The organism is Rugosimonospora acidiphila (assembly GCF_039543385.1).
Lineage (GTDB): Bacteria > Actinomycetota > Actinomycetes > Mycobacteriales > Micromonosporaceae > Rugosimonospora > Rugosimonospora acidiphila.
In genome coordinates, this window is the sequence record NZ_BAABJQ010000004.1 from 115,016 (window position 1) to 171,263 (window position 56,248).

General features: G+C 71.8%; 54 protein-coding genes (2 of these 54 cut by a window edge). 20 read left to right on the plus strand and 34 right to left on the minus strand.

Annotation, left to right across the window (positions count from 1 at the left end):
* From ABEA87_RS08180 to ABEA87_RS08195, 4 genes are all read right to left on the minus strand, one after another.
* Positions 1 to 125 carry the start of an outer membrane protein assembly factor BamB family protein gene (locus ABEA87_RS08180; protein WP_345627562.1) on the minus strand. Its footprint begins 1,201 nt before the window's first position, so the window shows 125 of its 1,326 coding nt (coding positions 1-125); the start codon lies at positions 123 to 125; its stop codon lies off the left edge, out of view.
* A 171-nt stretch (positions 126 to 296) separates the two neighbouring features.
* Complete coding sequence (dxs, locus tag ABEA87_RS08185) at positions 297 to 2,246, minus strand: 1-deoxy-D-xylulose-5-phosphate synthase (protein ID WP_345627564.1); 1,950 nt, start codon at positions 2,244 to 2,246, stop codon at positions 297 to 299.
* Between the two features lie 395 nt (positions 2,247 to 2,641).
* Positions 2,642 to 3,991, minus strand: coding sequence for a class I SAM-dependent RNA methyltransferase (locus ABEA87_RS08190; RefSeq protein ID WP_345627566.1), 1,350 nt, complete (start codon positions 3,989 to 3,991; stop codon positions 2,642 to 2,644).
* Complete coding sequence (locus ABEA87_RS08195) at positions 3,988 to 6,063, minus strand: APC family permease (RefSeq protein ID WP_345627568.1); 2,076 nt, start codon at positions 6,061 to 6,063, stop codon at positions 3,988 to 3,990. The genes ABEA87_RS08190 and ABEA87_RS08195 overlap by 4 nt, the downstream gene beginning before the upstream one ends.
* An 85-nt stretch (positions 6,064 to 6,148) precedes the next feature.
* On the opposite strand from ABEA87_RS08195, the gene ABEA87_RS08200 reads away from it, so the two are divergent.
* Together ABEA87_RS08200 and ABEA87_RS08205 are read left to right on the plus strand one after the other, a co-directional pair.
* Positions 6,149 to 6,808 (plus strand): potassium channel family protein, encoded by a 660-nt coding sequence (locus ABEA87_RS08200; protein ID WP_345627570.1) that lies wholly within the window; start codon positions 6,149 to 6,151, stop codon positions 6,806 to 6,808.
* A 41-nt stretch (positions 6,809 to 6,849) separates the two neighbouring features.
* The gene (locus ABEA87_RS08205) at positions 6,850 to 7,557 is read left to right on the plus strand and encodes a potassium channel family protein (RefSeq protein ID WP_345627572.1); all 708 of its coding nucleotides are present in this window, start codon (positions 6,850 to 6,852) and stop codon (positions 7,555 to 7,557) included.
* A 141-nt stretch (positions 7,558 to 7,698) separates the two neighbouring features.
* Here ABEA87_RS08205 and ABEA87_RS08210 read toward each other — a convergent pair whose 3' ends face one another.
* The 4 genes from ABEA87_RS08210 to dut all read right to left on the minus strand — a co-directional run bounded on the left by ABEA87_RS08210 (position 7,699) and on the right by dut (position 10,475).
* Positions 7,699 to 8,550 carry a DUF3159 domain-containing protein gene (locus tag ABEA87_RS08210; protein ID WP_345627574.1) on the minus strand — a complete coding sequence of 284 codons (852 nt, stop codon included), beginning with the start codon at positions 8,548 to 8,550 and terminating at the stop codon, positions 7,699 to 7,701.
* Between the two features lie 4 nt (positions 8,551 to 8,554).
* Complete coding sequence (locus tag ABEA87_RS08215; protein WP_345627576.1) at positions 8,555 to 8,935, minus strand: OB-fold nucleic acid binding domain-containing protein; 381 nt, start codon at positions 8,933 to 8,935, stop codon at positions 8,555 to 8,557.
* A 225-nt stretch (positions 8,936 to 9,160) separates the two neighbouring features.
* Positions 9,161 to 10,000: a DUF3710 domain-containing protein gene (locus ABEA87_RS08220; RefSeq protein WP_345627578.1), complete on the minus strand. Its 840-nt coding sequence runs from the start codon at positions 9,998 to 10,000 to the stop codon at positions 9,161 to 9,163.
* Positions 10,001 to 10,016: 16 nt separating this feature from the next.
* Positions 10,017 to 10,475 (minus strand): dUTP diphosphatase, encoded by a 459-nt coding sequence (dut, locus tag ABEA87_RS08225; protein WP_345627580.1) that lies wholly within the window; start codon positions 10,473 to 10,475, stop codon positions 10,017 to 10,019.
* A gap of 167 nt (positions 10,476 to 10,642) precedes the next feature.
* On the opposite strand from dut, the gene ABEA87_RS08230 reads away from it, so the two are divergent.
* Positions 10,643 to 11,152: a DUF3093 domain-containing protein gene (locus tag ABEA87_RS08230; protein ID WP_345628167.1), complete on the plus strand. Its 510-nt coding sequence runs from the start codon at positions 10,643 to 10,645 to the stop codon at positions 11,150 to 11,152.
* Here the strand turns inward: ABEA87_RS08230 and ABEA87_RS08235 are convergent.
* On the minus strand, positions 11,115 to 12,083 hold the full coding sequence (locus ABEA87_RS08235) for a hypothetical protein (protein ID WP_345627581.1): 969 nt from the start codon (positions 12,081 to 12,083) through the stop codon (positions 11,115 to 11,117). The genes ABEA87_RS08230 and ABEA87_RS08235 overlap by 38 nt on opposite strands.
* 123 nt (positions 12,084 to 12,206) lie before the next feature.
* Positions 12,207 to 12,503 (minus strand): DUF4193 domain-containing protein, encoded by a 297-nt coding sequence (locus ABEA87_RS08240; protein ID WP_203917460.1) that lies wholly within the window; start codon positions 12,501 to 12,503, stop codon positions 12,207 to 12,209.
* Positions 12,504 to 12,936: 433 nt separating this feature from the next.
* Between ABEA87_RS08240 and ABEA87_RS08245 the strand changes: the two genes are divergently transcribed.
* Positions 12,937 to 13,458: a LytR C-terminal domain-containing protein gene (locus ABEA87_RS08245; protein WP_345627586.1), complete on the plus strand. Its 522-nt coding sequence runs from the start codon at positions 12,937 to 12,939 to the stop codon at positions 13,456 to 13,458.
* Positions 13,459 to 13,606: 148 nt separating this feature from the next.
* On the opposite strand, the gene ABEA87_RS08250 is transcribed toward ABEA87_RS08245, so the two are convergent.
* Positions 13,607 to 14,416, minus strand: a complete 810-nt coding sequence (locus tag ABEA87_RS08250; protein ID WP_345627588.1) for an inositol monophosphatase family protein — start codon at positions 14,414 to 14,416, stop codon at positions 13,607 to 13,609.
* 410 nt (positions 14,417 to 14,826) lie between these two features.
* On the opposite strand from ABEA87_RS08250, the gene ABEA87_RS08255 reads away from it, so the two are divergent.
* Both ABEA87_RS08255 and ABEA87_RS08260 read left to right on the plus strand, forming a co-directional pair.
* The gene (locus ABEA87_RS08255; RefSeq protein ID WP_345627590.1) at positions 14,827 to 16,488 is read left to right on the plus strand and encodes an RNA polymerase sigma factor; all 1,662 of its coding nucleotides are present in this window, start codon (positions 14,827 to 14,829) and stop codon (positions 16,486 to 16,488) included.
* Between the two features lie 276 nt (positions 16,489 to 16,764).
* Positions 16,765 to 16,998 carry a DUF7455 domain-containing protein gene (locus ABEA87_RS08260; protein ID WP_345628169.1) on the plus strand — a complete coding sequence of 78 codons (234 nt, stop codon included), beginning with the start codon at positions 16,765 to 16,767 and terminating at the stop codon, positions 16,996 to 16,998.
* 216 nt (positions 16,999 to 17,214) lie between these two features.
* Here ABEA87_RS08260 and ABEA87_RS08265 read toward each other — a convergent pair whose 3' ends face one another.
* The 4 genes from ABEA87_RS08265 to ABEA87_RS08280 all read right to left on the minus strand — a co-directional run bounded on the left by ABEA87_RS08265 (position 17,215) and on the right by ABEA87_RS08280 (position 20,557).
* Entirely contained in the window at positions 17,215 to 18,939 is a 1,725-nt protein-coding gene (locus ABEA87_RS08265; protein WP_345627592.1) for a DEAD/DEAH box helicase, read from the minus strand.
* Between the two features lie 79 nt (positions 18,940 to 19,018).
* Positions 19,019 to 19,660, minus strand: coding sequence for a trimeric intracellular cation channel family protein (locus ABEA87_RS08270; protein ID WP_345627594.1), 642 nt, complete (start codon positions 19,658 to 19,660; stop codon positions 19,019 to 19,021).
* Between the two features lie 32 nt (positions 19,661 to 19,692).
* Positions 19,693 to 19,917, minus strand: a complete 225-nt coding sequence (locus tag ABEA87_RS08275; protein ID WP_345627596.1) for a DUF3039 domain-containing protein — start codon at positions 19,915 to 19,917, stop codon at positions 19,693 to 19,695.
* Between the two features lie 25 nt (positions 19,918 to 19,942).
* Positions 19,943 to 20,557: a hypothetical protein gene (locus ABEA87_RS08280; RefSeq protein ID WP_345627597.1), complete on the minus strand. Its 615-nt coding sequence runs from the start codon at positions 20,555 to 20,557 to the stop codon at positions 19,943 to 19,945.
* A gap of 148 nt (positions 20,558 to 20,705) precedes the next feature.
* Between ABEA87_RS08280 and ABEA87_RS08285 the strand changes: the two genes are divergently transcribed.
* Positions 20,706 to 21,617 (plus strand): pseudouridine-5'-phosphate glycosidase, encoded by a 912-nt coding sequence (locus tag ABEA87_RS08285; protein WP_345627598.1) that lies wholly within the window; start codon positions 20,706 to 20,708, stop codon positions 21,615 to 21,617.
* Entirely contained in the window at positions 21,614 to 22,504 is an 891-nt protein-coding gene (locus ABEA87_RS08290; protein ID WP_345627600.1) for a carbohydrate kinase family protein, read from the plus strand. The genes ABEA87_RS08285 and ABEA87_RS08290 overlap by 4 nt, the downstream gene beginning before the upstream one ends.
* Here ABEA87_RS08290 and ABEA87_RS08295 read toward each other — a convergent pair.
* The 4 genes from ABEA87_RS08295 to ABEA87_RS08310 all read right to left on the minus strand — a co-directional run bounded on the left by ABEA87_RS08295 (position 22,491) and on the right by ABEA87_RS08310 (position 25,057).
* Positions 22,491 to 22,889, minus strand: a complete 399-nt coding sequence (locus ABEA87_RS08295; protein ID WP_345627601.1) for a DUF3099 domain-containing protein — start codon at positions 22,887 to 22,889, stop codon at positions 22,491 to 22,493. The genes ABEA87_RS08290 and ABEA87_RS08295 overlap by 14 nt on opposite strands.
* Positions 22,890 to 23,174: 285 nt before the next feature.
* Positions 23,175 to 23,744, minus strand: coding sequence for an HhH-GPD-type base excision DNA repair protein (locus ABEA87_RS08300; protein WP_345627602.1), 570 nt, complete (start codon positions 23,742 to 23,744; stop codon positions 23,175 to 23,177).
* A gap of 193 nt (positions 23,745 to 23,937) precedes the next feature.
* Complete coding sequence (locus tag ABEA87_RS08305; RefSeq protein ID WP_345627603.1) at positions 23,938 to 24,162, minus strand: DUF397 domain-containing protein; 225 nt, start codon at positions 24,160 to 24,162, stop codon at positions 23,938 to 23,940.
* Positions 24,089 to 25,057 carry a helix-turn-helix domain-containing protein gene (locus ABEA87_RS08310; protein ID WP_345627604.1) on the minus strand — a complete coding sequence of 323 codons (969 nt, stop codon included), beginning with the start codon at positions 25,055 to 25,057 and terminating at the stop codon, positions 24,089 to 24,091. The genes ABEA87_RS08305 and ABEA87_RS08310 overlap by 74 nt, the downstream gene beginning before the upstream one ends.
* A gap of 419 nt (positions 25,058 to 25,476) precedes the next feature.
* Here ABEA87_RS08310 and ABEA87_RS08315 point away from each other — a divergent pair, with 419 nt between their 5' ends.
* The 5 genes from ABEA87_RS08315 (at position 25,477) to sigB (ending at position 29,962) form a co-directional block, all read left to right on the plus strand.
* On the plus strand, positions 25,477 to 25,884 hold the full coding sequence (locus tag ABEA87_RS08315) for a hypothetical protein (RefSeq protein WP_345627606.1): 408 nt from the start codon (positions 25,477 to 25,479) through the stop codon (positions 25,882 to 25,884).
* A 56-nt stretch (positions 25,885 to 25,940) separates the two neighbouring features.
* Positions 25,941 to 26,756, plus strand: coding sequence for a DUF1206 domain-containing protein (locus ABEA87_RS08320; RefSeq protein ID WP_345627608.1), 816 nt, complete (start codon positions 25,941 to 25,943; stop codon positions 26,754 to 26,756).
* Between the two features lie 22 nt (positions 26,757 to 26,778).
* The gene (locus ABEA87_RS08325) at positions 26,779 to 28,296 is read left to right on the plus strand and encodes a DUF7782 domain-containing protein (RefSeq protein WP_425570796.1); all 1,518 of its coding nucleotides are present in this window, start codon (positions 26,779 to 26,781) and stop codon (positions 28,294 to 28,296) included.
* On the plus strand, positions 28,293 to 28,715 hold the full coding sequence (dtd, locus tag ABEA87_RS08330) for a D-aminoacyl-tRNA deacylase (RefSeq protein ID WP_345627610.1): 423 nt from the start codon (positions 28,293 to 28,295) through the stop codon (positions 28,713 to 28,715). The genes ABEA87_RS08325 and dtd overlap by 4 nt, the downstream gene beginning before the upstream one ends.
* 125 nt (positions 28,716 to 28,840) lie before the next feature.
* Complete coding sequence (sigB, locus tag ABEA87_RS08335) at positions 28,841 to 29,962, plus strand: RNA polymerase sigma factor SigB (RefSeq protein WP_345627612.1); 1,122 nt, start codon at positions 28,841 to 28,843, stop codon at positions 29,960 to 29,962.
* A 65-nt stretch (positions 29,963 to 30,027) separates the two neighbouring features.
* On the opposite strand, the gene ABEA87_RS08340 is transcribed toward sigB, so the two are convergent.
* The 3 genes from ABEA87_RS08340 to ABEA87_RS08350 are packed head-to-tail and all read right to left on the minus strand — an operon-like array spanning position 30,028 to position 34,797.
* A complete protein-coding gene (locus ABEA87_RS08340) occupies positions 30,028 to 32,733 on the minus strand; it encodes a bifunctional acetate--CoA ligase family protein/GNAT family N-acetyltransferase (protein WP_345627614.1) in 2,706 nt (901 codons plus the stop codon).
* A 4-nt stretch (positions 32,734 to 32,737) separates the two neighbouring features.
* Positions 32,738 to 33,946, minus strand: a complete 1,209-nt coding sequence (locus ABEA87_RS08345) for an acetoin utilization protein AcuC (RefSeq protein WP_345627615.1) — start codon at positions 33,944 to 33,946, stop codon at positions 32,738 to 32,740.
* Entirely contained in the window at positions 33,943 to 34,797 is an 855-nt protein-coding gene (locus tag ABEA87_RS08350; RefSeq protein ID WP_425570797.1) for a sulfurtransferase, read from the minus strand. The genes ABEA87_RS08345 and ABEA87_RS08350 overlap by 4 nt, the downstream gene beginning before the upstream one ends.
* A gap of 164 nt (positions 34,798 to 34,961) precedes the next feature.
* Here ABEA87_RS08350 and ABEA87_RS08355 point away from each other — a divergent pair, with 164 nt between their 5' ends.
* Positions 34,962 to 35,651, plus strand: coding sequence for a metal-dependent transcriptional regulator (locus ABEA87_RS08355; RefSeq protein WP_345627617.1), 690 nt, complete (start codon positions 34,962 to 34,964; stop codon positions 35,649 to 35,651).
* A gap of 251 nt (positions 35,652 to 35,902) precedes the next feature.
* Here the strand turns inward: ABEA87_RS08355 and ABEA87_RS08360 are convergent, their stop codons facing one another.
* Entirely contained in the window at positions 35,903 to 36,472 is a 570-nt protein-coding gene (locus ABEA87_RS08360) for a hypothetical protein (RefSeq protein WP_345627619.1), read from the minus strand.
* A 28-nt stretch (positions 36,473 to 36,500) separates the two neighbouring features.
* On the minus strand, positions 36,501 to 37,670 hold the full coding sequence (lhgO, locus tag ABEA87_RS08365) for an L-2-hydroxyglutarate oxidase (protein WP_345627621.1): 1,170 nt from the start codon (positions 37,668 to 37,670) through the stop codon (positions 36,501 to 36,503).
* Between the two features lie 300 nt (positions 37,671 to 37,970).
* Here lhgO and ABEA87_RS08370 point away from each other — a divergent pair, with 300 nt between their 5' ends.
* Both ABEA87_RS08370 and ABEA87_RS08375 read left to right on the plus strand, forming a co-directional pair.
* Entirely contained in the window at positions 37,971 to 38,489 is a 519-nt protein-coding gene (locus ABEA87_RS08370; protein ID WP_345627622.1) for a GNAT family N-acetyltransferase, read from the plus strand.
* A 174-nt stretch (positions 38,490 to 38,663) separates the two neighbouring features.
* A complete protein-coding gene (locus ABEA87_RS08375; protein WP_345627624.1) occupies positions 38,664 to 39,302 on the plus strand; it encodes a TetR/AcrR family transcriptional regulator in 639 nt (212 codons plus the stop codon).
* 55 nt (positions 39,303 to 39,357) lie between these two features.
* On the opposite strand, the gene ABEA87_RS08380 is transcribed toward ABEA87_RS08375, so the two are convergent.
* Positions 39,358 to 39,990 (minus strand): NAD(P)-dependent oxidoreductase, encoded by a 633-nt coding sequence (locus ABEA87_RS08380; protein ID WP_345627625.1) that lies wholly within the window; start codon positions 39,988 to 39,990, stop codon positions 39,358 to 39,360.
* Between the two features lie 84 nt (positions 39,991 to 40,074).
* Between ABEA87_RS08380 and ABEA87_RS08385 the strand changes: the two genes are divergently transcribed.
* Entirely contained in the window at positions 40,075 to 40,674 is a 600-nt protein-coding gene (locus ABEA87_RS08385; protein WP_345627626.1) for a TetR/AcrR family transcriptional regulator, read from the plus strand.
* On the opposite strand, the gene ABEA87_RS08390 is transcribed toward ABEA87_RS08385, so the two are convergent.
* The 4 genes from ABEA87_RS08390 to ABEA87_RS08405 all read right to left on the minus strand — a co-directional run bounded on the left by ABEA87_RS08390 (position 40,661) and on the right by ABEA87_RS08405 (position 45,698).
* The gene (locus tag ABEA87_RS08390; RefSeq protein ID WP_345627628.1) at positions 40,661 to 41,497 is read right to left on the minus strand and encodes a hypothetical protein; all 837 of its coding nucleotides are present in this window, start codon (positions 41,495 to 41,497) and stop codon (positions 40,661 to 40,663) included. The two genes, ABEA87_RS08385 and ABEA87_RS08390, sit on opposite strands and share 14 nt — an antisense overlap.
* A gap of 157 nt (positions 41,498 to 41,654) precedes the next feature.
* Positions 41,655 to 44,543 (minus strand): vitamin B12-dependent ribonucleotide reductase, encoded by a 2,889-nt coding sequence (locus tag ABEA87_RS08395; protein WP_345627630.1) that lies wholly within the window; start codon positions 44,541 to 44,543, stop codon positions 41,655 to 41,657.
* Positions 44,544 to 44,605: 62 nt separating this feature from the next.
* Positions 44,606 to 45,112, minus strand: a complete 507-nt coding sequence (nrdR, locus tag ABEA87_RS08400; RefSeq protein WP_345627632.1) for a transcriptional regulator NrdR — start codon at positions 45,110 to 45,112, stop codon at positions 44,606 to 44,608.
* Positions 45,113 to 45,446: 334 nt separating this feature from the next.
* Positions 45,447 to 45,698, minus strand: a complete 252-nt coding sequence (locus ABEA87_RS08405; protein ID WP_345627634.1) for a LysM peptidoglycan-binding domain-containing protein — start codon at positions 45,696 to 45,698, stop codon at positions 45,447 to 45,449.
* 285 nt (positions 45,699 to 45,983) lie between these two features.
* Here ABEA87_RS08405 and lexA point away from each other — a divergent pair, with 285 nt between their 5' ends.
* On the plus strand, positions 45,984 to 46,820 hold the full coding sequence (gene lexA, locus ABEA87_RS08410) for a transcriptional repressor LexA (protein WP_425570798.1): 837 nt from the start codon (positions 45,984 to 45,986) through the stop codon (positions 46,818 to 46,820).
* Positions 46,821 to 46,898: 78 nt separating this feature from the next.
* Here the strand turns inward: lexA and ABEA87_RS08415 are convergent, their stop codons facing one another.
* Both ABEA87_RS08415 and hflX read right to left on the minus strand, forming a co-directional pair.
* Complete coding sequence (locus ABEA87_RS08415) at positions 46,899 to 48,749, minus strand: hypothetical protein (RefSeq protein WP_345627636.1); 1,851 nt, start codon at positions 48,747 to 48,749, stop codon at positions 46,899 to 46,901.
* Between the two features lie 53 nt (positions 48,750 to 48,802).
* A complete protein-coding gene (gene hflX / locus ABEA87_RS08420) occupies positions 48,803 to 50,296 on the minus strand; it encodes a GTPase HflX (protein ID WP_345627638.1) in 1,494 nt (497 codons plus the stop codon).
* A 137-nt stretch (positions 50,297 to 50,433) separates the two neighbouring features.
* Here hflX and ABEA87_RS08425 point away from each other — a divergent pair, with 137 nt between their 5' ends.
* Positions 50,434 to 51,870, plus strand: a complete 1,437-nt coding sequence (locus ABEA87_RS08425; protein ID WP_345627640.1) for an NAD-dependent malic enzyme — start codon at positions 50,434 to 50,436, stop codon at positions 51,868 to 51,870.
* Between the two features lie 10 nt (positions 51,871 to 51,880).
* Here ABEA87_RS08425 and dapF read toward each other — a convergent pair whose 3' ends face one another.
* Both dapF and ABEA87_RS08435 read right to left on the minus strand, forming a co-directional pair.
* The gene (gene dapF / locus ABEA87_RS08430) at positions 51,881 to 52,696 is read right to left on the minus strand and encodes a diaminopimelate epimerase (protein ID WP_345627642.1); all 816 of its coding nucleotides are present in this window, start codon (positions 52,694 to 52,696) and stop codon (positions 51,881 to 51,883) included.
* Positions 52,697 to 52,830: 134 nt separating this feature from the next.
* A complete protein-coding gene (locus ABEA87_RS08435) occupies positions 52,831 to 53,637 on the minus strand; it encodes a class III extradiol ring-cleavage dioxygenase family protein (protein ID WP_345627644.1) in 807 nt (268 codons plus the stop codon).
* Positions 53,638 to 53,908: 271 nt separating this feature from the next.
* Between ABEA87_RS08435 and ABEA87_RS08440 the strand changes: the two genes are divergently transcribed.
* Entirely contained in the window at positions 53,909 to 55,117 is a 1,209-nt protein-coding gene (locus tag ABEA87_RS08440; RefSeq protein ID WP_345627645.1) for a DUF349 domain-containing protein, read from the plus strand.
* A gap of 48 nt (positions 55,118 to 55,165) precedes the next feature.
* Here the strand turns inward: ABEA87_RS08440 and miaB are convergent, their stop codons facing one another.
* Positions 55,166 to 56,248: the 3' portion of a tRNA (N6-isopentenyl adenosine(37)-C2)-methylthiotransferase MiaB gene (miaB, locus tag ABEA87_RS08445; RefSeq protein ID WP_345627647.1), read on the minus strand. The gene runs 441 nt beyond the window's last position; the window shows 1,083 of its 1,524 coding nt (coding positions 442-1,524); the start codon falls outside the window, past its right edge; it ends in the stop codon at positions 55,166 to 55,168.

The following is a 56,248-nucleotide window of genomic DNA, read 5'->3' on the forward strand; positions in this document are numbered from 1 at the left end:
AGCAGCAGCACGAGCACCCCGGCCAATCCCGCCAGGAAAAATCGGGGTCGTGCCCTGCGGTGCCCGGGTGCGTCCTCATCCACCGACCAGTCATCACCGAGATCGATGAGTACCGTCGTTCCCACCCGCCACCCCGATCCGCGCCGTGCTCACGGCTCGTCGTCGCGGTGGCCACCGCCAACAGGAATCGGTGGTGGCCACCGGATCGACGATGTGAACAGCTCTCGCGTATCCGGTACCCCGAAGCGGGTGGCTAACCGCCCCCGAACGGCTGAATCGGTGGGCGGCCTTCGGGGTTAATGGCGGGCACGCACCCGGTTCGGTGGCGCCGCGAGCGGGGTCTCCGCCGCCTCCAGGCCGGAGATCGTCTCCACCACGAAGCGGGCGACGTCCTGCACGGTGAGGCCGAGGTCCGCCAGGATCTCGGCGCGGGTGCCGTGCGGGTGCCATCCGGCCGGGACGCCCAGGTTGTGCAGCGGCACCGACAGCTTGGCGTCGCGCATCGCCTGGCCCAGCGCGTCGCCGATCCCGCCGTCGCGCACGCCGTCCTCGACGCTGACCACCAGCCGGTGCTCGCCGGCCAGGGCGACCAGTTCCTCGGGGATCGGCCGGACCCAGCGCGGATCGACCACGGTCACCCCGTAGCCCTGCTCCGCTACCCGGCCGGCGGCCTCGACGGCCAGGTGCCCGAAGGCGCCGACGGCCACCAGCAGCACGTCGCGGCGCTCACCGCGGGACAGGATGTCGACCGGGCCGCGCCGGTCGATCGCGGGCAGGTCCTCCGGTACCGCACCGGTCGGGAACCGCACCAACGTCGGACCGTCCGCGACCGCCGCCGCCTCGCGCAGTTCCGCGCGCAGCGTGGCGCCGTCCCGCGGGGCCGCCATGCGCAGCCCGGGGACCACGCCGAAGGCCGCCATGTCCCAGATGCCGTAGTGGCTGGGGCCGTCCGGGCCGGTGATGCCCGCCCGGTCCAGCACGAAGGTCACCGGCAGCTCGTGCATGGCCACGTCCAGCAGCACCTGGTCGAACGCCCGGTTCAGGAAGGTCGCGTAGAGCGCCACCACCGGATGCATGCCGCCCATGGCCAGGCCGGCCGCCGAGGTCACCGCGTGCTGCTCGGCGATGCCGACATCGAAGGCGCGCTCCGGATAGGCGCGCATCAGCTTGGCCACGCCCGTCGGCTCGGCCATGGCCGCCGTGATCCCAACGATGTCCGGCCGCCGTTGCGCCAGCGCCACCAGTTCGTCGGCGAACACGCTGGTCCACTTCAGCGTGGGCGGGGCCAGCAGCTTGCCGGTCTGCACGTCGAAGGCGCCCGGGCCGTGCAGGCAGTCGGCCTCGTCGTCCTCGGCCGGCCGGTACCCGTACCCCTTGCGGGTCACCGCGTGCACGATCACCGGGCCCCGGAAACCCTTGGCCCGGCGCAGCGCGGACTCCACGGCGACGATGTCGTGCCCGTCGACCGGACCCACGTACTTGATGCCCAGGTCCTCGAACATGGCCTGGGGCGCCACCGCGTCCTTGATGCCCTTCTTGACCGCGTGCAGCGTCTCGTACAGCGGCGCGCCGACCAGCGGGGTCCGGCCGAGCGCGTCCTTGACCAGGTCGAGAACCTTCTCGTACCCGGGGTTGAGGCGCAGCGCGGCGAGATGGTCGGCCAGGCCCCCGATCGTCGGCGCGTACGAGCGGCCGTTGTCGTTGACCACGATCACCAGTGGGTTGCGGGCGGCGGCGATGTTGTTCAGCGCCTCCCAGCACATGCCGCCGGTCAGCGCGCCGTCGCCGACCACGGCGACCACGTGCCGGCCCTCGCCACGCAGCGCGAACGCCTTGGCGAGCCCGTCGGCGTAGGACAGCGCGGTCGACGCGTGTGAGTTCTCGATCTGGTCATGGTCGGACTCGGCGCGGCTCGGGTACCCGGACAGGCCGCCGCGGCGGCGCAGCAGGCCGAAGCCCTCCTGCCGACCTGTCACCATCTTGTGCACATATGCCTGATGTCCGGTGTCGAACAAAATGCGGTCTGTGGGCGAATCAAAGACCCGGTGCAGCGCCAGGGTCAGCTCAACAACCCCCAGGTTGGGACCCAGGTGGCCGCCTGTGCGCGACACCTTCGCGACCAGAAAGTCGCGAATCTCGCCGGAGAGGACCGCCAGCTCGGCCGGCGTGAGGTCCTTCAGGTCGCCCGGTCCGGCGATGCGGGCAAGCATCGGGAACTCGGCATCGGTACCAGCAAAGGCGCTCATGACCAATCACTCTAACTGGAGATCGCAGCGCCGCTCCCCGACCCGGCCACCGAGATTCACGCGCCCCCGCCTCCCGACCCCTCGCCGGGCGCTGGCGGCGCCGCGCACGGGGCCACCTCGGCCCCGTCCGTGGCGCACCCGCTCATCGAGCGTGAACACTTCCATGGCGGCGGTCACCCCGCCGCCGCCGGGCCGCGCAACGGCAGGTCACGACGTGCCGCGTCCGCCGCGACGGATCTGGCCGACCGCACCCGCGCACGGCACTGGACCGGCCTCGATGAGGCTGGACCGGCGCCGACGAGGCTGGGCCGGCCGCGGCGGGTCGGGCCCGCGCCGCCGGTCGGCGGTAGCCGCGGTGCCGGCGCTCAGGCCGGCGGTAGCCGCGGTGCCGGCGCTCAGGCCGGTGTCAGCAGGCCGACGCACTCCACGTGGTGGGTCATCGGGAAGGCATCGAAGGCGCGCAGCGCGACCAGCCGGAAGCCGTGCTCACGGAAGGTCGCCACGTCCCTGGCGAACGCCGCCGGATCGCAGGCCACGTAGGCCACCGCGCGCGGCGCCGCGCCCGCCACCATCCGCACCACGGCCGCTCCGGCGCCGGTACGCGGCGGGTCCAGCACCACCACGTCCGGGGAGTCCGAGGGCCGGAATCGCTCCACCGTCGACCGTACAATGTGGACGTTGGACAGGTCGGTCAGCGACGTCCGTGCCGCCGAGGCCGCCGCCCGGTCGGACTCCACCAGGGTCACCGCGGCGACCCGTGGCGCGAGCGCGGCGGCGAACAGCCCCGCGCCGCCGTAGAGGTCCCAGGTCCGCTCGCCCGCGGCGGGCTCCAGCAGCTCCAGTACCGCCGCCGCCAGCGTGTCCGGCGCGGCCGGATGCACCTGCCAGAACGCCTCGACCGGCAGCTGCCATTCGCGCCCCACCGCCCGCTCGCGCACCTGCGCCGGGCCGGACACCACGCCCGACGCGTCGCCGAGCACCGTCACGTCGCCGCCGCTCGCGGCGACCACCTCGACGCCGTTGTCGACGGGCCACGGCACACCGGTCACCGCCGCGTCCCGCACGCCCGGGTGGGCGATCCGGCACTGGTCGACCGGAACCACCTCATGGGAACGGTGAGCCAGCAGCCCGGCCCGGCCGGTCGCGTCCACCGCGTACCGCACCCGGGAACGCCAGCCCAGCGCTCCGCCGGGCAGCTCGCGTACCCGGATCCCCAGCGCGTCCACCTCGTCCACCGGCAGCCGGCCCAGCCGCAGCAGCTGCTCGCGTACGACCGCCGCCTTGAGCCCGCGCTGGGCCTCAGGCACCGCGTGCTGGAAGTCGCACCCGCCGCACCGCCCGGCGTACGGGCACGGCGGCGTCACCCGGTCCGGCGAGGCGCGGAGCACCGCCACCGCGTCGGCGCGCAAGTAGCCGGCCAGCACCTCGGTGACCGACACGGTCACCCGCTCCTGCGGCAGCGCGTGCCGCACGAAGACCACCCGACCGTCCGGCGCGCGGGCCACGCAGTGCCCGCCGTGCGCCACCGCGCCCACCTCGACGTCGAACCGGTCGCCGACCAGCGGACCGTCGTCGCCCCACGGAGCGCCGCTCGACGCGGCACCGGCGGGCGACGAGGCACCGCGATGCGACGGGGCACCGCCGGGCACCTCGCCGGGCGGGCGCGAGGGGTCCTCGCCCGCGCCACGACCCGGCTCCGGCGGCGTTCCGCCGGAGCCCGGCACCGCGATGTCAGGGATCGTCATTCCGCCGTGGCCGCCACTTCGTTGGGGGCCGCCGGGGACGGCTGCGCCGGCACCGGCGGCGTGCCGATGTCCGCCCGCGGACCGCGGACCGGCGCCGTGCGCGTCCCGTCCAGCCGGCTGAGGTCCTTGCTCTGGCTGGACTCCAGCTGCCAGGGCACGCTGACGACCATCACGCCCGGCTCGAACAGCAGCCGCGCCTTGAGCCGCAGCGCGCTCTGGTTGTGCAGCAGGTGCTCCCACCACTTACCCACCACGTACTCCGGGATGAACACCGTCACCACGTCGCGCGGCGACTCCCGGCGCAGCGACTTCACGTAGTCGATGATCGGCCGGGTGATCTCGCGGTACGGCGAGTCGACCACGGTCAGCGACACCGGAAGGCCGCGCGCCTCCCAGTCCGCCTCGATCGCCCGGGTGTCCGCGTCGTCGACGTTGACGGTCACCGCGGTCAGCGTGTCCGGCCGGGTGCCCTGCGCGTACGCCAGGGCCCGCAGGGTGGGCAGGTGCACCTTGCTGACCAGCACGACCGCCTGGTTTCGGGCGGGCAGCATCTGGCGCTCATCGGTCGGCGTGAGCTCCTTGGCGACGTGGTCGTAGTGCTTGCGGATGGCCAACATGGTAAAGAAAATCACGGCCATCAGGGCGATGGAGATCCAGGCGCCGGCCAGGAACTTGGTGACCACCACCAGCACCAGCACGAAGCCGGTCATGGCCAGGCCGATGCCGTTGATCGTCCGGGAGCGCAGCATGCGGCGGCGGGCCGCTGGGTCCCGTTCCACGCGCAGCTGCCGGTTCCAGTGCCGCAGCATGCCGGTCTGGGACAGCGTGAACGACACGAACACGCCGACGATGTAGAGCTGGATCAGTCGGGTGGACTGGGCGTCGAACGCCACGATCAGGATGATCGCGAAGGTCGCCAGGAAGAGGATGCCGTTGCTGAAGGCCAGCCGGTCGCCGCGGGTGTGCAGCTGGCGGGGCAGGTAGCGGTCCTGGGCCAGGATCGCGCCGAGCACCGGGAAGCCGTTGAAGGCGGTGTTCGCGGCGAGCGCCAGGATGAGCGTGGTGGTCGCGATGACCAGGATGAACGCGGGGGTGAAGCTGCCGAAGACCGCGTGGGCCAGCTGGGCCGGCACGGTCTTCTGCTGGTACCCGGCGGGCAGCGCCTGGGTGGCGGTGTCCACGATCTTCAGGCCGGTCAGCCGGGCGAGCACCACGATGCCCATGAGCATGGTGATGGCGAGGGTGCCCAGCAACAGCAGCGTGGTCGCCGCGTTCTTGCTCTTGGGCTTCTCGAACGCCGGTACACCGTTCGAGATCGCCTCGACGCCGGTCAGCGCCGTACAGCCGGAGGCGAAGGTACGCACCAGCAGGAAGGTGAGGGCCAGCCCGGCGATCGAGTGGGTCTGGTGCACGACGATGCCGGCGCTCTCGGCCCGCAGGTGGTCGCCGAGCGCGAAGATCCGGAACAGGCCGACCCCGACCATCAGCAGGATCGAGCCCATAAAGGCATAGGTCGGTACGGCGAAGGCGGTACCGGCCTCCCGGATGCCGCGGAGGTTCATCGCGGTGAGCACGATGATCACGCCTACCGCGAACTCAACCTGGTGGTGCGCGGCGAAGGGCCACGCGGAGCCCAGGTTCTCCACTCCGGACGAGACGGACACGGCCACCGTCAGCACATAGTCGACCATGAGCGCGCTGGCCACCACGAGACCGAACTTCGGCCCCAGATTGACCGTGGCGACCTCATAATCACCGCCCCCGGACGGGTAGGCGTGCACGTTCTGCCGGTAGCTGGCCACCACCGTCAACATCACCGCCACGACGCCCAGCGCGATCCATGGGGAGTAGGCGTAGAAGGAGGCCCCGCCGACGGAGAGGGTCAGCAAGATCTCGTCCGGGGCGTAGGCCACGGAAGACAGCGCATCGGAGGCGAATACGGGCAGCGCGATGCGCTTGGGAAGCAGCGTGTGCTGCATCCGGTCGGAACGGAAGGGCCGTCCGATCAATGCGCGCTTCAGCAGGGAGGCGGGGGTGGCCACGAGGAACAAGCGTACGGCCGATGTGCACATCGTGTCGGGTGGGTGATCGGCAAGAGTGTGCTCCGACCGTGTACCGTGCCGCTTCGTAAGACCCCGATGCCGGGAGGGCATTCCAGTGCACATCGTGATCATGGGCTGCGGTCGGGTCGGCTCGACCCTGGCGCACAGCCTGGAGGCCCGGGGCCACTCGGTCGCCGTGATCGACGTTCAGCCCGACGCGTTCCGCCGGCTCGGACCAGACTTCACCGGTCTGACCGTCACCGGCATCGGCTTCGACCGGGAGGTGTTGATCGCCGCCGGCATCGAGCGCGCGGACTCGTTCGCCGCCGTGTCCAGCGGGGACAACTCCAACATCATCTCGGCGCGGCTGGCCCGGGAGACCTTCGGAGTCCAGCGGGTGGTCGCCCGCATCTATGACCAGAAGCGCGCCGAGGTGTACGAGCGGCTCGGCATCCCCACGGTGGCCACGGTCCGCTGGACCGCCGACCGGATGCTGCGCCACGTGGTTTCGGAGGGCAATGCCGAGGTCTGGCGCGACCCGACCGGTAGCGTGGCCGTGGTCGAGGTCCCGGTGCACGCCGGCTGGATCAGCCGGCCGATCCGGGCGCTCGAGGAGGCGACCGGCGCCAGGGTGGCCTACCTCATCCGGTTCGGGGTCGGCGCCCTGCCCACGGCGTCCACCGTGCTGCAGGATGGTGACCAGGTGTTCATGCTGCTCACCGACGACCTGGTCGAGCCGGTTTCCAAAATCGCCGGCTCCCAGCCCGCCGCCTGAGCCCGAGGGTGAGTGGATTGTTCGAGTGGGAGGGGGCAGACATGCGAGTTGCCATCGCCGGAGCCGGTAACGTCGGCCGCTCCATCGCCCAGGAGCTGATCGAGAACGGCCATCAGGTGATGCTCATCGAGCGGGCCGCCGAGCGGCTGCGCCCCGAGCGGGTACCGCAGGCCGAGTGGGTGCTGGCCGACGCCTGCGAGGTGGCCAGTCTCCAGGAGGCCGACCTGGCCAGCTGTGACGTCGTGGTGGCCGCGACCGGCGATGACAAGGTCAATCTGGTGGTGTCGCTGCTGGCCAAGACCGAGTTCGCGGTCGGCCGCGTGGTGGCCCGGGTCAACCGCGCCGAGAACGAGTGGCTGTTCAACGACCAGTGGGGCGTGGACGTCGCGGTGAGCAAGCCGCGGCTGATGGCGGCCCTGGTCGAGGAGGCGGTCACGGTCGGCGACCTGGTCCGGCTGATGACCTTCCGGCAGAGCGAGGCCAACCTCGTGGAGATCACCCTGCCCGGCTCGGCGCCCTACGTCGGCCACGCGGTGCGGGACGTCCCACTGCCGCACGACGCGGCGCTGGTCGCCATCCTGCGCGGCAAGCGGGTACTCGTGCCCACGCCGGACGATCCGCTGGAGGCGGGCGACGAGCTGATCTTCGTGTGCACCACCGAGGTCGAGGACAGCGTCCGCGCGGTCATCCTCGGGGCCCGGCCGGACGGCGCCGAGATCCCGGCCCAATCCGGCGGCGAGCAGTCCTGACCCGCCCGGGCCGAGCCCTCCGGAGCCGGCCTGAGCCTCCCCGCTGAGCGCCCGGCCTCGGCCCTGTCCTGGGGCTGGGCCTGTCCTGAGGCTGGGGCTGGGCCTGTCCTAAGGCTGGGCCGGGCTCGGCCGTCGCCGGCCTCAGCTCTCCTGAACGACCGGTGACGCCGCCGGTGACACCCGACGGGTGGCCCACACCGTGATCGCGATCAGCAGGATGTACGGCGGGTAGCCCAGCACCAGCCGCAGGACGCCCAGGGCGGTGGCCGGGCTGTCGTCCGCCGTGTGCTGGAAGACCACCGCCTGGATCACCACCTTGGCCAGGTACGTCAGCGCCCAGACCACGGTGAGCCAGCTGAACGTGCGCACCAGCCGCGGGTTGCCCCGCCACTCGGTGCTGCCCCGGGTGACCAGCAGCGACCAGACCCACCCGATCAACGGCCGGCGTACCGCGACCGAGGCCAGCATGGCGATCGCGTACCCGAAGCTGAGCAGGATGCCGGGCAGGTAGAAGTCCTTCGCGCTACCGGTCTTCCACGCGATGATCCCGCCTATCGCGATGCCGAACACGCCGTTGACCGCGTGCCGCACCGGCTGCTTGCGGGCCAGCCGCCAGCCCCCGATGATCACGGCGGCGGCCACCGAGATGATCAAGGCGGGCCGGAGCGAAAAGATGATGTTGGCGATCACGAACACCACGACGGGTACGCCGGACTCGACCACGCCGCGCACGCCGCCGAGTTGGTCGGCGAGCTGCTCGGTGAAGCTTGGCAGCGGCTCCTCGTCGGGCTCGTCCGGCTTCCCGGACCCCGCCGACTCGACCGCGCCGACGGCCGCGTCGGGCCGACCGGACGCCCCTGGACCCGGCCTCGGCGGTGCTCCCTCGGTGCGGCCTGGGGGCTCCGCAGCTCCCCCGGTGCGGCCTGGGAGCTCCGCCGGCTCGGCGATCTCGGCGGTGGACTGCGCGGGATCGCGGGGCGTCTCGGTCGTCATGGCCTCACCGGGGCAACTCGAGCTCGTAATACGGGTTGTAGATCACTTTCCGGCCCTCGCGCAGCGCGATCCGGCCACGCACCGACAGCGCCCGACCCGGCTCGATCCCGGCGATGTGCCGCCGACCCAACCAGACCAGGGTCACCACGTCGCTGCCGTCGTACAGGTCGGCCTCCAGGGTCGGCAAATTCGTACGCGGCGTGTAGACCACCGTACGCAGCCGGCCGCTGACGCTGACCAGCTGGCCGCGCCTGACGTCGCAGGCCGACACGCACCCGGACTCGGCGGTGCTGCGCTGCAGCTCCTCGGCGTCCAGCTCGGCCTCACTCGCCACGAGGCGGCGGAAAAAACGATGTAACGGCGAAGGTCGCTCGACGGTCGCCATGACCTGCGTGTCACTCTCCTCGACCCAGCGCCGACCGGCGGCCGACGCTGACTAGGCCGGCAAGCAGCCGACGCCAATTAGCGTACGTCCATCCTCGGACCGGTCAACCTCTTCTCGCGAGGCGAACCATGGTTAGCCTCGCGGATTGGCGTACGGCGGTTGGCCGCTGAGTATGGTCGGGTCAGGTCGAAGAGACAACGGGTGGCACCGTGGCGGTGCCGCAGATCACCTGGAGCGGCGGTTGCGGGAAGAGGAGCCGCGCTTGCCGGGCTGTGCGGAGGAGCCATTCACCGACCCCTGGTCCTCGGTCGGTGCCGTCTGGCCCAGCTGCGCCCGGGCCTCCTCGGCCGCCCTGCTGGGCGACACCGAGGGCGCGACGACCGGCTGAGGCTGCGCCTGCACCTGGTCGGCGGCGTCCCGGGGCAGCCGCAGGGGCAGCGCCTCGCGCACCGGCATGGCCTCCCGACCGCGATCGACGACCAGCTCGCGAAGGCACTCGGCCAGCGGGCCGGCGACGCTCGGATCGGCGGCGGCCGCGCCCTGGTAGACCGCCCGGACCATCCAGCGGGGACCGTCCACACCGATGAACCGGACGTCGGCGGAGCCATCGGGCGTGCGGATCTTGGCCGTCAGCTCGGTGCCGTACTCCCCGCGCACCTCCTCCGCCCTGGCCCCGTCGGCGGTCAGCGAATCGCGGATCTCCGCGCGGACCTCGTCCCAGATGCCCGAGCTGCGCGGGGCGGCGAACACCCCGAGCTGCAGCGCGCTGGCGCCGTTGACCAGGACAATCTGCGCGATCGAGCCGTCGGGGTTGGCCTGCACCCTGATCTCGACCCCATTGATGGCCGGGATCTGGAGACTGCCCAGGTCGAGCCGCTCGACGCCGCTGGGCGCCTCGGTGATGTCGTAGGGACCCGGGCTCACCGGCTGGCCCTCGCCAGCCCGCTGCGCCAGGTCGTCGGCGTCGTCGGAGCGCCCCGCGCCCGGCGACCGGTCTGGTCGGCGATCAAGATCCTCGCCCTTCTTCTGCCGCCCGCCATCCCCGCGGCCTCGGGAGAAGATCACGGTGCCACCGTCCTGTTCAACGCAGACCGGCGTGGCCGCCGGTCGATCCGTGTCCGCCCACTCCCCGGACCGAGTCGGGAAGCTCATCAACGCGGTGGAAGTCTGCACGCTCCACCCGCTGCACGACAAGCTGCGCGATGCGATCACCCCGGGCGATCGTCGCCGGGGTGGTCGGGTCGTGGTTCACAAGATTAACCATGATCTCGCCGCGGTATCCGGCATCGATCGTGCCGGGCGCGTTGAGCACTGTCACTCCGAGGCGGTTGGCCAGCCCGGAACGGGGGTGCACCAGCCCCACGAACCCGTCCGGCAGAGCGATCGCCAGCCCCGTACGGACCAGCCGCCGCTGGCCCGGCTTCAGCTCGGTGTCCTCCGCCGCGTACAGGTCGGCGCCGGCGTCGCCCGGGTGCGCGTAGCCGGGCATGGGCAGCTCCGGGTCGAGCTGGCGCACGGCCACCGGCACGGGCTCGGTCATGCCGGCCCCTCGTTCATGACGTTTCCTCGGTCACGTTGCCATCCTGCCGTGCCCCGGTGCGCCCCGACCGGCCGGGGCGCCGATACCCTCGCAGAGTGGCACAACTTCCGACGGGTACCCCGGCCGCCAGCGGCGACGCGGAGCAGGACGAGCCGGTCATACGGCTGGTGGGGCGCGGATACCGCCCGACCGACCGGTACGCGGAGCGGCTGATCGTGCCGTGGTGGCTCTGGCTCGCCGCCCTGGCGCTGGCCGCCATGCTCTCGGCCGAGGTATATCTCGGCGCTCCTGGGCTGGCGACCTGGGTCCCGTACCTGATTCTGCTGCCGCTGACCGCGCTGGCCCTGCTGGCGGCCAGCCGGATCCGGGTCGCCGTGGAGGGCGGTGAGCTGCGGGTCGACGACGCCCGGCTGCCGGTGCGGTTCGTGTCCGAGGTGGGCGTACTGGACGCCGCGGCCAGGCGGGAGGCGCTCGGCCCCAACGCCGACCAGTTGGCGTTCGTCGTCCAGCGGCCGTGGGTGTCCCGGGCGGTTCTGGTCGTGCTCAACGATCCGGAGGACCCCACCCCCTACTGGGTGATCAGCGCCCGCCGCCCGGAGCGGGTCGCCAAGGCCCTGCTCGCCGCCCGTGACGCCGTACTCAGTCCCGAGGCTGGGGCTGGGTCGGCCACTGCGTGATCGCCGACCGACGCGACCTGTCGCCGAGGTCCTTGCGGATCTGCTGGCCCAGCGAGAGCGTGGACCGGCGGTTGAGGTAGCTGGCCACGGCGGCACCGGTCAGCATCGGCCCGTAGGTGGTCAGGTTACGGCCGAACCTACGCAGCAGGCGGTCGCGCAGCTCCTTGCGGGTGGCGGTGCCGAGCATCGCGGCCACGCCCGTGACCGGCAGCATGGTGGGGTTGATCCCCCGCCGTTGCGCCCAGGCCTGAACCAGCGCCACCGCGCGCTCCGAGCGGGTACCAACGATCGGGCTGCCGTACACCACGTGCAGCTCGCCGATCAGTTTGATCTCGATGGCGACCACCGCCACCGTCTCCGCGGCCAGCAGGACCGGTGCGGAGAGCAGGGTCGGCGTGGCCACCCACTCGATCGAAGCCACCCCGCCGCTGGCCGCGCCGATGGCCGCCGTGGTGCGGGCCGCGTTGCGGATGAGCCGCTCGGCCAGCGCGTCGTCGGAGAGGCCGGGGAAGTGCCGACTCAGGGTGTCGTAGTCGCGGATGGGCAGCCGCGGCGCCACGTCGCTGACCGCGTCGGCCACCCAGCGCATGGCCGCCCGGGGGCGGAACAGGTCGCCGATGCCGCGCGCCCGGATTTCGCCGGCCAACCGGCCGAGCAGCCAGCGTCGCTCGGACTGCTCCAGGCTGTCGTCCGTCAGCGCGGCGATGGTGTCGCTCAACCCGTCCGCGTCGGCTGGCTCCCCCGACGCGTCCGGCGGCACGACCTCGTCCGGCAGGATCTCGTCCGCCGGCTCCGGCTGGTCCGCAGACAGTGACTCGTCCGCAGGCAGTGCCTCGTCCGCAGGAAGAACCTCGTCCGCAGGCAGCGGCCGTCCGGCCTGCGTAGGCTCGGCGGTCGCACCCTCCGGCGCGGTCCGGTCAGCACTGGTCATCGCTGCCGCTCCCTTCCCAACGCCTCGCGCGTGGGGACGATACGCCGACCCGGGACGGGCGGTACGCCTTGGATTCCCGGTCGAGCCGGGAACCAATCCTTCCGCCCGTCTGTCCGAGATCTGTCAGGCACATTCCCGACAGATCAGGTCCCCGTTGCGCTCGACCGCCAGCTGGCTTCGGTGATGGACCAGGAAGCAGCGAGAGCAGCGGAACTCGTCGGCCTGCATGGGCAGGACCTTGACGGTCAGCTCTTCGTCGGCCAGGTCGGCGCCGGGCAGCTCGAAGTTCTCCGCGACCTCCGCCTCGTCCACATCGACCACAGCGGACTGCGCGTCGACGCGACGTGCCTTGAGCTCCTCCAAGCTGTCCTCGCCGAGGTCGACCTCGTCGCGACGCGGGGCGTCGTAGTCGGTGGCCATCGGTAGTCACACTCCCGTTTCCAAATCGCGCCCGGTGTAACGCCAGACATCGGTGTTTCCTTGCCCGCTGGACGTGCCCTTTGGGCACGTACGGCGGGGTGTTTCGGCGAGGGGGCTGGTGTCCGTCGAAACTCCCCCATCGGGCGCGGTACCTTACCGCCCCTGCGCGAGAGTTGTACGCCCGAGCGCACGAAGTTGTTCCCAATGTGACTCAGGCGACACCAAGGTAGGTGGCGGCGCCCGCAGATCGCATTAGCCGCGCCGCCCGCGGGTAGGGATTCCGGCGCCAGCGGGCAACAGGCGTAACGTCGGCGACGATACCGCTACTCTCGTCGTACCCGAGTCGCTTCGCCCCAGAGTGAATCCGGAGTGAATCAGGCCGGGACGCCGTACAAGATCACATCGCACTGAGGTTGGACGGGGAGCCGAACCGATGAGCCTTGCCCGGGCCCGGGCCATGATCCTGGTCGCGCTGCTAGTGGTCGCCGCGCTGATCCTCGTACTCGTCGCTGTCCTCAAGGACAGACAGACCGGCAGCATCTACTCGGGAACCTGCCCGGCGGGCGCGGTGAAGGTGAAGACCCGGCCCCTGCCGGTTCCGGGGCAGATCAAGGTCAACGTCTACAACGGCACCGACCAACCGGGGCTGGCCAGCGCGGTCGCCGAACAGTTCCGCAACCGGGGCTTCGTGGTGGAGAAGACCGGCAACGCCCCGGCGTTCGACGGAGTCTCGAAGCTGGTGTACGGCCCCAAGGAGTTGGCCGCGGCCACCGTGGTGAACTCCTACTTCCTGGGCTTCGCGTCGGGCGACTTCGACATCAAGCGGAGCAACGACGTGGTGGACGTGACGGTCGGCGCCCAGTACACGTCCCTCGGCACCAAGACCGAGGTCAGCCAGTCCCAGGCCCAGTTGGGCAACCCGTCGCCGCCGCCGCACACCTGCGACACCGCCTGATCCCCGTTCCGACCCCGCCCCGGGCCGGGTAGCCCGACCGGGATGGATTGCCCGCCCGGGACGGGTAACCCGCCCGGGCGGTAGGCACCGAGCCGGCCAGGGCACCGTTGAGCCCGGCGTCGCCGGCGGACCCCACCCGGCCCGGTCGTCACGGGCCTCCGGCCGCGTCGAGGCGTACCAGGGCGTCCTGGAGCGGCTCCCAGATCGCCGGCGGCGCGGCGACCACCAGGTCCGGCCCGGCCCCGGCGCCGGACAGGCCGCCCACCCGGAGGCCGGCCTCCGCGGCGATCAGGCCGCCCGCCGCGTGGTCCCACAGATTGAGACCTTTCTCGTAGTACGCGTCCACCCGGCCCTCGGCGGCGAAGCACAGGTCCAGCGAGGCCGCGCCGAACCGGCGGATGTCCCGGACGATCGGCAGCAACTTGGCCACCACCCTGGCCTGGTGCACCCGCCGGGCCGCCGCGTACCCGAACCCGGTGGCCAGCAGGGTTTGGCTCAACTCGGTAACGGTCGAGCCGACCAGCCGGACCTCGCCGCGCCAGGCCCCGCCGCCGCGGGTGGCCGTCCACTGCTCACCGCTGACCGGGTTGCGCACCACGCCGGCGACCACCTCCCCGTCCACCTCGGCGGCCAGGGAAACCGCGTAGTGCGGCACGCCGTACAGGTAATTGACCGTCCCGTCGATCGGGTCGAGGATCCACCGCACGGCGCCCTTCCCGGGCGACTCGCCGGCCTCCTCGCCCAGGACCGCGTCGCCCGGACGGCTGTCGCGCAGCGCCTCCCGCACGTACCGCTCGGCGGCCCGGTCGGCCGCGGTGACCACGTCCGTGGCGGAGCTCTTGGTAGTGATCCCGGTGACCCCCTCGTCGCGCATCTGCCGGGCTAGGTCCGCTGCGCCGCCGGCGATCCGTACCGCGATTTGGAGGAGTTCGTTGGGCTCGACCGTCATGCGGAGCATCCTCTCAAGGGCCGGTTACGTGCCTGGTGGGCGCGCGGCGTGAACCGAACGCGGCCGGCGGCGCTACAATTCACGCTGCCCGCCCGCCACGGATCGCCCACCACGCCAGAGGTGGCCGGTTCTTGGCGAATGGGTCCCCAAACTTCAACCGAGGGTTTGCGACGCCCTGTGCTGCGCAAAACCCCTGTGGAGATTCCGGGCCGCAAGTGCTCCGCCTGCCGGTCCGGGAGCTTCGACGAGGTTCTCGGGCCGCCCGCCCACCCGTGGCGTGCCGGAGTTCCTCACAGGAAGATTCTGGGCCACCGGCTCCGCCCGGCGGTCCAAGATCTTCACCGGTCGGCAGACGCGTGTTTTTCGCGCTACGTTGGCCGGACCGGCCGTGCTCGCTTTTCGCCTTCGGAAGGTCGTTCGTGACTGAAGCCCGCCAATCAGGCACCGACGTGCGCACCCTCACCGATGCGCTCATCGCCCACGCGGCCAACTCGGATGGGCACCTGACCTCGGCCGAAGTGGCCCAGGCCGTCGAAGACGCCGAGGTCACCCCGAGTCAGGCCAAGAAACTGTTGCGTAGCCTCGCCGAGGCCGGCGTGGTCGTGGTCGTCGACGGCTCGGCGAGCAGCCGACGCCGGGTGGCCGCGGCCCGGTCCACGACCCCCGCCTCGAAGGCCACCACCGCCAAGACCACGCCGAAGGTGGCCCCCGCGCCGTCACCGGTGGTGGCCAAGAAGGCGGTCGAGCCGGTGCCGGCCAAGCGGGCCGCGCCCAAGCAGGCCGGCAGCCCGGAGACCGACGGCGCGCCCGCCCCCGAATCGGGCGCCGCCACGGTCGCGAAGGCCGCCACCGCCGCGAAGGCCGCGCCCGCCAAGGCCGCAGGCGCCAAGCCCACCAAGGCCACGAAGGCGGCCTCCGCCGGGAAGTCGGGCGCGCCGGGCAAGGCCGCCCCGGGGACCGCCAAGGGCGAGGAGGGGCCGGAGGACGGCGAACTCGACCCCGAGGCTCTCGCCGCCGACCTTGAGGACGTGGTGGTCGACGAGCCGGCGGAGATCGTCGCCGAGGCCGAGGCCGACGCGCAGGCCGACGCCGACGACTTCGAGTGGGACGACGAGGAGTCCGAGGCGCTCAAGCAGGCCCGCCGCGACGCGGAGCTGACTGCCTCCGCCGACTCGGTGCGCGCCTACCTGAAGCAGATCGGCAAGGTCCCGCTGCTGAACGCGGAGCAGGAGGTCGAGCTCGCCAAGCGGATCGAGGCCGGGCTGTACGCGGGCGAGCGGCTGCGGGCCGCCGATGAGGGCGAGGAAAAGCTCGTCATCACCATGCACCGCGACCTGAGCTGGATCTCCCGCGACGGTGAGCGCGCCAAGAACCACCTGCTGGAGGCCAACCTCCGGCTGGTCGTCTCGCTGGCCAAGCGGTACACGGGACGTGGCATGGCCTTCCTCGACCTGATCCAGGAGGGCAACCTCGGCCTCATCCGCGCCGTCGAGAAGTTCGACTACACCAAGGGCTACAAGTTCTCCACCTACGCCACCTGGTGGATCCGCCAGGCCATCACCCGCGCCATGGCCGACCAGGCCCGCACCATCCGCATCCCGGTGCACATGGTCGAAGTGATCAACAAGCTTGGCCGGATCCAGCGCGAGCTGCTCCAGGACCTGGGCCGTGAGCCCACCCCGGAGGAGCTGGCCAAGGAGATGGACATCACCCCCGAGAAGGTGCTGGAGATCCAGCAGTACGCCCGGGAGCCCATTTCGCTGGACCAGACCATCGGCGACGAGGGCGACAGCCAGCTGGGCGACTTCATCGAGGACTCCGAGGCGGTCGTCGCGGTCGACGCGGTCTCCTTCTCGCTCCTGCAGGACCAGTTGCAGCAGGTGCTGCAGACGCTGTCCGAGCGGGAGGCGGGCGTGGTCAGGCTCCGCTTCGGACTGACCGACGGCCAGCCGCGCACGCTCGATGAGATCGGCCAGGTCTACGGCGTCACGCGGGAGCGCATCCGCCAGATCGAGTCGAAGACCATGTCGAAGCTGCGGCACCCGTCACGATCGCAGGTGCTGCGCGACTATCTCGACTAGCAGATGTCGCCGCGCGGAGTGTGTGTTGAGTCACGGTACGGCGTTCATTACGGTGCAGGATGTCGGCTTCCGGCCAGATTGCCCGGGGCGGCCGAGTTGTTATGGCGCCGTGATCGTTGACGAGGCAGGCTGGATTCAGGGCACACTGTCGGTACCGTTGTGACCTCGGTCCCGCCGAGGGCTGGCGGGAAGTCCACGGCACCGCGTGGTGTTGCACGATAAGTGGGTAACGAGACTGAGTACACGTTCGTCGGTGACCAGAAGGAGGAGGCGGCGATGACCCCAACCCTCACGCCGCCACCGGAGACGGTGGCTTTGCCGGGCGCCGATGAGCGGTGCGACCGGTGCAGCGCGGCGGCGAAGCTGCGCGTCATGATTGCTGGCGGGGGTGAGCTCGTGTTCTGCGGGCACCACGCCAACAAGTACGCCGACAAGCTGGTGAAGATCGCGGTTCAGGTCGCGGTCGATCCGGAGTTCTCCTGGCGCGGCACCGAGCTGATGGCCAGCTGAGACCAAACGCGAAACGGGGCGTCCCTCCCACAGGGGGGCGCCCCATTTCGCATCTCTACGGCCGTCTCAGCGCCCGCGCGGCAGCCTGGCCCGCGGCGCCCTGGCCCGCGGGCGCCCTGGCCCGCGGCAGCCTGGCAATCCCCGCTCGCCCGCGGCGGCCTCCGCCCGGGACGCCTCCGCCGGGGAGGTCCGACCCGCCGCGAGCGTTCGACCCGCTCAGAGCGTCTGGATGGTGGCGATGCGCTCCTCCAGCTGCTCGATGGTCGCCTGGGCGCTGGGCGGCCCGCCGCACAGCCGGCGCAGCTCGGCGTGGATCTTTCCGTGTGGCAGCCCGGTCCGGTGGTGGCGCGCGGCCACCAGCCCGTTGAGCTGGCGGCGCAGCAAGATCCGGCGCTCCCCGGCGGTACGGGGCGGGGCGGGCTGGGCCGGCTCCTCGGCCGCCCGCGGCTCCGGGGGACGGCGACGCTCGGCGGCCACCTGGTCGGCCTGCCGCTTGGCCAGCAGCAGGGACACCTGATCCGGGGTGAGCAGCCCGGGCAGGCCCAGGTACTCCTCCTCCTCGGGCGTGCCCGTCAGGACCGGGGTGCCGAACGAGGCCCCGTCGAAGATGACCTGGTCGAGTTCGGCGGTGGCGGACAGTGCCTCGAACCGCTTTTCCAGCTCGCCCGACGCCTCCTCGGTGCGCTGCGCGCGCTCCAGCAGGTCGTCGTCCAGGCCGTCGGGGTTCTTCGGCTTGCCGAGCACGTGGTCGCGCTCGGCCTCCATCTCGCTGGCCAGCCCGAGCAGGTGCTCGACGCTGGGCAGGAACACGGTGGCGGTCTCCCCCGGCCGGCGTACCCGCACGAACCTGCCGATCGCCTGGGCGAAGAACAGCGGCGTGGAGGCGCTGGTCGCGTACACGCCGACGGCCAGGCGGGGGATGTCCACGCCCTCGGACACCATCCGCACCGCCACCAGCCACCGCTGCTCAGAAGCGGCAAACGACGCAATGCGGCCGGAAGCCCCCACATCGTCCGAGAGCACCACCACCGCCTTCTCGCCGGTGATCTGCTCGATCAACTTGGCGTACGCGCGGGCGGCCTGCTGATCGGTGGCGATCACGAGACCGCCGGCGTCGGTCATGCCGTGGCTGCGCAGCGCCGTGAGCCGGGCGTCGGCCGCCCGCAGCACCTGCGGCATCCACTCCCCGGTCGGGTCGAGCGCGGTGCGCCAGGCCTGCGCGATGAGGTCCTGGGTCATCGGCTCACCGAGCCGGGCGGCCAGTTCGTCGCCGGCGCTGGTGCGCCACCGGGTCTCCCCGGAGTAGGCCAGGAAGATCACCGGGCGGACGACACCGTCGCGCAGCCCGTCGGAGTACCCGTACGTGCTGTCCGCGCGGGAGCGCTGCAGCCCGTCGGAGCCCCGCTCGTACCGGACGAACGGGATCGGGTTCTCATCCGACCGGAACGGCGTGCCGGTGAGCATCAGCCGCCGTACCGCCTGGTCGAAGGCACCCTTGACGCCGTCGCCCCAGGATCGGGAGTCCCCGGCGTGATGGATCTCGTCGAGGATGACCAGGGTACGGCGGGTCATGGTGCGCCGCCGGTGCACCTCGGGGGCCATGCCTACCTGGGCGTAGGTGAGCACGGCACCGTGGAAGTCCGCCGACGAGTGCACGTCCGAGTTGCGGAACGTCGGGTCGAGCTGGATGCCGACCGCACCGCCCGCGGCGGCCCACTGGTTCTTGAGGTGTTCGGTCGGGGTCACCACGGTGACCGCCTCGACCGTACCGTCGGCCAGTAGTTCGGCCGCGATGCGCAGGGCGAAGGTGGTCTTACCGGCACCCGGCGTGGCCACCGCGAGGAAATCCTCGTCGCGCCGGCGCAGGTACTCGACGAGTGCCCTACGCTGCCAGGCCCGCAATGCTGGGAACTGTTCCAGGACCGGCCGAGGCGGTGCCATCCCTCCCCCTCCGAGGCACGCAAAAACCCCCGGTGCGGACGACCACGTCGCTGGTCGGCGTTCGAGGGCGGTTCCCAGCTTAACCCGCGCCCGCGTCCGGGGGCGGTAGCGGATCCGGCGGCGTGGGCGCTCCCCAGTTGCGGCGCAGCGCGAGCAGCCGGACCACGAAGATCAACAAAGCGGTACCGGTGATCAGCAGCGGCCGGTTGAGGTGCACCCGCGCCAGGGCCGTCACCACGCCGGCGCCGAGCAACGAGGCGACGGCGTAGATCTCCCGGCGCAGCACGACCGGGATCTCGCCGGTCAGCAGGTCCCGGCCGAGCCCGCCACCGATCCCACTGATCATGCCGATCACGCAGGCGCCGACGGCCGGTACGTGGGCGTCGAGCGCCTTGAGCGTGCCGGTGACCGTGAACAGCCCGAGCCCGGCGGCGTCGAGTACCAGCACGGTACGGCGCAGCCGGTTGAACTGCGGGTGCAGCCAGAACAGGAGCAGCGCCGCCAGCACGGCGACGACCAGGTACTCCCAGTGCGTGAACGCGTACGGCGGGACGGCGCCGATCAGCAGGTCACGAATGATGCCGCCACCGAGGGCGGCGACCGCGCCCACGAACACGACGCCGAACAGATCCAGCCGCTTGACCACTCCGGCCGAGGCGCCGGAGGCGGCGAAGACCGCCACGCCGACCAGATCCGCGACCAGAGACGGCGTGACGCTCATCCGCTATTTACTGGTTCGTACTGTTCGCGACTTCAGTCGACGAACTTTTCCGATTCGTAGATCTCCTTGCAGGCCGGGCAGACCGGTGAACCCGGCTTGGGAGCCCTGGTCACCGGGAACTTCTCGCCGCACAGCGCCTCGACGTAGATACCCATGACCGCGCTCTCAGCGATCTTGTCCTTCTCCACGTAGTGGAACATTTCGGGCCCGGTGTCGGCCTCTTTCACATCCGGACGCTCTTGGACCTGAGTACTCATGGAGCCAATTGTGACAGGTGGCGGGCTATCCCGAACAGCTCGATGACAGGCCACGCAGCGGCCGGCCGGTCGCCGGGTCCAGGCGCAGGTCGAAGATGCCGAAATCGGTCGTGACCTGGATCTCGTCGTCAGCCACGAAGTGGGCGGCCACCGTCGTTCCGCACGGCTGGCCCAGGCTGCCCTGGTCGGTGTCGCCGAGGCCGTCGCGGGCGAAGGTGTGCAGCTGCCGGCCGCGCAGCACGGTGACCAGCGCCACGGCGCGCCGGCCGTCGGCGGAGCGGGCGATCACCTGCGGCTGGTACCGGTAGACGGACAACCCCAGCGTGACCAGCGCCGCGAGGCCGACCACGGCGGCAAGCGCGATCAGCCAGACCCGGGCGACCAGGCGACGGTGCTGGTTGGCCTCGCTGGAGACGGGCAGGCCCAGCCAGTGGGCGATCACCGCCAGGGCGAGCGCGTAGAACAGGCCGCGCACCGGATCACCGGAATGCTGGTGCACCACCACGAGCGAGGTCGGGTTCCAGGCCCCGAGCACGGCGCTGGCCAACGCCAGGAGGGACAGCGCACCGGCGGCGACCGCGCCGACCCGGCGCCAGCGCGCCACGGGCGGCGCCATGAACTCCGCGACCGAGGTGCTCACGCAGACGAGCCTCGCAGGAGGGGAGTGCCCCCGATACCCGATCCCGGGCCTCGCGGACCGTTCGCGACCGGATTGTTACAACCCGAATCGGCCGCGCCCGCCGGTACCGGTAGATCTTCTACCGGCCCGGTCACGTACCGTCCCGGTCGTGAGAGAGTTCGACATCGCCTACGGCGACGAGGTGGCCCGCGCCCGGCGCGACGGCACCCCGATCGTCGCCCTGGAGACCACCATCGTGTCCCACGGCCTGCCCCGCCCGGACAACCTGGCGGTGGCCCGCCAAATCGAACAGGCGGTACGCGACAACGGCGCCGTCCCGGCCACGATCGGCATGCTGGGCGGCCGGATAGTGGTCGGCATCGATGACGAGCAGCTGACCCGGCTGGCGACCGCCGACAACGTGGCCAAGCTGTCGGTCCGCGACCTGGCGGTGGCCGCCGCCACCGGCGTGGACGGCGCGACCACGGTCGCCGGCACCAGCGCGATCGCGGCCGCGGCCGGGATCGGCGTGTTCGCCACCGGCGGACTGGGCGGGGTGCACCGGGGCGCCGCGTACGACGAGTCCGCCGACCTGGTGACCCTCTCCCGCTGCCCGATCGCGGTGGTGTGCGCCGGGGTCAAGTCGATCCTGGACGTGGGCGCCACCCTGGAGCGCCTGGAGACGCTCGGAGTCAACGTGGCCGGCTATCGCACGACCCGGTTCCCCGGCTTCTTCATCACCGACAGCGGCTTCGCCCTGGACTGGTCGCTCGACTCGCCCGAACGGATCGCGGCCGCGCTGCGCGCCCAGCGGGAGCAGGGCCTGCACCGCGGTGCCCTGATCGTGGCCAACCCGCTGCCCGTCGACCAGCAGCTCGACCCGGTGCTGCACGACCGGGTACTCGAGGAGGGGCTGGCCAAGCTGGACAGCGAGGGCATCACCGGCAAGGCGGTGACCCCGTTCCTGCTGTCGCACTTCCACTCCGCCACCCAGGGGCGCAGCCTGGCCGTCAACGTGCGGCTGATCCTGCGCAACGCCGCCCTGGCCGCGCAGATCGCGGTCGCCGCGGCCAACAAGTGACAGGTCGGATCATCGTCGTCGGTGACATCGTCACCGACGTGCTGGCTGTCTACAATGGACAGTTGGTGACCGACTCCGACACGCCTGCCCGGGTGGCGCTGACCGCGGGCGGTTCGGCGGCCAACACGGCGACCTGGCTGGCCGCGGCCGGCACGCCGGTCACCATGGTCGGGGTGGTGGGCGACGACGCCGCCGGGGACGCGCGGCTGGGCGAACTGACCGCCGCCGGGGTGGACGCCGTGGTACGCCAGGTGGCGGACGCGGCCACCGGCACCGTGGTCGTGCTGTCCCGTGCCGACGAGCGCACCATGCTCTGCGACCGGGGCGCCAACGCGCGGCTGACCGAGGCCGACATCGACCGCGCGCTGGCCGCCGCCGGGGACGCGGTGCACCTGCACCTGTCCGGGTACGCGCTGTTCGACGGGGAGTCCCGGCCGGCCGGACGGTACGCGCTGGCCGCCGCCCGGGCTGCCGGGCTGACCACGAGCGTGGACGCGGCCTCCGCCGGTCCGTTGCGCCGGGTCGGCGGGGCACGGTTCCTCGACTGGGTACACGGCACCGACGTGCTCCTGGCCAACCTGGACGAGGCCGTCGTCCTGGTCGGAGCGCCCGACCCGGTGCCGCTGGCCGGGTACGCGAGGCACGCCGTCGTCAAGCGGGGCGCCGATGGGGCGAGTTGGGCCACGTCCGGCTCGAGTCCGGTCGACGTACCGGCGCAGCCGGCCCGGGCCGTCGACGTCACCGGGGCCGGCGACGCCTTCGCGGCCGGGCTGCTGCGCGCCTGGCTCGCCGGGGCACCGCCGGTCGACGCGCTGCGCGAGGGCGCCCGGCTGGGCGCGGCGGCCGTGTCCGTCGCAGGCGCCAGGCCGCCCGCTACTCGGGCTTGAAGATCTGGTCCGGCTCCAGGATCTCGTCGGACTTGAAGATCGCGTCCGCGTCGATGATGCGGATCTCCTTACCCGGCGTGAGCGCGGCCCGCTCCTCGGGGGCGGCCTGAGCCGGGGCCGGAACGGAGGGCTGGGTCCGTTTCCTCGGCGGCCGGTCGTTGGCCAGCAGCACCGCGAACCACGGGATCAACACCATGCCGACCAGGCACAGCGGGATCCAGATCCACAGCAGCGGGGCGTGCAAGCCGACCAGGAGGGCCGCCGCGATGAGGCACAGCGCCCGGAAGGACATCATCAGCAGGTATCGGACCTCGCGCGAGTGCAGCTGATCGCCCTGGCTCTCCTCGGCACTGGTGATCACAACCGGTCGAGAGGTTCGCTTCACGTCCGGCAACCTTCCTCGGGGCTAACCTTCATCCTCGCACCGTTGCGATTCGGCCGGGGATCGGACCAGTGCCAACGACACCGCCCGCGCGGGATCCTCGGCGAAGGCGAGCCCGGGCAGCGGCCGCGCGGCCCGTGATGATCGACGCCATCCGGAAAGGCGGTCCGGCATCGCCGGCACCACGGACCACCGTCCGGCCCTATCCTCAACGGATGCGGAAGCGCCCGTCGTGATCTTGGACGAGGTGGCGGCGGCCGGCAACCCGACCTGACTTGATCCGCCGGCTCACTTGGCCTTGGCGGCGGCCTTCACTTGCTGCTTGTGCTCGCGCACCTTGGTCAGCGACTGCTCGTCCACGATGTCGGCCACCGAGTAGTGCGCCTTGGCCTCGCCGTACATGCCGGCCGCCTCGCGCCAGCCCGCCGGGCGGATGCCGTACTGCTTGCCGAGCAGCGCGACGAAGATCTGCGACTTCTGCTTGCCGAATCCGGGCAGGGCGGCGACCCGCTCCAGCAGCTCGGCTCCGCTACCGGCCTCGCCCCACAGCACGGCGGGGTCGGCGTCGTAGCGCTCCACCAGCACCCGGCACACCTCCTGTACCCGGGCCGCCATCGCCTTCGGGAACCGGTGCAGGGCCGGCGGCTGGGCGAAGATCTCCACCAGCGCCTCGGGATCGAAGTCGGCCAGTTCCCGGGCGTCGAGCTCGTGGCCCAGCCGCTGCTGGAGCACGTACGGCGAGCCGAACGCCTTCTCCATCGGGATCTGCTGGTCCAGCACCATCCCGATGAGCAGCGCGAGCGGGCTGCGCTGGAGCAGCTTGTTGGCCTGCTCGTCGATCGGCAGCGTCAGTGTCACGGCGGCCTCCCAGGTCGCGGGCTGTTGCCGTCCATCCTGCCCGTTCGACATCCGTCCCGGACAGCCGGCCGGACCGTTTGTGGCCAGGCACTCCACGCCGGGCGTGGCTAGTCCACCCGAACGCGAGTCAATAGCGCGTTGACGACGTGAACGCCGCCGCGAACGGTGGCGCCCACGTCGTACGGCTCACCTCTCATGCCTTGTCGAACTCGCCATCCTTGTCGAACTCGCCATCCTTGACTCCCGCGATGAACGTCGTCCATTGCGCGGGCTCGAAGACCAGGACGGGTCCACGCTGGTCCTTGCTGTCGCGTACCGCCACCGAGTCGTTGAGGTCGGCGACCTCAACGCACTGCCCGTTCGCGCTCGAACGGCTGCTCTTGCGCCAGGTCGCCCGGGTAAAGTCCGGTTTCTTCATGTCCCTGCACCTCCCTCCACTGCTCGGTGCTGCTGGCGATGTCACTGATCAGGCGCAGGGAGTCGGCCGGGCCCAGGGCCGCTGCCCGCAGATACTCGAAGATCCGGGTGTATCGCCGTACGTCAGCGTCGCGTTCGAGGAACAGATCCCCGGCCATGCTGTCGATATAGACCAATTCTGGGTCAGCGGGGTCCGGGAAGTCCATGATGGCGAACGATCCCGCCATCCCCGGATGCGCGCCGAGTGCGTACGGCAGCACCTGGATGGTGATGTCCGGCGCGTCGGCGGTCTCGACGAGTCGTGCGAGCTGAGCCGCCATCACGGTTGGACCGCCAACCAGCCGATGCAACACGGCTTCATCGAGGATCGCCCAGAGCTGGAACGGTGGCGTCCTGGCCAGGAACGGTTTGCGCCGCATCCGCGCCTCGACCCGAGGCTCGACCTCGTCCTTGCCGGCGAATGGCAGCCCCCCGCTGATGACGGCGCGCGCGTAGTCCTCGGTCTGCAGCAGGCCCGGCACGAACAGGGACTCGTAGTTCCGGGTGCCCCGCGCCTCGGCCTCGAAGCTGATGTAGGTCAGGTGGGCCTCGGGCAGCTCCGACTCGTACCGGTGCAGCCAGTTCAGCTCATTGGCCCGCTGGGACATTTCCACCAGATCGGCGCGACGGTCGGCGTCGGCGACCCCGTACAGATCGAGCAGGGTGAGCAGGGTGCGGCGCTGCGGCCGGACCTTGGCGGACTCGATGCGGTACATGGTGGCGCCGTTGATGGCCGTCTTCGCGGTGACGTCCTCGCGGGTCAGGCCCGCGGCCGTACGCAGTCCGCGCAGCTCGTTGGCGAGCCGGCGAAGGCGGATGGTGGGCGGCTGGCGGCGTACCGGGGTTGGCGAATCCATGCTGGTCGACTCCGGCTCCTCTAAATATGACCACCGTGCATCTGCAGCAACGGCCCTAATTTAGCTGATGATCACTCCCTGAATGCAACCTGGAACTCGGCGTGATGCTAGTGCACGATGGGCTGAGTACGACATCCCGTTTTTTGCGTTAGCTCCTCGGCTCGGATCAGCATTCGCCCCCTCTCCGCCGGTGCACGTCGCACCACGACACGTTCCCCGACGCGTCCTGCCTGTGAGGTACTCATGCCGCTGTCACTTGCCCTGCCCGCGCTCGTCGGCGTCGGGCTCCTGGGGTTCCTGGCTGGGCTGTTCGTCCTCAGGGTCAAGAGTCGCTGGTGCCCACGGTGTGGCGTCACGCTGCGCTGCCCGAAGTGCGCCGGGCTCCGGGGAGTGGCTCGCCGGCCCGGCGGCGCGGCGTGATGCCCACCGCCGCGAGCCGGATACCGGCGCGGCAGGCCGGGGCCTCGCGTCCGGCGGAAGACCATCGGGCCCGCCGGCCCGCCTGGAGCTGCGCCATTGACGCGGCCCCGTGGCCGTGCCCGCTCGCCCGTGAGGCGCTGGCCGGGGCCTACCGGCACGACCCGGACCGGCTCGTGCCGCACCTGGCCACCCTCATCAAGCTGGCGGCGTCCGATCTCTGGCCGGCCGACCCGGTACTGCTCTATGAACGGTTCATCGCCTGGGCGCTGCCGGTGAGCCTGTTCTGCCGGCTGTGCGGCAAGCCCAGTCACGACGCCATCCCAGGCATACCGCCACGCTTCATACCGTGTGAGGTGGCCAAGCGACTCCACACGCCCGGCCGGGGCCCCTCGGGGCGGGCCGGCTGACGGGCCGCGACGTTTGCCCCTCCGATCGATCGGGAACTTCGTCCGCCATGTCCTCGATGGCCTCCTCCGCCCGTCGTGCCGCCGATCGCGCCGGCGACAGCACCGTCGTCCACGCGCTGGCCCGGGGCGGGTTCGTCGGGTACGGCCTGCTGCACCTCGCCGTCGCCTGGCTCACCCTGCAGATAGCGCTGGGGCACTCGTCCGGCGAGACCGACCAGTCGGGGGCCTTCCAGCTCATGGTGCGGCAGCCGTTCGGCCGGGTGCTCGTGTGGATCATCGTGGTCGGGCTGTGCGGCATGGCGCTCTGGCAACTACTGGCGGCGGCCACCGGGTACCGGGACGAGCGCGGCACGCGCAAGGTCTTCGAGCGGATCGGCGCGGCGGGGCGGACCGTGATCTACGCGGCCCTGGCCTGGGACGCCGCGAAGGTCGCGGCCGGCAGCCCGACGTCCAGCGCCGGGCAGCAGCGGCAGACCACCGCCGGTGTCCTGGCGCACACCTCCGGCCGGGTGCTGGTGGCGTTGGCCGGCGTGGCAGTGCTGGGCGGCGGAATCGGGTTGATCGTGTTCGGCGCGAAGCGCGCGTTCGCCAAGCGGTTGGACACTGGCCGGATGGGGCCCGGTACCCGCACGGCCGCGACCGTGAGCGGCATGCTCGGATACCTCGCCAAGGGCGTCGGGTACGGCATCGCCGGCGGACTGCTGTTCGTCGCGGCGGTGCACCGTGACCCGAAGAAGTCCGGTGGGCTGGACGCGGCCCTACACTCGCTGGCCGGCAAGCCGTACGGGCAGGTACTCCTGATCGTGATCGCTATCGGGTTCGCCGCCTTCGGCGTCTACTGCTTCTTCCAGTCCCGCTACCGCGACGTCTGAGGCGTACCGGCAGGATGGACGGGTGCCTGACTACCCTGCCCTGCTCGAACCGGCCGCGATGTGGCGGCTCCGCGAGGCGCTGATCAGCGCCGGGTACACCAGCAACGGGATCGCCGCCCGGATCGGCCCGGCGGCCACCGCGGCCATCCGCCGGGGCGACTTCCGGGCCGCCCTGCGCGCCACGGTCGACCGCGACCCGCTGGCCACGCTGATCCGGCTGTTCATCTGCGCGAAGATCGAACCGGAGCGGACGGTGCGCGCGGCGTTGCCGCTGGACGACCTGCTGGCGGCCGGCATCCTGGTGCCCTCGGACGGCGGGGTGCGGGCCGGCATCGACCTCGAACCGTACGGCGACGACTGGTGGGTCGTCTCCGACCTGGGTACCGGCGCGCAGGGCGGGCCGCTCCCCGAAGATCACGTGCTGGGCGTCGGGGGTGCCTCCACGACCCTGACGCAGGCCACCCTGCGCGCACCGGTCGGCACCGCGCTGGACCTGGGCACCGGCTGCGGGGTGCAGGCACTGCACCTGTCGACGCACGCCCAGCGGGTGACCGCCACCGATCTGTCCGAACGGGCGCTGCGCTTCGCCGCCACCACCGCCGCCCTGTCCGGGCTGGACTGGGAACTGCTGCGCGGCGACCTGGCCGCCCCGGTCGCCGGTCGCCGGTTCGACCTGGTGGTGAGCAATCCGCCGTTCGTCGTCGGGCCGGGCGTGGCCACGCACACGTACCGGGACTCGGGGCGGGCCGGCGACGCGATGTGCGCCGAGTTGGCCGCGGCGGCGCCTGGCCTGCTGGCCGAGGGCGGCACCTGCCAGTACCTGGCCAACTGGCTCTACGTCGCCGGTGAGGACTGGACCGAGCGGGTCGCCGGCTGGTTCGCCCGTACCGGGCTGGACGCGCTGGTGATCCAGCGGGAGGTGACCGACCCGGTGTCCTACGTCAACCTGTGGCTGTCCGACGCCGGTGAGCGGTCGGACCCGAAGCGGGCGGCGGAGTGGCTGGACTGGTTCGACGCCAACAAGATCGAGGGGGTCGGGCTGGGCCTGGTGACCCTGCGCCGGACCGGGCGCCGCGATCCGCTGGTACGCATCGAGGACCTGCGCCAGACGATCGACCCTCCCCTGTCCGAGCACCTCGCCGGCTGGCTGGGCCGGCTGGACTGGCTGCGCGACCGGGACACCGCCACGCTGCTGCGCGAGCGGTACCGGGCGGCCGACGGCCTGACCCTGCAGCAGGAGGCCACCATCGGCGCGGAGGGCTGGGCGGTGGACCGGCAACTGCTGACCCTGCCCGGCGGCCTACGCTGGAGCGAGGAGGTCGACCCGCTGGTCATGGCGCTGATCGGGGGCTGCAACGGGGCGGTACCGATCGCGGATCAGCTCTCCGTGCTCGCCGCCGCGCACCAGGTCGCGGAGGCCGCGCTGGCCGAGGTCGCCGGGCCGATCATCGGGCACCTGGTCGAGCGCGGCTTCATCGAACCGACCCTTTCGGGCGCAGCCGCCCGGCCGGCGGCGGGTCCGGCCGGCGCGACGCGATGAGGGCGCTGGTCCAGACGGTCAGCCGGGCCAGCGTGACCGTAGACGGGGAGGTGGTCGGCGCCATCGAGGACGGGCTGCTGGTGCTCGTCGGCGTCACCCACACCGATACCGCCGAGACCGCCGACCGGCTCGCCCGCAAGGTGCACGAGCTGCGATTGCTCGACGACGAGCGGTCGGCGGCCGAGATCAACGCGCCGGTGCTGGTGGTGAGCCAGTTCACGCTGTACGGCGACGCCCGCAAGGGGCGCCGGCCGTCCTGGGTGGCGGCGGCCCCCGCCGAGGTGGCCGAGCCGCTGGTCAACGAGTTCGCCGCGGCGCTACGGGCCCGTGGCGCCAAGGTCGAAACCGGCCGTTTTCGCACTCACATGTTGGTCGAGAGCGTTAATGTCGGGCCTCGGACAGTACTCCTGGAAATCTGACCTAAGCCGCGAATCACCTCACGGATTCACGCCGCCCACTCGTCGCCTTACCTCGACTTCACGCGCCGAGGTCCACTCTCGTCCTTGAAAGCAAGACAGCTTCGAGTACGGGGAGGCGAGTGAACGTGGCCCAGCCACTCACCGCGACGCGAATCAGGCCGGCGACCAGCGCCGACGAGCAGATAGATGCCGCCGACGACGCTTCGGGGGAGTCGGCGACCGCCGCCACGGCGGGTAAGCGCTCGCACGCGCTTCCGGCGACCGGCGAGCGGGCGGCAGCGAGCGACGCGGGTGACACGGGCGACGAGCCGGCGGACCTTGACGCCGAGGATCGCGGCAGCGTCTCCGCCGACCTGGTGCGCGCCTACCTCAACGGCATCGGGCGCACCAAGCTGCTCACCGCCGCACAGGAGGTCGAGCTCGCCAAGCGGATCGAGGCCGGGCTGTACGCCGAGGAGGTCCAGCCCAAGGCGCTTGACCCCGAGCTTCGCGCGGAGCTGGCCGTCATCGCCCGGGAGGGGCACGCGGCAAAGGATCACCTGCTGGAGGCCAACCTGCGGCTGGTTGTCAGCATCGCGAAGCGGTACACGGGACGTGGCATGGCCTTCCTCGACCTGATCCAGGAGGGCAACCTCGGCCTCATCCGCGCCGTCGAGAAGTTCGACTACACCAAGGGCTACAAGTTCTCCACCTACGCCACCTGGTGGATCCGCCAGGCCATCACCCGCGCCATGGCCGACCAGGCCCGCACCATCCGCATCCCGGTGCACATGGTCGAGCAGGTCAACCGGATGGTACGGGCCCGCCGCGACCTGGCCACCGCGCTCGGGCGGGAACCCACCGTCGCCGAGATCGCGGGCGCGCTGGGCGTCGAGGAGTTCCAGGTCATCGAGCTGATCTCCTACGACCGCGAGCCGGTCAGCCTCGACCAGGCGGTCGGCGAGGACGGCGAGAGCGCCCTCGGTGACTTCGTGGCCCGGGTGGACCCGCGCGACGAACCGGCCGACAGCGTCGCCAGCGGGATGCTCCGCGAGGAGGTGGAGGTGGTGCTCTCCACCCTGTCCCAGCGTGAGCAGGCGGTGATCCGGCTGCGCTTCGGCCTGGACGACGGGCGGCAGCGCACCCTCGACGAGGTGGGCCGGGAGTTCGGCCTGTCCCGCGAGCGGATCCGCCAGATCGAGAAGGTGACCCTGCTCAAGCTGCGCGACCCGTCGCGGTCCAAGCGGCTGGAGGCCTACGCCAGCTGACGCTGACGCATCATCGACAACGGGCGCCGGAGGACACCTCCGGCGCCCTCGCCGTGCCGGCGGTCTCAGCGCAGCCGGCGGGGACCGGTGTCGGGGCGCTCACTCGACTGTCCGTAGTGGACGGTCGCGTGCAGTACCGAGACCCCGTCCGGCCGGGCCAGCACCGGATTGAGGCTCAGCCGGCGCACCTCCGGGTGGTCGTCGATCAGCCGGGCGGCCCGCAGCAGCACCTCCTCCAGCGCCTCGATCCGCACCGGGCTGGCCCCACGGTGCCCCAACAGCAGAGCCGACGCCCTCGGCTGGCGCACCAGCGCGGCGGCGTCCCGGTCGGTCAACGGGACCGCCCGCCAGGCCCGGTCCCCGAGCAGTTCCCCGGTGACTCCGCCGGGACCGAAGCCGATCACCGGCCCGAAGGACGGGTCCTGTACCGCCTCGATCACGCAGGACACGCCCGGCGCCACCATCGGCTGCACGATCACCTCGACCGGGCCGGCCGGCGTACCGAGCCGCCAGAGCCGGACGAGTTCGAGGTAGGCGGTGCGGACGGCGTCGGGGCCGGCCAGGTCCAGCCGTACCGCGCCGAGATCGATCCGGTGCCGCAGCTCGGGATCGGCCAGCTTCATGGCGACCGGGTACCCGAACGCCGCCGCGGCGGCCAGCGCCGACGGTACATCGGTGGCCGTGCGCGACTCGACCACCGGAATGCCGTACCCGGCAAGGAGTTCCTCGGGTGGGGCACCGGCTCGGATATCCACAATGGACAGATCCGGCACGGTACCGGGTGGCTCCCGCCGCCAGGCCGCGTAGGCGACCACCCGGCCCAGTGCGCGTACCGCCTCCTCCACCGACGGGTACCTGGGCACGGCGGAGGAGCGTTGGCCACGATCTGGCTCGGGCTGGGCTCCCCCGGCGGGCAGGTCGCCGGCGAGCAGCGTGGCCACCACCGGCTTGTCCCCAGCCGCCACGGCGGCGATGCGCTCGCCGAACTCGGCCACCTCGGCGGGCTCCAGCGGTGGCGGCGGCGCGCAGGCGACCACCAGCGCGTCCACCTCGGGATGCCTGGCCGCGTCGGCCAGCGCGGCGGCGAAGCGTGCCGGATCGGCCCGGACGCCCACGTCGGACGCGACGGTGACGTCGAGCCCGGCCGCGTCGCAGGCGCCCATGGCCAGCATCGCCAGGGCGGACGAGTTGGTGACGATGCCGACCCGGCCACCGGCGGGCAGCGGCTGACCGGCCAGCAGCACGCCGACATCGAACATCTCCGCCACGGTGTCCACCCGGATCACCCCGGCCCGGGCCAGCAGCGCCCGCCCATCAGGCTCGGGCCCCAGCTCGGCCCGGGCCAGCGGCGCCCCACCGTCCGGGTCAGACTCCGGATCGGGCCCCGGGTCGGGGTCGGACGCGGTGACGCCGGGACCGGCCGGGCCCCAGCCCGGCGGGCGGCGCAGGTTGGCGACCGCGACGATCGGCTTCTGCCGGCCCAGCCGCCTGGCCAACCTGGTGAACTTCCGGGGATTGCCGAACGTCTCCAGGTACAGCAGGACCACGTCGGTCGCCGGGTCGTTCTGCCAGTACTGCAGCAGGTCGTTGCCGGACACGTCGGCCCGGTTGCCCGCCGAGACGAAGCTGGACAGGCCCAGCCCGCGCCGGTCCGCCTCGGCCAGCAGCGCGACGCCGAGCACTCCGGACTGGCAGAAGAAGCCGGCTCGCCCACGCGGCGGGAGGTGCGGCGCGAGCGTGGCGTTGAGCCGCACCGCCGGATCGGTGTTCGCGATGCCCAGGCAGTTCGGGCCGATCAGGCGGATGCCCGCCGCCCGCGTCTCGCGCAGCAGCTCGCGCTGGGCGGCGACGCCGGCCGGCCCGGTCTCGGCGAAGCCGGCGGAGAACACCACCACCCCGGCGACGCCGGCCGCGGTCGCGTCGGCCACCGCCGCCGGCACGGCGGGCGCCGGCACCGCGATCAGGGCAAGGTCGGCCGGCGCCGCCAAGGATTGTCCATTGTGGACCTCGTGCACCGGACCGGCGAAGGACGCCAGGTTGCGCAGCACGGCCGCGCCGACCCCGGTGCCGTCGCGCCGCGCGCCGTACAGCGCGACCGACGCGGGAGCCAGCAGCCGGGCGATCGAGGCGGCCTCGGTGAACTGCTCCCGCCGGTACTGGACGGCCAGCGACTGTTCGGTGGGCCCGATCGGGAACTCCAGGTGCACCACGCCGTCCGCGTACTCCCGCTGGATCTGGTACCCCGCGTCGGCGAACACGCGCAGCATCCCGCTGTTGATCGGCAGCACCTCGGCGACGAAGCGGGTGATCCCGGCGGCCCTGGCGAGCTCCGCCAGATGCTCCAGCAGCACGGAGCCGATGCCCCGGCCCTGGTACGCGTCCGCCACCACGAACGCCACCTCGGCCTCGTGGCCGCCCGGGCTCAGCCGGTCGTACCGGCCGATCGCGATGAACCGGCCGCCGGCCAGGACCACCAGGGCCTCCCGGTCGCGGTGGTCCACGTTGACGAACCGGTACAGGTCCCGCTCCGGGATCCGCGGGTACGGCGAGAAGTAGCGCAGGTACCGGGTGCGCTCCGAGAACTGGCCGTGCATCGCCACCACCGCGTCGGCGTCCTCCGGCCGAAGCTGTGTGATGTGGACGGTGGAGCCGTCGGCCAGCAGCACGTCGGAGCCCGAGTCCCGGGCGGCCGGCGCACCATCACGGCCCGTCGCACCATCACGGCCCGTCGCACCATTACGGCCCGGGTCGGAGTCTTCGGCGGGGCGCATGGGATCAGTCCCGTGGGTCGTGCGGGTCCAGGCCGAGCAGCGGGAAGACCGCCTTGCGGGTGGCGATGATCGCACGGTCCACCGCGTCCGGGTCGTGGCCGGGCTGCCAGGGCTGCCACCGCGGCGGAGTACCGTCGGTCATCGATTCCGGGGCGGGCCGGCCGGGGCGGCGCCGGTGGGCCAACTCCCGCCACCCGCTCGGGGTCGGCAGGGCCGGGTCCAGGGGCTGCCCGGTCGCGATCGCCAGCAGATGCGTCCACGCCCGGGGTACCGCCTCGACCAGCGCGTACCCCCCGCCGCCGGTGGCCACCCAGCGCCCGCCGCAGACCTCCTCGGCCAGCGCCGACAGCGCCAGATAGCTGGCCCGCTGACCGTCCACCGACAGCCGCAGGTCGGCCAGCGGATCGAGCCAGTGCGCGTCGGCGCCGCACTGGGTGAACAGCAGTTCGGGCTGGAAGGCCCGCACCACCGACGGCACCACCGCGTGGAACGCCCGCAGCCAGCCGGCGTCACCGGTACCGGGCGGCAGCGCCACGTTGACCGCGCCGCCCTCGGCGTCCGGCCCGCCGGTCTCGGTGGGGAACCCGGTGCCCGGGAACAGCGCCAGCGGCGTCTCGTGCAGGCTGACGGTCAGCACCCTGGGATCGTCGTAGAAGACCTCCTGCACCCCGTCGCCGTGGTGCACGTCCACGTCGACGTAGGCGATGCGCCGCGCGCCGCGCTCCAGCAGCCGGGCGATCGCTATCGCCGGGTCGTTGTACACGCAGAAGCCGCTCGCCCGCTCCGGCATGGCGTGATGCAGCCCACCCGCGACGTTGATCGCATGTGGCGCGGCACCAGACCAGACCGCCTCGGCGGCCGCCACGGTGGCGCCCGCGATCAGCGCGCTCGCCTCGTGCATCCCGGGGAACACCGGGTTGTCCGGCGTGTCGAGGCCCCACTCGGTCGCGGGTTCGGCCGGCTTCCGGCGCGAGCCGGCCGAGCGCACCGCCTCGATGTACCGCTCGCTGTGCACCAGGCCCAGCAGGTCGTCGCCGGCCGGGTCGGGTGCGACGAGCCGGACCCCGGGCCGGTCCAGCACGCCCAGTTCGCGGGCCAGCGCCATGGTCAACTCGACCCGTACCGGATCGAGCGGGTGGTCGCCGAGGTCGTACCCGAGCAGCGCCTCGTTCCAGACGACGACGGTGCCCGCCCCGGCCTCGTCCGCGCTCACGAGGTGGCTACCGGACGGTCCGGATCGGTGATCCACTCGCTCCACGAGCCGACGTACAGCGCCGGATCGGTGATCCCGGCCACGGTGAGCGCCAGCACGGTGCGCGCGGCGGTGACCCCCGAGCCGCAGTACGCGCCGACGGTGCCGCCCGGCAGCACGCCGGCCTCGGTGAACTGGGCGCGGAGGTCGGCCACCGGGAGCAGGCGCCCGTCCGGCGCGGACAGCCGGGCCGCCGGCAGGTTCACCGCGCCCGGAATGTGACCCGCGACCCGGTCGACCGGCTCGGTCTCGCCCCGGTAGCGCGGCTCCACCCGGGCGTCCAGCAGCACCCCCCGCCGGGCGACGTCGGCCGCGCCGGCCGCGTCCAGCACCGGAAGCTTGCCGGGGGCCACGGTGAAGTCCCCTGGCGCCGCGCTCACCTCGCCCGGCTCGACCGACCTGCCGGCCGCCGTCCAGGCCGCGTACCCGCCGTCGAGCACCCGTACGTCGGGGTGCCCGGCCCAGCGCAGGGTCCACCACAACCGGGCGGCCGCGTCGCCGGCTCCCGTGTCGTAGACCACCACCGGATGCTCCTGGCGGACCCCGGCGGCGCGCAATTCCCGCTGCAGCCGGTCCGGCTCGGGCAGCGGGTGCCGCCCTCCGGCGCCGGGCGGACCACTCAATTGATCATCGAGGTCGAGGAACACCGCGCCTGGTATGTGCCCGATAAGGTAATCCCGCCGCCCCGGCGGCCCGCCCAGCCGCCAGCGCACGTCCAGCACCGATGGCGGCGCCGGCGCGGTCAGCAGCTCCGCGAGGGCGGAAACATCGATCAACGGGCTTTCGTTGTCCAAGGCAGGCCAGTCGTTCACACCGACAGTTTGTCTCACGTGGCGGGTACCATTCACGCTCGGAAGGAAGGCACAGGTGAACGATCTCCTCAACACCCCAGACCTTATAGTTCAACAAAATCTTGGTGCCGCCATCGGCGCGGGCCGATCGGTTCTGCGCACCGCCGCCCGGGAGGAGCCCGGCCGTGTCCACGTCTGACCTCATCGATACCACCGAGATGTACCTGAAGACCATCCTGGAGCTCGAGGAGGAGGGCGTCACGCCGCTGCGGGCGAGGATCGCGGAGCGGTTGCACCAGAGCGGCCCGACCGTGAGCCAGACCGTCAACCGCATGGAGCGCGACGGGCTGCTGACCGTCGAGGGCGATCGGCACCTGCTGCTGACCGAGGCGGGCCGCGCGTACGCGGTCTCGGTCATGCGCAAGCACCGGCTGGCCGAGCTCCTGCTGGTCAACGTGATCGGCCTGCCCTACGAGGAGGCCCACGACGAGGCCTGCCGGTGGGAGCACGTGATGAGCGAGGCGGTCGAGGCCAAGGTCTACGAGTTGCTCGGCCGGCCCACCCGCTCGCCCTACGGCAACCCGATCCCGGGCCTGTCCAACCTCAACGACAACGAGGCGTCGGCCGCCCAGCCCGGCGAGGTCGAGCGGAATCTCGCCTTCCCCGGGTTGTCCGGCACCGTGATCGTCAAGCGGATCTGCGAGAGCGTGCAGAAGGACTCGGGCGTGCTGCGCCAGTTGCACGCGGCCGGGGTGGACCCGGGCGCCACGGTCAACGTGGCCCAGGACCGCAACGACATCATCATCGACCGCTCCGGTGATCAGGTCCGGCTGCCGCGCGAGGTCGCCTGCCGGGTCTTCGTCGCCTCGCACTGACCGCGCGGCCCGGCCGGGCGGGGGCGCCATCGGGCCGCGAAGCACCAGAGATCCACTCGTATCGTCGGGAAGGCGTCGGGCAATTCGCCCGCGCCCCCGGCGAACCGGGTGCCCGCCGCGGGGCTTGATGAGCGGGGCTTGATGAGCGGGGCTTGGTGAGCGGGCCCCGGGGCGCGGTTCTTCGCGGACGGTCTTCGGCAGCGGACGCGGGCGGTCTCCCCCGGCGATGCGGACGGATCTTCGTCGGCGGGTCAGGCGGTGGTCAGGTCGATCTGCTTGGCCAGCGTGATCAGCTTTGGCAGCAGCGCGTTCAGGTCGCCGGCCGCGGTGCCGTTCGGACTCTGGTACCGCAAAACGATCAACCGCTGGTTGCCGGACAGCCAGCCCACCTCCAGCCCCGGGCCCGCACCGTTGCCGGCGGGCACCGCCACGCTGTAGGCGACCTTGCCCAGCTCGTTGACCGACGAGCTGCCCTTGGGGGACACCTTCTTCTTGAAGGTCGTGAGGTCGACCGTGCTCGGGGTCAGCGCGAGCGACAGGTCGGGCAGGTTGGCCTGCGTCTGCTGCAGCACGCAGGTGTAAGTGTTGCCCTGGTTCCCGGACGCCGCCACCCCGAAGGTGACGCCGATCTGCGCCTGGATCTCGTCGAAGTCCAGCAACTGGCACGCGCCGCCGGACTCCTCCGCCGGTTGCCCAGTGGGCGTGGGCAGGACGACGCTGCCCAGGTCGGTGTCCGAGGGGTCGGGGCCACAACCGGCGGCGACCAGCACGGCGCCGAGCAGCGCCGCCGCGTACAGCCCACGAATCGGCCAGCCACGCATCCTCTTCCTCTTTCTCCGATCCGTGGGCTCAGGCCGGCAACTCATCGACGATCCTGCGAGCGATCTCCAGGGAGCTGGTGGCCGCCGGCGACGGCGCGTTGAGCACGTGCAGCTGGCGGTCCGCGCGCAACAGGATGAAGTCGTCGGCCAGCGCACCGGAGCGGAGGACCGCCTGGGCCCGTACCCCGGCCGGGGCCGGTACGAGATCCTCACGGGTCACCTCCGGTACCAGCCGCGCGAGACTGGCCGCGAAGCGGCGCCGGGACAGCGACCGGCGCACCTCGTCCACGCCGGTACCCAGGTGGGTGCGGGCCAGCCGCCACAGCCCCGGGTACCCCGCGGCCTCGGCGAGGTCACGCACGTCCACCCGGCCCCAGCGGTACCCCTCGCGCGACAGCGCCAGCACCGCGTTGGGGCCGGCGTGCAGGCTGCCGTCCGCCATCCGGGTCAGGTGCACGCCGAGGAACGGCAGGCTCGGGTCGGGTACCGGGTAGATCAGGCCGCGCACCAGCTCCCGCCGCACGGTGAAGTACTCCCCGCGGAACGGCACGATCTGTACCTCCGGCCGGCACCCGGCCAGCCGGGCGATCCGGTCGGCGTACAGGCCGGCACAGTTGATCAGCACGTCGACCGGCACGTCGCCGCCGCTCGTCCGTACCGCGCCGGAGCCGATCCCGGTGACCCTCGCCCCCAACCGGATCTCGCCGCCGCGCTCGACCACGAGCCGGGACAGCGCGTCGCACACGGCCCGGTAGTCGGTGATCCCGGTCGTCTCCACGTGCAGCGCGGCGACACACGACACGTGCGGCTCGATGCCGGTCGCCTCGGCGGGGCCGATCAGCTTGGCCGGCACCCCGTTGGCGACCGCCCGCTCGGCGAGGGCCCGCAGCCTGGGCAGCTCGTCGTGCGCGGTGGCCACGATGAGCTTTCCGGTGATCTCGACGGACACGCCGTTGTCCCGGCAGAACTCCACCATCGAACGGGCGCCCGCCACGCACAGCTGGGCGCGCAGGCTGCCGGGCCGGTAGTAGACGCCGGAGTGGATCACGCCGGAGTTGTGGCCGGTCTGATGGGCACCGACCCGCGATTCCTTCTCCACCACCGTGACCGTCGCTTGTGGACGGTCGAGGAGCAGCCGGTGCGCGACCGCGAGGCCGACGATCCCAGCACCCACGATGACGTAGCGGGTAGCCTGCACCGGCACACCCTACCGCCGGCCGCCGTCGCGGGGCCCTGAGGAACCGTCCCGATCGCGCGGCACGAGGCCCGGCCCGCCTCCGGGTGCGGCGGTACCCTCCGCGCGACCGGCGTGGTGATCATCGCCGGCGTGCCCGGACCCGGCCGGCGCGGGACCGCCCGATCGCGTCCCCCGGGTGGGGCCGCCAAAACGGGCTCCGTGGCGGCCCTCCACAACCTGGTCCGGTGGGGGCCGCCACAACCCGGCCCGGGCCGCGCTCCCGGACGAGGGCGACGCGGCGGGCCGGTGCACGATGGACTGGTGACACTGCGTTTCGTGCTGGATCCCTACCTCACTCCCCAGCTCCGCGACGAGATCGTCGCCCTCTGGACGGACGTCAGCAACGCGGGCGGCGCGGTCGGCTTCGTGGCCCCCGTCACCCCGCAGGACGTGCGTCCCACCGCCACCGCCGCCTTCGCCGCCGTAGAGGAGGGGCACGATCGGCTGCTCGTCGGCTTCGACGGCGACCGGCCGGCCGCGATGCTCCTGCTGACCAGTAACCGGTTCGCGCTCAAGGAGCACTGGCGGACGGTCAAGCGAGTGATGATGCGCCCGGACCTGCAGGGGCACGGGTACGGTGCCGCGCTGATGCGCGAGGCCGAGCGGGTGGCCCGGCTGCTCGGCTGGGAGGCGCTGCACCTGACGGTACGGGCCGGGCTCGGTACCGAGCGGTTCTACGAGGGGCTGGGGTACAAGGAGGTCGGCCGGCTGCCCGGTGCGCTGCGGGTGGGACCCGGCGACCACCGCGACGAAATCCACATGTGGCGCGCCCTGGATTAAGTTTCTTCGCGCGTACCGGCGTGTCTGCACCCGAGCCCAGCGGAACCAGGACCAAGAGGCCTGAAACGTGATGAAATGAGCTATCCGCCCCAACCAGGCGGAGGCTCCCGGATCACAGGTCGGGGACTGCGGCCTCCGTCATGGCAGCTCCGCAGCACGCCAGAGAAGGTCGTCATGAGTACCACGGACGCGCCCACCACGCCACGGCGCCCCATGCGGGCCGACGCCCGCCGTAACTATGACCGGCTGCTCACCGCGGCCAAGGCAGCATTCACCGAGCACGGTGCCGAGGCGTCCCTCGAGGACATCGCCCGTCGCGCCGGAGTCGGGATCGGTACGTTGTACCGCCACTTCCCGACTCGACAGACACTGTTGGAGGCGACATTCCGCGACCTGCTCGACGCGTTACAGGACCGCGGTCGCGCGCTGCTCTCCGACGCCACACCGGGCGACGCGCTCATCGACTGGCTGCACACGTTGATGGACTACGTGTCGCGCTACCGGGGGCTCTCCGAGCTCGTGATGAGCACCATGCGCGATCCGGGGTCAGACCTGTACACGTCGTGCAGTGGGATGCGTGAGGTCGGCGCGCAGCTGCTGGTGCGCGCCCAGCGGGCCGGCGCGGTCCGCGATGACGTCAACGGCGCGGACCTCATCATGATCGTGAACGGGATCGCCTGGGCCGGCCAGCGCGCACCCGCCACCGACCGCGTCGACCAGTTGCTCGACGTCATGATCGGCGGCCTGCGGGAAACGGCCACGCTGGCTCCCGCACCGAGCGTGCCGGCCGTGCCGGCCGCGACGCCCAACTGACCGATCGACCCGGCCGCCGCCCGTGCGCGGCGGCGGCCGGAGCCGCCGAACGCCCTCAGTTGGCGACCCCGATGCTGTGGCCCGCCGTCGCGGGGTCGTCGAGCACCCGCAGGGTCGCGGTGGCCAGGTCCGCCCGGGACACCCTGATGCCGCGGGTATTGCGGTCGACGGCGGTGCGGTAACGGCCGGTGCTCGCCCGGTTCGTCAGCCGCGGCGGGCGCATGATCGTCCATTGCAGTCCGCTCGCGCGCACCAGCTGCTCCATCCGGCGCAGATCATCGAAGCCGTCCCGCAGCAACCGCCCGAGCAGCGGCTTGGCCACATAGCGGGCCAGGAGCCCGTCCCCCTCGTCGACGTACGGGCCGCTGGCCGAGATCACGACCAGCCGCGCCCGGCCCGCCTTCTCCATCGCCTGAATGATCGTCGCCGTGCCGGTGGAGCAGATGCCGGCCTGGTCGCCCGGGCGCGGGCCGAGCCCGGAGACGATGGCGTCGGCCGGCTCGACCGCGGGGAGGATCGCCTCCGCGTCGGTGACCGGGGCCGCCAGCACGGTCAGCCGGCCGGACGGCGGCAACCCGAGCCGGGCCGGATCGCGGACGACCGCGATCACGTCGTGGCCGGCGTCGAGCCCCTGGCGGACGATGTGGGCGCCGGTGCCACCGGTGGCACCGAACACAGCGATCTTCATGGCCCATCCTCGTTTCGGTGGTTAGTGAGTGCTCACTCACCTAGTATCGGTAAGCGAACACTCACCTGTCAACGGGAGCCAGCGGTGGGAACGCGCGACACCATCCTCGACGCGGCCATGCACGTGATGCGCACGCGCGGGCTGAACAACGCCACGACCAAGGAGATCGCGAGGGCGGCCGGCTTCTCCGAAGCGACGCTGTACAAGCACTTCGAGGACAAGGAGGACCTGTTCGTCGAACTGCTGCGGGGCCGGGTACCACCTTTCCTGCCGGTGATGAAGGCACTGATCGGCCGGGTCGGGCGGGACACCGTGCGGGAGAACCTGGCGGAGATGCTGCGCGCGGCCGTCGACTTCTACCTCGACAGCTTCCCCGTCTTCGCCGCCACGTTCGCCGAGCCGCGACTGCTGGCCCGGCACCGTGAGGCACTGGCACAGGGCAACCTCGGCCCGCACCGGGCCGTCGAGGGCCTTGCCGAGTACCTGCGCAAGGAACAGGCGCTGGGCCGGGTGGCGGCGGAGGCGGATCCGGCGGCGGTGGCGGCGATGCTGCTGGGCGCGTGCTTCCAGTACGCCTTCCTGGCGCATTTCGCCGGCCGGGAACCCGATCCGGCGGACGCGACCGCGTACAGCGAGTCCATCGCGGACTCTGCGCTGCGAGCGCTGGGCCTCACAGCCGGGTGAGCACCCAGGCGCGCAGCCCGTCCGGCGGTTCGAACGGCATCACCCGGCCGGCCGCGGCGGTCGCCTCCGCCAACAGGCCGGCGGTCGCCACCGCGGCGGCGCGCAGCGCCTCCGGCTCCAGGCCGGCGACGGTCGCCTCGATGCCGTCGGGCAGCACCGGGGCCGGCTGGTCGAGGATCGAGGTCAGGCCGCGGACCGGGTACGGCACCTCCCGCGCGATCGCGATCAACCGCCAGACCTGGGTACGGGCCTCCTCGAGCCGCTGGTGCGCCTCCCACACCGATCCCCGGTCGAGGTACTTGGCCAGGTCGCCGAGCGCGATCCAGCCCAGGGCGGCCCACTCCCGCACCGTCTCCGGCTCCACCCCGAAACTGCTCGGCCGCCAGGGCCGGGCGAGGCGGCCGTCGGGGTCGTAGAGCGCTACCGCGTGTGGCCTTAGCCCGGCCCGCCAGGACGCCGGGAGCAGCACCATGCTGAGCTGGCTGCCGTCCTGGTACAGCGTGAACAGGTGCCAGGACGGCTCGTCGCCGCGCCCCGGCAGCTGCTGCGCCAGCTGGTCCGCCGCCGCGCCGAGCCGCGCGGCGAGCCACCGGCCGTGGCGCAGTGCGTCGGGCCAGTGCTCGTCCGCCACGCCGACGGCGCAGTCGATGTCGGATCGCTCGTCACCGGCGCCTCGGGCCAGCGAGCAGCCGAGTTCGAGGAAGCGCACCGTCGGCTCGGCGCGTACCGCGTCAAGCAGCCCGGCCAGCAGTTCGCGCTGCCGCCAGACGGCCTGCGGCATCGCATCGATGAAGGCCCGGCCGGAGAGCTGAGCGTCGACCATGGTCAAGTTCTACCAGAGCACCGATCGAACCAAGATCACGGCCGGCACGCCAAGGACTTCCCGATGGCGCTCCACCGGCCGGCAACGGACAGGGGAGCCGGACGATGCCCGGCTCCCCTGCTGTCAGAACGAGTTCGACCTGAACGACGGGTCGAGGTCAGCTGCAGCCGCTGGTCGAGCCGCAGCCCTCGCAGACGTAGCAGCTGCCGGCCGGGCGCATCTTGGTGCCGCAGGTGAAGCACAGCGGTGCGTCCGCCGCCTTGCCCTGCACTAGCTCCAACAGCTCCGTCGACGAGCCGACGCGGCCCGCGGGCCGGTCCTCCACCCGCGCCTCCGCCGGCGCCACCGGCCGGCTCGGCTTCTCCGTGCTGCCCGCGGGCGCCACCGGCGCCGACGCTGCCAGCGCCGTCAGGTCCACCGACTCCTCGCCGCCACCGGCCGCCTCCGCGCGCAGCTGCGCGGCGCGCTCCTCGGCCGTGAAGATCCCGAGTTCGGCCCGGCGGTCATAGGGCAGGAAGTCCAGCGCCAGCCGCCGGAAGATGTAGTCCATCACCGACGCGGCCATCCGGATGTCCGGGTCGTCGGTCATGCCGGCCGGCTCGAAGCGCATGTTGGTGAACTTCGAGACGTAGGTCTCCAGCGGCACGCCGTACTGCAGGCCGATTGAGATGGCCACCGAGAAGGCGTCCATCACCCCGGCCAGCGTCGAGCCCTGCTTGGACATCTTGAGGAAGACCTCGCCCAGGCCGTCATCCGGGTAGGACGAGGCGGTCAGGTAGCCCTCGGCACCGCCGACCGAGAAGGAGACCGTCTCGGACGGGCGCTTCTTGGGCAGCCGCTTGCGCACCGGCCGGTACTCGACGACCTTCTCCACCGCGGCCGACGCGGTCGCGGTGGGCGCCGAGGCCGGCTCGCTGGACTTCTTCGCCACCGACAGCGGCTGGCCGACCTTGCAGTTGTCCCGGTAGATCGCCAGCGCCTTGAGGCCGAGCTTCCAGCCCTCGAGGTAGATGTGCGCCACGTCCTCGACCGTCGCCGACTCCGGCATGTTGACGGTCTTGGAGATGGCACCGGAGATGAACGGCTGCACCGCGGCCATCATCCGCACGTGCCCCATCGGCGCGATCGACCGCTCCCCCATCGCGCAGTCGAAGACCGGGTAGTGCTCCGGCTTCAGGCCGGGCGCGTCGATCACGTGGCCGTGCTCGGCGATGTGCTCGACGATCGCCTCGACCTGCTCCTCCGGGTACCCGAGGCTGCGCAGCGCCCGCGGCACGGTCTGGTTGACGATCTGCATCGAGCCGCCGCCGACCAGCTTCTTGAACTTGACCAGGGCGAGGTCGGGCTCGATGCCGGTGGTGTCGCAGTCCATCATCAGGCCGATCGTGCCGGTGGGCGCGAGGACCGACGCCTGCGAGTTGCGCCAGCCGTTGCGGGCGCCGATCTGGTTGCCCCGCCGCCACTGCTTGGCGGCCTCCTTCAGCAGCGCGGTGGCGTTGCTGCCGCGGGCGACGACCGCGTCGCTGGCCTCCGCGTGCTTGCGCATGACCCGCTGGTGGCCGGTCGCGTTGCGGGCGTACCCGTCGTACGGGCCGACGACACCGGCCAGCTCCGCCGAGCGGCGGTACGCGGTGCCGGTCATCAGCGAGCTGATCCCGGCCGCGACCGAGCGCCCCTCGTCCGAGTCGTACGGCAGGCCGGACGCCATCAGCAGCGCACCGATGTTCGCGTACCCGATGCCGAGCTGGCGGTACGCCCGGCTGGTCTCGCCGATCTTCTCGGTCGGGAAGTCGGCGAACGTGATCGAGATGTCCATCGCGGTGATCACGAACTCGACCGTCTTGACCAGCTTCTCCACCTCGAACGAGCCGTCCGAGCGGAGGAACTTCAGCAGGTTCAGCGAGGCCAGGTTGCACGAGGAATTGTCCAGGTGCATGTACTCCGAGCACGGGTTCGACGCGGTGATCCGGCCGCTCTCCGGGCAGGTGTGCCAGTCGTTGATGACGTCGTCGTACTGCAGGCCCGGGTCAGCGCACTCCCAGGCGGCCTGCGCGATCTTGCCGAACAGCTCCTTGGCGTCGATGGTCTCGATCACGGCGCCGTCCAGCCGGCCGCGCAGCGAGAAGCTGCCGCCGTCCTCCACCGCGCGCATGAACTCGCCGGATACCCGCACCGAGTTGTTGGCGTTCTGGTACTGGACGCTGACGATGTCCGTACCGCCCAGGTCCATGTCGAACCCGGCGTCGCGCAGCGCCCGGATCTTGTCTTCCTCGCGCGCCTTGGTGGCGATGAACTCCTCGATGTCGGGGTGGTCCACGTCGAGGATGACCATCTTGGCCGCCCGACGGGTCGCGCCGCCGGACTTGATGGTGCCCGCGGAGGCGTCCGCGCCGCGCATGAAGCTGACCGGGCCGGACGCGGTGCCGCCGCTGGTGAGCAGTTCCCGGGAGGAGCGGATGCGGGACAGGTTCACCCCGGACCCCGAGCCGCCCTTGAAGATCAGGCCCTCCTCCTTGTACCAGTCGAGGATGGCGTCCATCGAGTCGTCGACGGCGAGGATGAAGCACGCCGAAACCTGCTGCGGCGACGCGGTGCCCACGTTGAACCACACCGGCGAGTTGAAGCTGAAGACCTGGTGCAGCAGCATCCAGGTGAGCTCGTGCTCGAACACCTCCGCGTCGGCGGCACTGGCGAAGTAGCCGTGCTCCTCACCGGTCTTGCGGTAGGTGTGCACCACCCGGTCGATCAGTTGGCGCAGGCTCCACTCCCGCTCCGGAGTGCCGACGGCGCCCCGGAAGTACTTGGTGGTGACGATGTTCCCCGCGTTGACGCTCCACGAGTCGGGGAACTCGACGCCGTGCTGCTCAAAGTTGATCGAACCGTCCCGCCAGTTCGTCATCACGACGTCCCGGCGCTCCCAGCTCACCTCGTCGTACGGGTGGACCCCCTCGGTCGTCCACACCCGCTCGACGTGCAGCCCGCCCGCTGCCGCGGCTGTCTTGCCCCGATCGCCCGTGCCCGATGACGTACCTACGGCACCCGTCATGCCATCCCCCTCGCCGTCACGGCTAACCCACCGTGCTTCCTCAACTGTGAAAACTGACTAGTTCAGCCGACCGGAGCCGGCTGACGCTGCGCTCCGGCTGGTCCCGCGGCGTCCGGCCCCTGCTGTCGGTCGGCGCGCAGAGACGCGATTTCCCGCTCGAAGTCGCCCAACGAATCGAAGGACCGGTAGACGCTGGCGAACCGCAGATAGGCCACCTCGTCCAGATCGCGCAGCGGCCCGAGGATCGCCAGACCCACCTCGTGGCTGGGCACCTCGGCCGCACCACGCGCGCGGATCGTCTCCTCGACCTTCTGTGCCAGCAGCGCTATCGCGTCTTCATCCACCGGCCGGCCCTGGCACGCCTTACGCACGCCAGTCATGATCTTGACTCGGCTGAACGGCTCGGTCACCCCACTGCGCTTGACCACCGCGAGGACCGCCTCCTCGACGGTCGTGAACCGCTTGCCGCACTCCGGGCAGGCCCGGCGCCGCCGGATCAACTGGCCGTCCTCGGCCTCTCGGGAGTCAACGACTCGCGAGTCGGCGTGGCGACAGTACGGGCAACGCATTGCCCCACCTCCGATCGCTTCGGTCCGGTGCCATCCGCCCTCGGGCACACCGAACGAAGCCGACAGCGCCAGGCGCGGCCAGCTAGCGACTTCGAGGCGGCATGTCAAGCCGGTGGGCGCGTCATCCACAACCTGTGGATGACTTACACCTCTGTAACTACTAGATGTTGTGGTTGAACGTTAGTCCCACCGTCATCCGCCGCGCAACCCAGACACTCGTATCGCGGGTCTCAGTCGGGCTTCCATCACTTCCGCGCCCCCGGCCGAGCCCAGCCGACACGCTCCGCGCGGTCGCGCCCGCGGATCACCGTCAAGATCAGCAGCCGCGGGCCGGTCAACGATGCCGGGGCAGGGTGAGCAGCTGCCCCACCTCGATCGTGTATCCGGGCAGCCGGTTGAGCCGGCGGATCTCCTCGATCACGCGGAACGGGTCCGGACCCGGGTCATACCGCGCGGCGATGGACCAGAGCGTGTCGCCCGGCCGGACGACCACGCTCGGCGCGGGCCTCGGTGGTGACGCGGCGTCGCCGGCCGACGCGGCGAGCACGGCGCCGCCGCCGACGAGCAGGAAAAGCAAGATCAACACTACCAGCCGGCCACGCCGGGTTAGCCGGACGGCCTGCCGTGAGCGGCGCGCTGGGTAGCCCATCGTCGCCATGAACATCCCCCTGGGTCAGACGGAAGCTCGATGGAACCCCGTAATCGAACGGAGGTTCGATAGAACTTACGTACGAAGGTCTACCAGACCAGCGGGACCCACGTCGAGAGAGTGGGCACGACACGTCGTACAGATGTTTGAAGTTGTCGGGTCTTCGGGATACGGTCAGTGCCACGAAAACCCACCAGAAGTGCCGACAAGGGAGAGACCCACGTGTCGAGCGAGGATCGCACCGCATCGCGGCGAGCCGCTGACCCCGGACACACGAACGGTGCGCGCGAGCAGGGGACCCGTGAGCCCGCCTCACTGGACGCCCGGCGACGCGCCGGTGGCCGGGCCGGCGCGCGCACTGTCGCGGCGGCCGGTCCGCTACGCGCGGTCACCTCTGTCTCGGCCAGCATCCCGGAAGTCGCCGCGGAGAACCTGACCGCCCGGCAACGGCGAATCATCGAGTTCATCCGCGGCTGGGTGGAGCACCACGGCTACCCGCCGAGCGTCCGGGAGATCGGTGAGGCGGTCGGCCTCGTCTCCCCGTCCAGCGTTGCCTACCAGCTCAAGGAGCTGGAGAAGAAGGGGTACCTGCGGCGCGACCCAAACCGGCCGCGCGCGGTCGACGTGCGTCCGCCGATCGAGCCCAGCGCCGAGGAGGAGGCGGCCGCCCGGGCCGCTCACCCGGCACCCGCCTACGTGCCGCTGGTCGGCCGGATCGCCGCCGGTGGCCCGATCCTGGCGGAGCAGTCGATCGAGGACGTCTTTCCGCTGCCGCGCGAGCTGGTCGGCGAGGGCACCCTGTTCCTGCTCCAGGTCAAGGGCAACTCGATGCTCGACGCCGCCATCTGCGACGGCGACTGGGTGGTCGTGCGGCAGCAGCCCGAGGCCGAGAGCGGCGAGATCGTGGCCGCCATGCTGGACGGCGAGGCGACCGTGAAGACCTACCGGCAGCGCGACGGTCACGTCTGGCTGATGCCGCACAACGACGCCTTCGAGCCGATCCCCGGCGACGACGCGACCATCCTCGGCCGGGTCGTGGCGGTGCTGCGCCGGGTCTGACCCGGCCCGCCAGTGGGCACACCGGGGCCTGCCGGCCCGCCAAGTCGGGCAGGCCGCAAGTCGTGGCCCGTCGGGGGCCTATTCCTCGCTGAGCCGCCGGAGATCGTCGAAGCCGTCGTGCTCCTCCGCGTAGCCGCCCCGGCGCGGTGGCGGCGGGGCGGCGCCATGTGAGCCGCGCCGCTCGGGACGATGGGAACGGGCGATGCCGCCGCCGGTACGGGGTGGTGGCGGCGAGGCCGCCGCCGGGGGCTCGAACCCACCGCTGGAGTACGTGCCGCCCGAGTAGGTACCACTCCCGCGATCGGCGCCACCCCCATCGCGGCCACCACGGTCGCGGCCGCCACGGTCGCGGCCACCTCCATCGCGGCCACCCCGGTCGCGCCCGGCACGATCGGCACCGGACGGGGAGCCGCCACGGTAGGTGCCACCCGACCGGTCGCCGTCGCGTGGGCCGTCACCGCCGCCGCGGTACGTGCCGCCCGACCGGTCGCCGTCGCGCGGGGCGTCACCGCCGCCGCGGTACGTGCCGCCCGACCGGTCACCGTCCCGGGGACCATCACCGCCCGCGCGGTACGTGCCACCGGCGGGCGGCGGCGCCGAGCGCCCACGCGGCGGCGGGGAGCCACCGGGCCGGCCGCCGGCCCCGGCGTTGAGGTATCCGTCCTCGGGCGCGCGCGCGGTTCCGCCGGCGCCGTAGACCGCCCCGCCCGGCCGGCCGCGATCACGCGGAGGCCGCCCGTCCCGCGCCGGCACCGACGCGGCGCCGGCGAGCACCTCCTGAGGCCTCGCCCGCCCCTCGTCGACGTCGAGTTCACCGGCCGGCGCGGCCGTCGGCTGGCGCTTGCGGAACCGCACGATGCCGACGATCCCGGCGGCCAGCATGCCCAGCCCGATGACGCCGACCACTCCTACCAGGGCAGTGACCTGGTCGAAGGAGAGGCTACTGAACCAGCTCTTGCCGCCGCTGCCGCCCGACCCGCCGGTCGAGGCCGGCTTCGCGATCGGGACCAACGTGGACGGGGTGTAGCGCAGCATCGTGGTCTGGTTGCCCGTCGAAAGGTCCTGGACGGTGAGGAAGTACTTCCCGTCGTGGCTGTAGGTGATCGCCTCGCCCTGGTCCTCGTTCTCCAGCGGGGTGATCCGCGGGGTGCCGGTGGTCAGCGCCTTGACGATGTCGCCATTGGTGACGTCCCACTCGTACGCGTCGGAGTAGGTGCGCAGCACGACCTTCTTGCCGTCCGGCGACACGGCGCCGCCGGTGACCGCGCTCGCGGTGTCCGGCCCGAGCTTGTTGGGAGTGCCGGTGCGCTGCGGTGTGAACTGGCCCACCTTTCTCAACGGCACCGTGGAAGAGCCCGGCGCCGCGGTCGGGACGTAGATGCCGGCCGCACCGGACAGCGGGTGGGTGACGAAGACCGGTGATCCGCTGCTGCCCATCAGCATCGCGTCCACGTTCCACGGGCCGTCACCGTCGGGAAACGAAAAGTGGTACAGCGTGGCCGAGTCGTCCGGGTCGACCGGAACCTTCCACAGCGCGATGGTCGGCCGGTCCGGAGTCTGCAGGTCGTCCCCGGTGTCCGCGACCCAGTAGTCCTTGCCGTCGGTGCTGAGCTGGATGTCGCGTGGATCACGCGGCCCGCTCCCGCTGTACTTGAGCGACGGGCTGATGCGCTGGCACTTGCTGTCTAGCTGGTAGACCCGCATCACCAGGCCGCTCGTGTCGGCCCTGTCCACTACGGCGTACCCGTTGGCGGTCGCGGTGAGCCCGGACAGCGAGTGCAGGTCCTCGTCCACCTTGCACACCGATTGTCCGGGTGTGGCCGTCGGCACCGGGATGCTCGCGGCCGGGCTCGGGTCCGCATAGGCAGACGTGAGCGGTAGGAGTACCAGTCCCAACACCCCGATGGCCGCCAGCGCAAAACGTCGCATCCGCACAGTCTTACAGAGCGTCGGGGTTTACGGGGATACCGGAGGTAGGCGGATCACTGAGAGTAACCAGTCACGGGGCTGACCGTGACCAGATACCGCTCGAGTTCGGCCGCCAGTACCTTGCCGACCCGTACCCGGAGCGTGGTGCCGGTGCCGCCGTGCTCGGTCTCCAGCACCTCGCCCCAGCGATGGATCCGGGCGACCAGGTCACCCCGGTCATACGGCAAGAGAACCGACATCTCGATCGCCGGACGCGGCAGCCGAGCCTCGATCGCCTCCTGCAGCTGGTCGATGCCGACGCCGGTGCGCGCCGAGACGAAAACGGCGTCCGGCCACTCCCGCTTGAGGCGGAGCAGCGACTCCTCGTCGGCCGCGTCCATCTTGTTGACGACCAGCAGTTCGGGCAGCTTGTCCGCGCCCACCTCGGCCAGCACCTCGCGGACCGCCCGGACCTGCTCCTCGGGGTCGGGGTGGGCGCCGTCGACCACGTGCACCATGAGGTCGGCCTGGCCGACCTCCTCCAGCGTGGAGCGGAACGCCTCAACCAGCTGGTGCGGCAGGTGCCGGACGAAACCCACGGTGTCGGACAGCGTGTAGACGCGCCCGTCACTGGTCTGCGCCTGCCGGGTGGTCGGGTCCAGCGTGGCGAACAGCGCGTTCTCCACCAGAACCCCGGCACCGGTCAGCCGGTTGAGCAGGCTCGACTTGCCGGCATTGGTGTACCCGGCGATGGCCACGCTCGGGATGGCGTTGCGCCGCCGGCCGGACCGCTTGGTGTCCCGCATCGTGCGCATCGCGCTGATCTGCCGCTTGAGCCGGGAGATCCGGATGCGGATACGCCGACGGTCCATCTCCAGCTTGGTCTCACCGGGGCCGCGCAGGCCGACGCCGCCACCGGCGCCGCCGCCACGGCCGCTACCACCGGTCTGCCGGGAAAGCGCCTCGCCCCAACCGCGCAGGCGGGGAAGGAAGTACTGGAGTTGGGCCAGTTCGACCTGGGCCTTGCCCTCTTTGCTCTTGGCGTGCTGGGCGAAGATGTCCAGAATCAGCGCCGTGCGGTCGATGACCTTGACCTTGGTCTCCTGCTCCAGCGCGCGCAGCTGGCCGGGCGACAGCTCGCCGTCACAGATCACCGTGTCCGCCCCGGTGGCGAGGACCACCGAGCGCACCTCGGCGACCTTCCCCCGGCCGATGAACGTGGACGCGTCGGGGCGGCCACGCCGCCGCTGGATGAGGCCCTCCAGCACCTGGGAACCGGCCGTCTCGGCGAGCGCGGCGAGCTCGACGAGCGAGTTCTCCGCGTCGGCGACGCTGCCTTCGGTCCACACCCCGACGAGCACTACCCGCTCGAGCCGGAGTTGCCGGTACTCAACCTCGGTAATATCGGATAATTCGGTCGACAGGCCGGCTACCCGCCGCAGCGAATGCCGCTCCTCGAGCTCGAAGTCTCCCGTGTTGACGTCATCGTCGGCCGACCCGTAGGCCAGATCCGCGGCGCGGCCCTGGTCAGCCGCGAGAAATTCGTCGGTGAAGAGTTCGTTAGTCATGTTGGGACAAGCGTGACACGGCCGCGCGCCGGCCGCATCAACATTCCGGGCGAGTGCGAGGAACAATACGAGCAGCGGCCCCCACACGCCGCCCGCCCGGTCCGATCCGGGGCCGGCACCGCGCCGAAAGGATCATCGTGCCCAGCAGAGCCCTGCCCAGCGCCGGCTTTTCCATCACCATCCGGGTCGCGGTCACCGCGGACGCGTCGGCCATCGGCCGCCTCACGACCTGTGTGGGCGAGGCCGGCGGCATCGTGACCGCCCTGGACGTGGTGGATTCCGACCACCTGAGGGTCATCGCCGACCTCACCTGTGATACGGCCGACGCGGGCCACGCCGAACAGGTCGTCGCCGCGCTGCGAAAGCTGGACGGGGTCGAGGTACGCAAGGTCTCCGACCGCACCTTCCTCCTCCACCTCGGCGGCAAGATCGAGGTTCACCCCAAGGTCGCCCTGCGCACCCGTGACGAACTGTCCCGCGCGTACACCCCCGGGGTGGCCCGGGTCTGCCTGGCGATCGCCGAGAACCCCGACGACGCCCGCCGCCTGACCATCAAGCGCAACACCATCGCCGTGGTGACCGACGGCTCGGCGGTGCTCGGCCTGGGCAACATCGGCCCGGCCGCGGCGCTGCCGGTGATGGAGGGCAAGGCCGCCCTGTTCAAGCGGTTCGGCGGGGTGGACGCCTGGCCCGTGGTGCTCGACACCCAGGACACCGAAGAGATCATCCGAATCGTGACGGCGATCGCACCGGCCTACGGCGGGATCAACCTGGAGGACATCGCCGCGCCGCGCTGCTTCGAGATCGAGGCCCGGCTGCGCGAGAAGCTGGACATCCCGGTCTTCCACGACGACCAGCACGGGACCGCCATCGTGGTGCTGGCCGCGCTGACCAACGCGCTGCGCGTGGTGGGCAAGGATCTCGCCAAGGTACGGGTGGTCGTCTCGGGCGCGGGAGCCGCCGGTACGGCGATCATCAAGCTGCTGCTGCGCCAGGGCGTCGGCGACGTCATCGCGTACGACCGGGCCGGCGCGCTGCACCGGGGCATGACCGGCCTGGGGCCGGCCTGGCAGTGGCTGGCGGACAACACCAACGCCGACAACTACTCCGGCGACCTACCGGGTGCGGTCAACGGCGCCGACGTCTTCATCGGGGTCAGCGCGCCGAACCTGCTCACCGGCGACGACGTCGCCACCATGGCCAAGGACGCGATCGTCTTCGCGCTGGCCAACCCCGACCCCGAGGTGGACCCCCGGGAGGCCAGGGAGCATGCGGCGATCGTGGCCACCGGCCGCTCCGACCAGCCGAACCAGATCAACAACGTGCTCGCCTTCCCCGGCGTGTTCCGGGGCATGCTGGACGCCCAGGCCCGGCAGTTCACCGAGGAGATGGCGCTGGCGGCGGCGCGGGCCATCGCCGACACGATCGGCCAGGAGAAGATCAACGCCTCGGTGATCATCCCCAGCGTCTTCGACTCCCGGGTCGCCCCCGCCGTAGCGGCGGCGATCAGGCAGGTCGCCAAGGGGCCGCAGGCAGATCCGGACGCTCCCGACCCGGCCGAGACCGACGAGTGAGCGAGCCGCGCTAGACGAGCACGTCCCCGGTGGCCACGATCAGCGCCGGACCGGTCAACACGCAACGGTCCCGATCGATGGCGATGGTGAGCCGGCCACCGGGGAGATCCACCGCGACCGTGCCGGTGTCCAGCCCGGCCGTACCGAGCGCGACGGCGGCCACGGCACAGGCACCCGTACCGCAGGAGAGCGTCTCGGCGGAGCCGCGCTCATATACCCGCATGCGTACGTGCAGGTCGGCCCCTGCCACCGGCTCGGCACCGGCGATGAACTCGACATTGGCCGACTCCGGGAACACCGTGGCGTCCAGGATCGGCGGCTCGGACAGGTCCACCGTGGACACGTCGTCGACCGGGCAGACCAGGTGCGGGTTGCCGACGTCCGCCGTGGTGCCCGGGTACTCGCGCTCGCCCAGCCGGGCCGCCGAGGCGCCGCCCACCACCGGCCGGGTCATCTCGGCGCTGACCTCGTTGGCCGCCACGTCCACGGTGACCAGGCCGGCCCGGGTCGCGATCGGGAACCGGGTGGCGTGGACCAGCCCGTAGGAGGTCAGGTACCGGGCGAAGACGCGCACCCCGTTGCCGCACATCTCGGCCACCGAGCCGTCGGCGTTGTGGTAGTCCATGAACCACTCGGCGTCCCCGGCGTACCGGGCCGCATCCGGGTGCTTCGCCGAGCGCACCACCCGCAGCACCCCGTCCGCGCCGATGCCGAAGTGCCTGGCGCACAGCGTCGAGACCAGTTGCGGGGTCAGCTCGATCCCACCGTCGGGGTCGGGCAGCACCACGAAGTCGTTGCCGGTGCCGTGGCCCTTAGCGAAGTACATGGCACCATTGTTCCTCGCCCGCCGGGCGGACGCCCGCCAAGGTCGCCTGGATCGCCAAGCGGGTGCCGGGCCGCCGACCAGGCCCCGGAGAGTGCCCACGGGGATCCCCCGGCGGGTACACCCCGGAACTGCTGTCAGGCCCGCACCCAGGAGGCCACCAGGTAGCCGACCCCGTACGGCGCCGCGTCATACAGCAGTTCGGCGCGCCAGTCCGCACCGGCCGCCGCCCCGGCCAGTGCCTGCCACGCCGGCCGGCCGGCCGCCGTCAGCTCGGTCGCCAGCGCCGGGTCCAGGGCCAGCAGCCCATCGAGGTCCGCCGCGGCCAACGCCTTGGCGGTCATCCCGTCGAGGACCGTGGCACGGGGGTCGGCGTACCCCGACGGCGGCTCGGCCCGCCAGGCCGACCCGTCCCCCATCACGAGCAGCGCCACCCGCGGGAGCCAGGGCGCGCACCGGTCCCGGCCGAAGGCCGCGCAGCCCGCGGGCGGCTCGTCGGCGGCCACGCTGGCCATCCCCACCGCGACCGTGCCGCCCACCGTCGCCGTGCCCGCCACCGTCGCCGTCACACTCACCGTCGCCGTTCCGGCCACCGTCGCGTCGGCCGAGCCGGCGGGAGGGGCCGACGTCAGGTCGGCGCGCCGGGACAGCAGCCACGCCCCCACGGTCAGGCTGAGCGGGAGGCTCGGGTGGCCGCGCCGGCCCGGTACCACCTCCAGCGGAACCCCCCAGGGCGCGAGCGTGCCGTACTCGTCGGGCGCGCGCCAGGCGGTCTTCGCGCCGGTACCCAAGATCAAGATCCCGTCGGGGCCGGCGGTCAACAACCGGTCGACGGCCGCGTCACAAATCGCTCGAAGATCATCAAGCTCCGCGGCCGCGCCCCCGGCGACCTCCGGGATGAGTATCGGCGGGCACGGGCAGACCGCGGCTGCGACGAGTGGCACGGATCAACCGTAACCGGACGCAGAAATCGCTCCCATAGACCCGCCAGGACACCGTATGGTCACGGTCGTCGCCAGTGGCTCGACGGGGACGGGGGCGGACCTGTGAGAATGCCGGGGAGAAAGTCACTGCGCTGTGGCGGCGCCACCGGGGACGCCCGGAGGGCACCGGGAGAACGAGGTTGGGCATGAGCGAGCGAAGCGGAGGGCTCGGCGCGACGGGGCACTGTCCCGGCGGTACGCGCGGATCTGCCGAGAGCAGGGCGGCGATCGCATGAGCGACTGGACCGCCTTCGGCCGGATCGACGATGAAGGCACAGTCTATGTGAAGACCGCCGACGGTGAGCGTGTTGTCGGTTCCTGGCAGGCCGGCAGTCCCGAGGAGGGGTTGGCGCACTTCGCGCGCCGCTTCGACGGCGTGGTCACCGAGGTCAACCTGATCGAGACCCGTCTCGGCACCGGTGCGGGCGACGCCCAGCACGCCCTCGCCAGGATCAAGGAGCTGCGCGGCGAGCTGGACGAACCGCACGTGGTCGGCGACATCGACGCACTGCGGGAGCGTCTCGACAAGCTGACCGCGGCGGCCGATGCGAAGGTCGGTGAGGTGCATGCCGCCCGTAGCGCCGCCCGGGCCGAAGCGGTCGCACACAAGACCGCGCTGGTCGCCGAGGCCGAGCAGATAGCGGCCGACTCGACCAGCTGGAAGTCGGCCGGCGACCGGCTCAAGGAGATCCTCGACGAGTGGAAGACCATTCGGGGGGTCGACCGGAAGAGTGACGGAGAGTTGTGGAAGCGCTACGCAACGGCCCGGGACACCTTCACCCGGCGTCGTGGCGCGCACTTCGCCACCCTCGACGGGGCCCGCAAGCAGGCCCAGTCCCGCAAGGAGGAGCTGGTCACCGAGGCCGAGTCACTGTCCAGCTCCACTGAGTGGGCACCCACCGCCAACCGGCTCAAGGAGCTGATGAGCGAGTGGAAGGCCGCACCCCGCGCGTCGAAGGAGGTCGAGCAGCGCCTGTGGGAACGGTTCAGGGCCGCTCAGGACGCGTTCTTCGCGCGGCGTAGCGAGGTCTTCTCGGCCCGTGACGCCGAGCAGAAGGCCAGCCTGGACCGCCGGCACGAGTTGCTGGCCCAGGCCGAGGCGCTCGACGTCGACACGGATCCCAAGGCCGCGCAGGCCAAGCTCCGGGAGATCCAGGGCCAGTGGCACGACGCCGGGCGAGTGTCCCGGGACGCCGCAGCCGGGCTGGACCGGCGGCTGCGCGCGGTCGAGGACAAGGTGCGGGGCGCCATGGACATCGCGTGGCGGCGCACCTCGCCGGCCGACAACCCGCTGCTGGTTCAGATGCGGGAGCAGGTCGCCGAGGCCGAGGCGAGGTTGGCCCGCGCCAAGACGGCCGGCGACGCGAAGCGCATCCGGGAGGCCGAGCAGGCCCTCTCCGCTAAGCGCCAGTTCCTGGAGCTGGCAGAGCACACCAACTGAAACACCACATAGAGATCGGGGCGTTCACCGTTACGGTGGGCGCCTCGGTCATTTACAGCCGCACTCCGCCGGCGAGTGGCCCGGAGCGCCGTGCGCGGCCAGGCTCGCCGAGCCAGACCGGTCGGTCGGGTTCGCCGGTGCCGGCGCGCCGAGGGTGGGCATGCCCAGGGAGACCCCAGGGGTACGCGGCGTCCGACCGGCCTGGTGGGCGTCGCCCGCCCGGGTACGGCGATGCGAGACCAGCTCACCGTCCGCGTTGAGGTGGTGCGGCGCGGCGTAGGTGATCGTCGCCTCGACGATGTCGCCCGGTCGGATCGCATCCTGGTCCTTGGCGTTGAAGTGCACCAGGCGCCCGTCCCGCGCCCGGCCGGACATCCGGCCGGTGGCCCCGTCCTTGCGCCCCTCGCCGACGGCGACGAGCACCTCGACGGTGCGGCCCACGAACTTCTTGTTCTCCGCCCAGGTGATGTCCTCCAGCGTGGCGACCAGCCGGTCGTACCGGTCCTGGACGATCTCCTTGGGCAGTTGGCCGTCCATGATCGCCGCGGGGGTACCGGGCCGCTTGGAGTACTGGAAGGTGAACGCGCTGGCGAACCGGGCCTCCCGGACCACGTGCAGCGTCTGCTCGAAGTCCTCCTCGGTCTCGCCGGGGAAGCCCACGATGATGTCGGTGGTGATCGCGGCGTCCGGCATCGCGGCGCGCACCTTGTCGATGATCCCGAGGTACCGATCCTGCCGGTAGCTGCGCCGCATCGCCCGCAGCACCGCGTCCGAGCCCGACTGCAGCGGCATGTGCAGCTGATGGCACACGTTGGGCGTCTCGGCCATGGCGGCGATCACGTCGTCGGTGAAGTCCTTGGGGTGCGGGCTGGTGAACCGGACCCGCTCCAGACCGTCGATCCCGCCGCAGGCGCGCAGCAGCTTGCCGAACGCGTACCGGTCGCCGAACTCGACGCCGTAGGAGTTGACGTTCTGGCCCAGCAGCGTGATCTCGAGGACCCCCTCGGCGACCAGCGCCTCGATCTCGGCCAGGATCTCGCCCGGCCGGCGGTCGCGCTCCCGGCCCCGCAGCGACGGGACTATGCAGAACGTGCAGGTGTTGTTGCAGCCCACCGAGATCGAGACCCAGCC

Coding starts and splice junctions, on each gene's coding strand:
- dxs (WP_345627564.1), bottom strand. CDS start 2,246: ATGAGCGCCTTTGCTGGTACCGATGCCGAGTTCCCGATGCTTGCCCGC.
- ABEA87_RS08190 (WP_345627566.1), bottom strand. CDS start 3,991: ATGACGATCCCTGACATCGCGGTGCCGGGCTCCGGCGGAACGCCGCCG.
- ABEA87_RS08195 (WP_345627568.1), bottom strand. CDS start 6,063: ATGTGCACATCGGCCGTACGCTTGTTCCTCGTGGCCACCCCCGCCTCC.
- ABEA87_RS08205 (WP_345627572.1), top strand. CDS start 6,850: ATGCGAGTTGCCATCGCCGGAGCCGGTAACGTCGGCCGCTCCATCGCC.
- ABEA87_RS08210 (WP_345627574.1), bottom strand. CDS start 8,550: ATGACGACCGAGACGCCCCGCGATCCCGCGCAGTCCACCGCCGAGATC.
- ABEA87_RS08215 (WP_345627576.1), bottom strand. CDS start 8,935: ATGGCGACCGTCGAGCGACCTTCGCCGTTACATCGTTTTTTCCGCCGC.
- dut (WP_345627580.1), bottom strand. CDS start 10,475: ATGACCGAGCCCGTGCCGGTGGCCGTGCGCCAGCTCGACCCGGAGCTG.
- ABEA87_RS08235 (WP_345627581.1), bottom strand. CDS start 12,083: ATGACCAGTGCTGACCGGACCGCGCCGGAGGGTGCGACCGCCGAGCCT.
- ABEA87_RS08240 (WP_203917460.1), bottom strand. CDS start 12,503: ATGGCCACCGACTACGACGCCCCGCGTCGCGACGAGGTCGACCTCGGC.
- ABEA87_RS08245 (WP_345627586.1), top strand. CDS start 12,937: ATGAGCCTTGCCCGGGCCCGGGCCATGATCCTGGTCGCGCTGCTAGTG.
- ABEA87_RS08250 (WP_345627588.1), bottom strand. CDS start 14,416: ATGCTCCGCATGACGGTCGAGCCCAACGAACTCCTCCAAATCGCGGTA.
- ABEA87_RS08260 (WP_345628169.1), top strand. CDS start 16,765: ATGACCCCAACCCTCACGCCGCCACCGGAGACGGTGGCTTTGCCGGGC.
- ABEA87_RS08265 (WP_345627592.1), bottom strand. CDS start 18,939: ATGGCACCGCCTCGGCCGGTCCTGGAACAGTTCCCAGCATTGCGGGCC.
- ABEA87_RS08270 (WP_345627594.1), bottom strand. CDS start 19,660: ATGAGCGTCACGCCGTCTCTGGTCGCGGATCTGGTCGGCGTGGCGGTC.
- ABEA87_RS08275 (WP_345627596.1), bottom strand. CDS start 19,917: ATGAGTACTCAGGTCCAAGAGCGTCCGGATGTGAAAGAGGCCGACACC.
- ABEA87_RS08305 (WP_345627603.1), bottom strand. CDS start 24,162: ATGAAGAAACCGGACTTTACCCGGGCGACCTGGCGCAAGAGCAGCCGT.
- ABEA87_RS08310 (WP_345627604.1), bottom strand. CDS start 25,057: ATGGATTCGCCAACCCCGGTACGCCGCCAGCCGCCCACCATCCGCCTT.
- ABEA87_RS08315 (WP_345627606.1), top strand. CDS start 25,477: ATGCCCACCGCCGCGAGCCGGATACCGGCGCGGCAGGCCGGGGCCTCG.
- ABEA87_RS08320 (WP_345627608.1), top strand. CDS start 25,941: ATGGCCTCCTCCGCCCGTCGTGCCGCCGATCGCGCCGGCGACAGCACC.
- dtd (WP_345627610.1), top strand. CDS start 28,293: ATGAGGGCGCTGGTCCAGACGGTCAGCCGGGCCAGCGTGACCGTAGAC.
- ABEA87_RS08340 (WP_345627614.1), bottom strand. CDS start 32,733: ATGCGCCCCGCCGAAGACTCCGACCCGGGCCGTAATGGTGCGACGGGC.
- ABEA87_RS08360 (WP_345627619.1), bottom strand. CDS start 36,472: ATGCGTGGCTGGCCGATTCGTGGGCTGTACGCGGCGGCGCTGCTCGGC.
- ABEA87_RS08375 (WP_345627624.1), top strand. CDS start 38,664: ATGAGTACCACGGACGCGCCCACCACGCCACGGCGCCCCATGCGGGCC.
- ABEA87_RS08380 (WP_345627625.1), bottom strand. CDS start 39,990: ATGAAGATCGCTGTGTTCGGTGCCACCGGTGGCACCGGCGCCCACATC.
- ABEA87_RS08390 (WP_345627628.1), bottom strand. CDS start 41,497: ATGGTCGACGCTCAGCTCTCCGGCCGGGCCTTCATCGATGCGATGCCG.
- ABEA87_RS08395 (WP_345627630.1), bottom strand. CDS start 44,543: ATGACGGGTGCCGTAGGTACGTCATCGGGCACGGGCGATCGGGGCAAG.
- nrdR (WP_345627632.1), bottom strand. CDS start 45,112: ATGCGTTGCCCGTACTGTCGCCACGCCGACTCGCGAGTCGTTGACTCC.
- ABEA87_RS08415 (WP_345627636.1), bottom strand. CDS start 48,749: ATGCGACGTTTTGCGCTGGCGGCCATCGGGGTGTTGGGACTGGTACTC.
- hflX (WP_345627638.1), bottom strand. CDS start 50,296: ATGACTAACGAACTCTTCACCGACGAATTTCTCGCGGCTGACCAGGGC.
- dapF (WP_345627642.1), bottom strand. CDS start 52,696: ATGTACTTCGCTAAGGGCCACGGCACCGGCAACGACTTCGTGGTGCTG.
- ABEA87_RS08440 (WP_345627645.1), top strand. CDS start 53,909: ATGAGCGACTGGACCGCCTTCGGCCGGATCGACGATGAAGGCACAGTC.